47 protein-coding genes, 1 other RNA gene and 1 riboswitch are annotated in these 49,803 nt (G+C 70.6%); of the genes, 18 read left to right on the forward strand and 30 right to left on the reverse strand.

Annotated elements, in window-relative coordinates:
• The first annotated feature begins 33 nt into the window (after positions 1-33).
• From ABD298_RS04700 to ABD298_RS18670, 4 genes are all read left to right on the forward strand, one after another.
• Entirely contained in the window at positions 34-636 is a 603-nt protein-coding gene (locus tag ABD298_RS04700) for a GDSL-type esterase/lipase family protein (RefSeq protein WP_344299046.1), read from the forward strand.
• A gap of 147 nt (positions 637-783) precedes the next feature.
• Positions 784-1,650: a DUF4097 family beta strand repeat-containing protein gene (locus ABD298_RS04705; protein WP_344298494.1), complete on the forward strand. Its 867-nt coding sequence runs from the start codon at positions 784-786 to the stop codon at positions 1,648-1,650.
• Between the two features lies 1 nt (position 1,651).
• Positions 1,652-2,344, forward strand: coding sequence for a PadR family transcriptional regulator (locus ABD298_RS04710; protein WP_344298495.1), 693 nt, complete (start codon positions 1,652-1,654; stop codon positions 2,342-2,344).
• A gap of 105 nt (positions 2,345-2,449) precedes the next feature.
• A complete protein-coding gene (locus ABD298_RS18670; RefSeq protein ID WP_369299106.1) occupies positions 2,450-2,524 on the forward strand; it encodes a 50S ribosomal protein bL37 in 75 nt (24 codons plus the stop codon).
• Between the two features lie 116 nt (positions 2,525-2,640).
• Here ABD298_RS18670 and rsrA read toward each other — a convergent pair whose 3' ends face one another.
• Positions 2,641-2,898, reverse strand: coding sequence for a mycothiol system anti-sigma-R factor (rsrA, locus tag ABD298_RS04715; RefSeq protein ID WP_344298496.1), 258 nt, complete (start codon positions 2,896-2,898; stop codon positions 2,641-2,643).
• Positions 2,895-3,575, reverse strand: a complete 681-nt coding sequence (locus tag ABD298_RS04720) for a sigma-70 family RNA polymerase sigma factor (protein WP_344298497.1) — start codon at positions 3,573-3,575, stop codon at positions 2,895-2,897. The genes rsrA and ABD298_RS04720 overlap by 4 nt, the downstream gene beginning before the upstream one ends.
• A gap of 193 nt (positions 3,576-3,768) precedes the next feature.
• Between ABD298_RS04720 and ABD298_RS04725 the strand changes: the two genes are divergently transcribed.
• From ABD298_RS04725 to ABD298_RS04760, 8 genes are all read left to right on the forward strand, one after another.
• Entirely contained in the window at positions 3,769-4,335 is a 567-nt protein-coding gene (locus ABD298_RS04725) for a DoxX family protein (protein WP_208709259.1), read from the forward strand.
• Entirely contained in the window at positions 4,332-5,657 is a 1,326-nt protein-coding gene (gene aroA, locus ABD298_RS04730; protein WP_344298498.1) for a 3-phosphoshikimate 1-carboxyvinyltransferase, read from the forward strand. The genes ABD298_RS04725 and aroA overlap by 4 nt, the downstream gene beginning before the upstream one ends.
• On the forward strand, positions 5,658-6,788 hold the full coding sequence (gene rsgA, locus ABD298_RS04735) for a ribosome small subunit-dependent GTPase A (RefSeq protein ID WP_344298499.1): 1,131 nt from the start codon (positions 5,658-5,660) through the stop codon (positions 6,786-6,788). It abuts the gene before it with no gap.
• 64 nt (positions 6,789-6,852) lie between these two features.
• The gene (hisN, locus tag ABD298_RS04740) at positions 6,853-7,674 is read left to right on the forward strand and encodes a histidinol-phosphatase (protein ID WP_344298500.1); all 822 of its coding nucleotides are present in this window, start codon (positions 6,853-6,855) and stop codon (positions 7,672-7,674) included.
• 76 nt (positions 7,675-7,750) lie between these two features.
• Positions 7,751-7,864, forward strand: a riboswitch (SAM riboswitch).
• A gap of 34 nt (positions 7,865-7,898) precedes the next feature.
• The gene (locus ABD298_RS04745) at positions 7,899-9,320 is read left to right on the forward strand and encodes an aminotransferase class V-fold PLP-dependent enzyme (RefSeq protein ID WP_344298501.1); all 1,422 of its coding nucleotides are present in this window, start codon (positions 7,899-7,901) and stop codon (positions 9,318-9,320) included.
• Positions 9,321-9,388: 68 nt separating this feature from the next.
• Complete coding sequence (locus tag ABD298_RS04750) at positions 9,389-10,153, forward strand: class I SAM-dependent methyltransferase (RefSeq protein WP_344298502.1); 765 nt, start codon at positions 9,389-9,391, stop codon at positions 10,151-10,153.
• Positions 10,154-10,276: 123 nt separating this feature from the next.
• The gene (locus ABD298_RS04755) at positions 10,277-11,548 is read left to right on the forward strand and encodes an Nramp family divalent metal transporter (protein WP_425564309.1); all 1,272 of its coding nucleotides are present in this window, start codon (positions 10,277-10,279) and stop codon (positions 11,546-11,548) included.
• 15 nt (positions 11,549-11,563) lie between these two features.
• Positions 11,564-12,289 (forward strand): metal-dependent transcriptional regulator, encoded by a 726-nt coding sequence (locus tag ABD298_RS04760; RefSeq protein ID WP_344298503.1) that lies wholly within the window; start codon positions 11,564-11,566, stop codon positions 12,287-12,289.
• 39 nt (positions 12,290-12,328) lie between these two features.
• Here the strand turns inward: ABD298_RS04760 and ABD298_RS04765 are convergent, their stop codons facing one another.
• The 26 genes from ABD298_RS04765 to rfbB all read right to left on the reverse strand — a co-directional run bounded on the left by ABD298_RS04765 (position 12,329) and on the right by rfbB (position 37,114).
• Positions 12,329-13,720: an MFS transporter gene (locus tag ABD298_RS04765; RefSeq protein ID WP_344298504.1), complete on the reverse strand. Its 1,392-nt coding sequence runs from the start codon at positions 13,718-13,720 to the stop codon at positions 12,329-12,331.
• A gap of 87 nt (positions 13,721-13,807) precedes the next feature.
• Positions 13,808-14,176: a transfer-messenger RNA gene (gene ssrA / locus ABD298_RS04770) on the reverse strand.
• Positions 14,177-14,284: 108 nt separating this feature from the next.
• Complete coding sequence (locus ABD298_RS04775; RefSeq protein ID WP_344298505.1) at positions 14,285-15,358, reverse strand: glycoside hydrolase family 3 N-terminal domain-containing protein; 1,074 nt, start codon at positions 15,356-15,358, stop codon at positions 14,285-14,287.
• 282 nt (positions 15,359-15,640) lie between these two features.
• Positions 15,641-16,114 (reverse strand): SsrA-binding protein SmpB, encoded by a 474-nt coding sequence (gene smpB / locus ABD298_RS04780; protein WP_208709278.1) that lies wholly within the window; start codon positions 16,112-16,114, stop codon positions 15,641-15,643.
• Between the two features lie 77 nt (positions 16,115-16,191).
• Positions 16,192-17,625, reverse strand: a complete 1,434-nt coding sequence (locus tag ABD298_RS04785) for a peptidoglycan DD-metalloendopeptidase family protein (RefSeq protein WP_344298506.1) — start codon at positions 17,623-17,625, stop codon at positions 16,192-16,194.
• Positions 17,626-17,644: 19 nt separating this feature from the next.
• The gene (gene ftsX, locus ABD298_RS04790; protein WP_208709283.1) at positions 17,645-18,559 is read right to left on the reverse strand and encodes a permease-like cell division protein FtsX; all 915 of its coding nucleotides are present in this window, start codon (positions 18,557-18,559) and stop codon (positions 17,645-17,647) included.
• Positions 18,556-19,275: a cell division ATP-binding protein FtsE gene (ftsE, locus tag ABD298_RS04795; protein ID WP_208709285.1), complete on the reverse strand. Its 720-nt coding sequence runs from the start codon at positions 19,273-19,275 to the stop codon at positions 18,556-18,558. The genes ftsX and ftsE overlap by 4 nt, the downstream gene beginning before the upstream one ends.
• A 111-nt stretch (positions 19,276-19,386) precedes the next feature.
• Positions 19,387-20,394, reverse strand: coding sequence for an alpha/beta fold hydrolase (locus tag ABD298_RS04800; RefSeq protein WP_344298507.1), 1,008 nt, complete (start codon positions 20,392-20,394; stop codon positions 19,387-19,389).
• Positions 20,387-21,049, reverse strand: a complete 663-nt coding sequence (locus tag ABD298_RS04805) for a TetR/AcrR family transcriptional regulator (RefSeq protein ID WP_344298508.1) — start codon at positions 21,047-21,049, stop codon at positions 20,387-20,389. Before ABD298_RS04805 ends, ABD298_RS04800 begins: the two co-directional genes overlap by 8 nt.
• Complete coding sequence (locus tag ABD298_RS04810) at positions 21,046-22,608, reverse strand: AMP-binding protein (RefSeq protein ID WP_344298509.1); 1,563 nt, start codon at positions 22,606-22,608, stop codon at positions 21,046-21,048. The genes ABD298_RS04805 and ABD298_RS04810 overlap by 4 nt, the downstream gene beginning before the upstream one ends.
• Positions 22,605-23,723 (reverse strand): branched-chain amino acid ABC transporter permease, encoded by a 1,119-nt coding sequence (locus ABD298_RS04815; protein ID WP_344298510.1) that lies wholly within the window; start codon positions 23,721-23,723, stop codon positions 22,605-22,607. Before ABD298_RS04815 ends, ABD298_RS04810 begins: the two co-directional genes overlap by 4 nt.
• Complete coding sequence (locus ABD298_RS04820; RefSeq protein WP_344298511.1) at positions 23,720-24,592, reverse strand: branched-chain amino acid ABC transporter permease; 873 nt, start codon at positions 24,590-24,592, stop codon at positions 23,720-23,722. The genes ABD298_RS04815 and ABD298_RS04820 overlap by 4 nt, the downstream gene beginning before the upstream one ends.
• The gene (locus tag ABD298_RS04825) at positions 24,589-25,437 is read right to left on the reverse strand and encodes an ABC transporter ATP-binding protein (RefSeq protein ID WP_344298512.1); all 849 of its coding nucleotides are present in this window, start codon (positions 25,435-25,437) and stop codon (positions 24,589-24,591) included. Before ABD298_RS04825 ends, ABD298_RS04820 begins: the two co-directional genes overlap by 4 nt.
• A complete protein-coding gene (locus ABD298_RS04830) occupies positions 25,434-26,192 on the reverse strand; it encodes an ABC transporter ATP-binding protein (RefSeq protein WP_344298513.1) in 759 nt (252 codons plus the stop codon). Before ABD298_RS04830 ends, ABD298_RS04825 begins: the two co-directional genes overlap by 4 nt.
• Positions 26,193-26,195: 3 nt before the next feature.
• Positions 26,196-27,392, reverse strand: a complete 1,197-nt coding sequence (locus ABD298_RS04835; protein WP_344298514.1) for a substrate-binding domain-containing protein — start codon at positions 27,390-27,392, stop codon at positions 26,196-26,198.
• Positions 27,393-27,770: 378 nt separating this feature from the next.
• Complete coding sequence (gene prfB / locus ABD298_RS04840; protein ID WP_344298515.1) at positions 27,771-28,892, reverse strand: peptide chain release factor 2; 1,122 nt, start codon at positions 28,890-28,892, stop codon at positions 27,771-27,773.
• Between the two features lie 37 nt (positions 28,893-28,929).
• The gene (locus tag ABD298_RS04845; protein WP_344298516.1) at positions 28,930-29,382 is read right to left on the reverse strand and encodes a pilus assembly protein TadG-related protein; all 453 of its coding nucleotides are present in this window, start codon (positions 29,380-29,382) and stop codon (positions 28,930-28,932) included.
• A gap of 20 nt (positions 29,383-29,402) precedes the next feature.
• On the reverse strand, positions 29,403-29,759 hold the full coding sequence (locus ABD298_RS04850) for a hypothetical protein (RefSeq protein ID WP_344298517.1): 357 nt from the start codon (positions 29,757-29,759) through the stop codon (positions 29,403-29,405).
• Positions 29,760-29,877: 118 nt separating this feature from the next.
• Positions 29,878-30,207, reverse strand: coding sequence for a TadE/TadG family type IV pilus assembly protein (locus ABD298_RS04855; protein WP_425564311.1), 330 nt, complete (start codon positions 30,205-30,207; stop codon positions 29,878-29,880).
• Positions 30,208-30,288: 81 nt separating this feature from the next.
• Entirely contained in the window at positions 30,289-30,504 is a 216-nt protein-coding gene (locus ABD298_RS04860; protein WP_344298519.1) for a hypothetical protein, read from the reverse strand.
• Positions 30,505-30,575: 71 nt separating this feature from the next.
• A complete protein-coding gene (locus ABD298_RS04865) occupies positions 30,576-31,517 on the reverse strand; it encodes a type II secretion system F family protein (protein WP_344298520.1) in 942 nt (313 codons plus the stop codon).
• Positions 31,514-32,368 (reverse strand): type II secretion system F family protein, encoded by an 855-nt coding sequence (locus ABD298_RS04870; RefSeq protein ID WP_344298521.1) that lies wholly within the window; start codon positions 32,366-32,368, stop codon positions 31,514-31,516. Before ABD298_RS04870 ends, ABD298_RS04865 begins: the two co-directional genes overlap by 4 nt.
• On the reverse strand, positions 32,368-33,594 hold the full coding sequence (locus ABD298_RS04875; protein WP_344298522.1) for a TadA family conjugal transfer-associated ATPase: 1,227 nt from the start codon (positions 33,592-33,594) through the stop codon (positions 32,368-32,370). The genes ABD298_RS04870 and ABD298_RS04875 overlap by 1 nt, the downstream gene beginning before the upstream one ends.
• A gap of 133 nt (positions 33,595-33,727) precedes the next feature.
• Positions 33,728-34,621 carry a UTP--glucose-1-phosphate uridylyltransferase GalU gene (gene galU / locus ABD298_RS04880; protein WP_344298523.1) on the reverse strand — a complete coding sequence of 298 codons (894 nt, stop codon included), beginning with the start codon at positions 34,619-34,621 and terminating at the stop codon, positions 33,728-33,730.
• A 55-nt stretch (positions 34,622-34,676) separates the two neighbouring features.
• On the reverse strand, positions 34,677-36,092 hold the full coding sequence (locus ABD298_RS04885; RefSeq protein ID WP_344298524.1) for a sugar nucleotide-binding protein: 1,416 nt from the start codon (positions 36,090-36,092) through the stop codon (positions 34,677-34,679).
• A 26-nt stretch (positions 36,093-36,118) separates the two neighbouring features.
• Positions 36,119-37,114: a dTDP-glucose 4,6-dehydratase gene (gene rfbB / locus ABD298_RS04890; RefSeq protein ID WP_344298525.1), complete on the reverse strand. Its 996-nt coding sequence runs from the start codon at positions 37,112-37,114 to the stop codon at positions 36,119-36,121.
• Positions 37,115-37,167: 53 nt separating this feature from the next.
• Here rfbB and rfbA point away from each other — a divergent pair, with 53 nt between their 5' ends.
• From rfbA to ABD298_RS04905, 3 genes are all read left to right on the forward strand, one after another.
• Positions 37,168-38,037: a glucose-1-phosphate thymidylyltransferase RfbA gene (gene rfbA / locus ABD298_RS04895; protein ID WP_344298526.1), complete on the forward strand. Its 870-nt coding sequence runs from the start codon at positions 37,168-37,170 to the stop codon at positions 38,035-38,037.
• Positions 38,038-38,575: 538 nt separating this feature from the next.
• Positions 38,576-41,008: a GH25 family lysozyme gene (locus ABD298_RS04900; protein ID WP_344298528.1), complete on the forward strand. Its 2,433-nt coding sequence runs from the start codon at positions 38,576-38,578 to the stop codon at positions 41,006-41,008.
• A gap of 207 nt (positions 41,009-41,215) precedes the next feature.
• On the forward strand, positions 41,216-42,559 hold the full coding sequence (locus ABD298_RS04905) for a hypothetical protein (RefSeq protein ID WP_344298529.1): 1,344 nt from the start codon (positions 41,216-41,218) through the stop codon (positions 42,557-42,559).
• Positions 42,560-42,645: 86 nt separating this feature from the next.
• On the opposite strand, the gene ABD298_RS04910 is transcribed toward ABD298_RS04905, so the two are convergent.
• Together ABD298_RS04910 and ABD298_RS04915 are read right to left on the reverse strand one after the other, a co-directional pair.
• Positions 42,646-43,179, reverse strand: a complete 534-nt coding sequence (locus ABD298_RS04910) for a hypothetical protein (RefSeq protein WP_344298530.1) — start codon at positions 43,177-43,179, stop codon at positions 42,646-42,648.
• A gap of 70 nt (positions 43,180-43,249) precedes the next feature.
• Positions 43,250-44,053, reverse strand: a complete 804-nt coding sequence (locus ABD298_RS04915) for an Rv1352/Rv1906c domain-containing protein (protein ID WP_344298531.1) — start codon at positions 44,051-44,053, stop codon at positions 43,250-43,252.
• Between the two features lie 240 nt (positions 44,054-44,293).
• On the opposite strand from ABD298_RS04915, the gene ABD298_RS04920 reads away from it, so the two are divergent.
• The 3 genes from ABD298_RS04920 to ABD298_RS04930 all read left to right on the forward strand — a co-directional run.
• Positions 44,294-47,689 carry a chitobiase/beta-hexosaminidase C-terminal domain-containing protein gene (locus ABD298_RS04920; RefSeq protein WP_344298532.1) on the forward strand — a complete coding sequence of 1,132 codons (3,396 nt, stop codon included), beginning with the start codon at positions 44,294-44,296 and terminating at the stop codon, positions 47,687-47,689.
• A 283-nt stretch (positions 47,690-47,972) separates the two neighbouring features.
• Entirely contained in the window at positions 47,973-48,440 is a 468-nt protein-coding gene (locus ABD298_RS04925; protein WP_344298533.1) for a hypothetical protein, read from the forward strand.
• 65 nt (positions 48,441-48,505) lie between these two features.
• The coding region (locus tag ABD298_RS04930; RefSeq protein ID WP_344298534.1) for a hypothetical protein at positions 48,506-49,803 on the forward strand (1,298 nt) is incomplete at its 3' end.

The following is a 49,803-nucleotide window of genomic DNA, read 5'->3' on the forward strand; positions in this document are numbered from 1 at the left end:
GGCGGCAGCGGCCGCGACGACGAGGGAGAGTGGATGGCGCACGAGAGGAAGCTTCGCCTCGCGGCGATCGGAGACGAGCTGCTCGCAGGCAATGGGGACCCCCGCGCGCTCGGGTGGTTCGGCCGGGTCCTCGCCCGGACACCGCGGGAGGAGCTGACCCTCGAGTCGTACGTCCTCGCGGCCCCCCTCGAAGGAACGGAAGGCCTCGCCGCCCGTTGGGAGGGCGAGACGCTCCGCCGCTTCGGCGAAGGCTTCGAGAACCGCCTCGTGATCGGCCTGTCCGGCCGCGACATCGAATTCGGCATCTCCCCCGCCCGCAGCCGGCTCAACGTGGCCAACATCCTCGACTCGGCGCAGCAGAACAGCGCGGAGGTGTTCGTCGTAGGTCCTCCGCCGACACTGGACCCGGCGCGGAACCGCCGCCTCGCGGAGCTCAACACTGCCTTCGCCGACGTCACCACCCGCCGCAACCACTACTACGTGGACACCTTCTCCCCCCTGCTGAACCACGAGCAGTGGCGCGGCGACCTTGCCGCCAATGCGGGCACCCCCGGGCAGGCGGGCTACGGCCTCATCGCCTGGCTCGTGCTGCACCGCGGCTGGTTCCCCTGGCTGCGGCTCCCCCAGCCGCAGTAGGGCGCCTCCTCGGGCAAGGCCGCTGGCGGGGAGCCTTCACGGCACCCGCTTGCGGCAAGGAATCCGGCCCCGGGCCTTGCCCCGCCCAAGGACGCGATATATCGTGATTGTGTCAACGCGATATATCGTGATTCCGGAGGAGGAGCCATGCCCACCGAAAGCTGGTCAGTGACGGAACCCCAGACCATCGACATCGAGGCGGTGTCCTCCCTGCGGGCCGGCATCATCGCCGGGCGCCTCGACGTCATCGCGCACGACGGCGAGGGCGCGCGGGTGGAGGTCGCGGAGGTCAGCGGCGAACCCCTCGTCGTGACCCTCACCGAGGGCCGGCTCGAGGTCCGGCACCGCGAGGACGGCGCGCAGGGCTGGTTCAAGAGCATGCTCGGAACCATCAGCGGCGCAACCCAGAACACCGCGGTCGTGAGCATCGCGCTGCCCGCCCGTGTCCCTGTCGAGGTCGGGACGGTCACCGGCGACGGGCTCGTCTCGGGAACCGGCCCTGTCACGAAGCTCAACACCGTCTCCGGCTCGGTCCTCGCCGACGGCACCCACGGCGAGCTCCACATCAATACGGTCTCGGGCGAGGTCATCGCGCGCGGCCACGAAGGCCTCCTGACCGCGAAGACGGTCTCGGGCGAGGTCACCGCCTCCGGGGAGCTGGACCACGTGCGCGCCAACTCCGTCTCCGGGGACCTGTCCTTCGACTCGGCAGGCACGATGCAGGACATCGGGGCCAACACCGTCAGCGGCGCCCTGACCGTCCGCATCCCGCACGGCGTGGGGCTCGACCTCGGCGTGCGCACCTCCTCGGGCCGCGTCGTGGTGGACGACGAGCGCTTCACGATCCTCGGCGGCAAGATCGCGGCGAACCTCGGTCCCGAGGGGCAGCGCATCCGCCTGCGCGCCAACACCGTCTCCGGGGACGTTGCGGTCGTCCACGCCGCGGCGCCCGCGGACCCAGCACCCGAGGCTCCCGCGGCAGCCCAGGAGCCGGGCCGCGGAACGGAGGACTGAGATGGTCCCGCCTGTCTTCGCCCACGGTGCCCTGCGCCTGTACCTCCTTGCGCTCCTCGAGGACGGGCCCAAGCACGGCTACGAGATCATCAGGGCGCTCTCCGAGCGCTTCGGCGGCACCTACTCGCCCAGCGCCGGGACCGTCTACCCGCGGCTCTCGAAGCTCGAGGAGGAGGGACTGGTCGCGACAGCGCCCGAGGGCCGGCGGACGGTGTACTCGATCACCGACTCCGGCCGCGCCGAGCTCGAAGAGCGCCGCGGCGAGCTCGCGGACGTCGAAGAGGACATCTCCGCATCCGTGCGGCGCCTCGCCGACTCGCTGCGCGAGGAGCTGCGGGCGAGCATGCGCGGCCTCAGGGCGGACCTGGCCGCGACAGCCGAGACGGCGCGCAGGTCGGCGCAGCGCAGCAGCGGACCGCCGTGGGGCGTCGGCGGCTCGGGGGGCGCCGGCGCACGCCCGACCGATGACGGTCCGGCGGGGCGGACCCCTTCGTCCGGCCGCGCCGAGCAGGTGCGGGAGAACGCAGGCCGCCTCGCCGAGGCCGAGATGCTCGTGCAGGCCTTCCGCGACGACCTCCGCATCGAGCTGCGCGCCCACGCGGCCACCCACCCGATCACCGAGATCACGGTCGAGGCCATGCGGTCCGCCCTCGAATCGACCCGCGCAGCGATCCGCGCAGCGCTCCGGGCCTAGCCCGGTTGGGCGCTGGGGGGCCGGATGTGGGAGACTGGACGACGGCCTTCTGGGCCACCCGGCCCACCGCGGGCCACACAGTCCGTCGAGAGAAGGAGGCCAGCCATGAGCAAGCGTGCACGCAAGCGCCGTGACCGCAAGCGCGGCGGCGCGAACCACGGCAAGCGCCCCAACACCTGAGGTGCTGCCGCGGACAGCAGGAGGCCCCGGACACCTGTCCGGGGCATCCTGTGTGTCTCTCGGCCGGCGACGTCAGCTGCCGCTGCGCTGGTGCTCCGAGGGCCTCTCCCTGCAGTTCAGGACTGGGCGCGCAGGGCGTGGATCTTGTCCAGGATCGAGGTCTTGAGGGCGGCGGGCGCCTGCTCGTGGCAGCTGCGCTTCATGGCCGAGCGGATCATGCACTCGAGGTCGTGCTCCTCGAGGCAGTCCGGGCACGTCTCGAGGTGGGTGCGGATCTCGGCCACGTCGTGCGCGGGAAGGGCGCCGTCGAGGTACTCGTACAGTCGCTGGAGCCGGCTTTCGTCGCAGTCCCCCAGCCCTTGGCAATCGCTCATTGTTCCTTCTCCTGAGATGCTGCGGGGCGGGCGCCCGCGAATCCTCGCTCGGCGGCGTAGTCGGCGAGCCTGTCGCGCAGCATCTTCCGCCCGCGGTGGAGCCGGCTCATGACCGTGCCTATGGGTGTGTTCATGATCTCCGAGATCTCCTTGTACGCGAAGCCCTCCACGTCCGCGAAGTACACCGCGAGGCGGAACTCCTCGGGGATGGACTGCAGGGCTTCCTTGACGTCGGAGTCGGGGAGGTGGTCGAGCGCCTCGGCCTCGGCGGACCGCAGCCCGGTCGAGGTGTGCGACTCGGCGCGGGCGAGCTGCCAGTCCTCGACGGTGTCGGTGGCCGCCTTCTGGGGTTCCCGCTGGCGCTTCCTGTAGAGGTTGATGTACGTGTTCGTCAGGATCCGGTACAGCCAGGCCTTCAGGTTCGTGCCCGGCTTGTACTGGTGGAACGCTGCGAAGGCCTTCGCATAGGCCTCCTGGACGAGGTCCTCCGCGTCCGCGGGGTTCCGCGCCATCCGCATGGCAGCGGAGTACAGCTGATCGACGTACTGCATCGCGTCCCGCTCGAAGCGGTCGCGGCGCTCATCGTCCGACTCGGCGGCCACGTCCGGGGCCGCGGCGCGCACGGCGCCTGTCCCGTCGTCGGCGGCCTTCGGCTCGCGGGGCTCGACACTGCTCATTGCCGACCAGTCTACTGTCGGGGCAGGCACGGGGCGGTCGAGGACCAGCACGGTGGCTCCTTCCAGTGGACGACGGGCGGCGGCTTTAGCTGACGGACGTGAGGCACAACGCCGCGTCCGCGCGAAAATATTCCGCAAAGGTGCGAGACTGGGGACGCATCTGACGACGTCACCGACTCTTGCAGGAGGCTCCATGTCCGCAGTCCGATTCCTCGCCCGGCCGCTCCTCGCGTCGTCATTCATCGTCGCTGGCGCGGACAAGCTGAAGAACGCGGACGACACGGCGGAACAGCTGTCTCCGGTGCTCCGCCGCGCAGCCGACGCACTGCCCGTGCGCGTGGACGAGAAGACTCTGGCGCGGGCGATCGGCGGGAGCCAGGTTGCCGCGGGCGTCCTGTTCGCCCTGGGCAAGGCACCCCGGCTGTCGGCGTCGGTCCTCGCCCTCACGAGCGCGCTCACCGCGTTCGTCGAGTGGCGCTCAGCGGACATCGGCTCTCCCGAGGGCCGCGCGGCGCGCCGCTCCGGGCTGCTGAAGAACCTCTCGCTCGCAGGCGGGGTCCTGCTCGCCGCGGTGGACACCGACGGCCGGCCCTCCGTCGCGTGGCGCGCGCAGCACCTCGCCGCCGACACCGCGAAAGCCGGCCGCCGACAGCTCGCCCGGGCCGACAAGGCCGCGCACAAGGCAGCCAAGCGCGCCGAGCGCACGGTGCGGAACGTCGCCAAGGGGGCCTCGGAGACCGCCTCGGGCGTGCTCGCGTGACCTCTCCTGCCTGGCCCGCTCCGTTCGCCGCCGGCCCGGTCGACGCGACCGTCACCGTTCCGGGCTCGAAGTCCCTCACGAACCGATACCTCGTGCTGGCGGCTCTGGCGGACGGGCCAAGCAGGCTCCGCGCGCCACTCCACTCGCGCGACTCCGCACTCATGGTCGCGGCACTCCGATCGCTCGGGGCGACGGTGACCGAGGTGCCCGGCGACGGCGAGTACGGCCCCGACCTCGAGGTCACCCCGATCCCCACCGGCGCCGACGCCCCGGGTCTGGGACGGGCCGAGGTCGACTGCGGCCTCGCCGGGACCGTGATGCGCTTCGTCCCGCCGCTCGCCGCGCTCGTCCGCGGCGAGGTCGCGTTCGACGGCGATCCCCATGCCCGCGTCCGCCCCATGGGACCGGTCATCGACGCGCTCGCGGCCCTCGGCGTCGCCGTCTCCTCGTCGGACCCGGACTCCGCTGGCACGCCGACATCGCTGCCGTTCACGGTGCACGGCGCGGGTACGGTGCCCGGCGGGCACGTGGTCGTCGACGCGTCGGGGTCGAGCCAGTTCGTCTCGGCGCTCCTCCTCGTGGGTGCCCGCTTCGAGCACGGCCTGCACCTCGAGCACGTGGGCAAGCCCGTGCCGAGCCTCGACCACATCTCCATGACGGTCGAGGTGCTGCGCGGCGTCGGGGTGGAGGTCGACGACTCCGTGCCGAACCACTGGCACGTCACGCCCGGGACCATCCGCGCCTTCGACGTGCGCATCGAGCAGGACCTCTCCAATGCGGGGCCCTTCCTCGCGGCGGCCCTCGCGACGCACGGGACCGTGCGGGTCCCCAACTGGCCCGAGCACACGACGCAGGTCGGCGACGCCTGGCGGCGGATCCTCCCGCAGCTCGGCGCCACGGTGACGCTCGACGCCGGGACGCTCACCGTCACGGGCGGCGAGCGGATCACCGGCGCCGAGCTGGCGGACACGAGCGAGCTTGCCCCGACCGTGGCGGCGCTGTGCGCGCTGGCGGAGTCGCCGTCGCGCCTCACCGGCATCGCGCACCTGCGCGGGCACGAGACCGACCGCCTCGCGGCCCTCGTCGCAGAGATCACGCGGCTCGGCGGCGACGCCGAGGAGACCGAGGACGGGCTGGTGATCCGGCCTGCCCCGCTGCACGGCGGGGTCGTGCGCAGCTATGCGGACCACAGGATGGCCACGGCCGGCGCGATCTGGGGCCTCGCCGTCCGAGGCGTCGAGGTCGAGGACATCGCGACGACGTCCAAGACGATGCCCGAGTTCCCCCAGATGTGGGCGAGGATGCTCGGCCAGGGAGCCTGAGTGGCCAAGCGCGAATGGGACGAGAGCGACGTCCGGATCCGCCCCAACAAGCGCGGCAGCCGGCCGCGCACGAAGGAGCGGCCGAGCCACGACGACGCCGTCCGGGGCAGGATCGTCACGGTGGACCGCGGGCGCTACACGGCGATCGTGGCCGAGGACTCGTCCGAGGAACGGGTCGTCGTCGCGGCCCGCGCGCGCGAGCTGCGGCGCACCCCGGTGGTCGCCGGGGACTTCGTCGCACTCGTCGGAGACGTGAGCGGGCGTCCGGACACGCTCGCCAGACTCGTGCGCGTCGAGGAGCGGCAGACCGTCCTGCGCCGCAGCGCGGACGACACAGACCCGGTCGAGCGCGTCGTGGTCGCCAACGCCGACCAGCTCGTGATCGTGGTGGCGGCCGCCAACCCCGAGCCCCGCACAGGCTTCATCGACCGGGCCCTCGTCGCCGCCTATGACGCCGGGCTCGAGCCGCTCCTGCTCGTCACCAAGGCGGACCTGAAGGACCCGGCCCCGCTCCTGGCGACGTACGAGCACCTGCCGCTGACCGTCGTCGTGAGCCGCACGGCCGAGACGGACGGGGCCCCGGCCGACGAGGCCGCAGCGGGCGCCGGCATCGATGCGCGAGGGGCTGACGGCTCCTCGGCCCGGCTCGACGCGGAGGCCGTCGCGGAGCTGCGCGCGGAACTCGACGGGCACGTGACGGTGCTGCTCGGCCATTCGGGTGTGGGCAAGTCGACCATGGTCAACGCGCTCACCGGCGCTGACCGGGCCACCGGAGGCGTGAACGCCGTGACCGGGCGCGGGCGGCACACCTCGTCGTCGGCGCTTGCCCTCCGCCTCTCCGAGGCCCCGCCGGGGAGCTGGATCATCGACACCCCGGGGATTCGGTCGTTCGGCCTCGCGCACGTGGACCCGGACCGGATCCTGCGCGCCTTCGCCGACCTCGAGCCCGGCACCGCGGCGTGCGAGCGGGGCTGCCGCCACGACGCCGCGGCTGTCGGCTGCGGGCTCGACGCGTGGGTCGCCGAGGGCAATGCGGGCGACGCCGGTCCGGCCCGCCTCGCGTCGCTGCGCCGTCTGCTCGGCAGCGGCTCGCGCGAGGAGGCGCAGGACGCCAAGGAGCTCGGCGCGTAGCGGGCCCCCTCTTCCAGGCGGAGCCTCCCGCTCCGGCAGGGCGCGAAGCGATAGCGTGGGGTCCATGACGCAAGCGCCCGAGACGTACAACGACGACCTCCGGCTGGCCCACGTGCTGGCGGACTCGGTCGATGCCCAGACCATGGAGCGGTTCAAGGCCCTCGACCTCAAGGTCGAGACGAAGCCCGACCTCACGCCGGTGACGGACGCGGACCGGGCGGCGGAGGAGGCCATCCGCGGCCAGCTTGCCCGCTCCAGGCCTCGGGACGCCGTGGTCGGCGAGGAGTTCGGCACGACGGGGCACGGGGCGCGGCGGTGGATCATCGACCCGATCGACGGCACGAAGAACTTTGTCCGCGGCGTGCCCGTGTGGGCCACCCTCATCGCCCTGGCGGACGGCGACGAGATCGTCATGGGCGTGGTGAGCGCGCCAGCCCTCGGCCGCCGGTGGTGGGCGGTGAAGGGAGCCGGCGCCTATACCGGCCGCTCGCTCGCCTCGGCGACGCGGCTGAAGGTCTCCAATGTGGCGCGGCTCGAGGACGCCTCGCTCTCGTACTCCTCGCTCTCGGGATGGAAGGAGCGCGGGAGCCTCGACGGCTTCATCGGCCTCACCGAGGACGTGTGGAGGACGCGAGCGTACGGGGACTTCTGGTCGTACTGCCTCGTCGCGGAGGGAGCTGTCGACATCGCCACCGAGCCCGAGCTCGCCCTGTACGACATGGCGGCCCTGGTCCCGATCGTGAAGGAGGCGGGCGGGCGCTTCACGTCCCTGGACGGGGAGGACGGCCCGTGGGGCGGGAACGCCCTCGCGACCAACGGGATCCTCCACTCGGAGGTCCTCGGTCGTCTCCACGCCGAGCGCGAGCCGGTCTCGGAGGCGCCCTGACACGCGCTGTCACAATGCGACACGCTCGACGGCCACGGATGCACCCTCCGCACCCCGTGGCCTAGTCTCGTGGACAGGTCACGAGTGCCAGCGCTAAACCCCGGTTTGCTGGCCGGCAACCCTCCCACCGCGGCGGGGTGCCCCGGGTGACGACCAGGCCGGTCCGGAGCGGACCCGGCAAGCGCGGACCCGCCACGGGTCCCTCACGGTCACGAGGAATGCCGATGAGCCCTGTCCCGCCCTCCCTGCTGCCCGCCGTCGACACAGCCGTCGGCACCAGCGCCGCCCCGCCCCACCGGTACGCCGACGCGCTCGAGCCGCTGCTCGCCGTCGTGGGCGCCGACCTGCGGGCGCCGTTGGTGGGCGGGGACGAGGTCCGGTACGCCAATCTCGACTATGCGGCCTCCGCCCCGTCGCTCGCTGCCGTTGCCGACCATCTCACCGACGTACTGCCGTTCTACGCGAGCGTCCACCGGGGTGCGGGGTATGCCTCGCAGATCAGCACGAGCCTGTATGAGAACGCCCGCGGGACCGTCCGCAGGTTCGTCCGGGCCCGGCCCGACGACGCGGTGGTGTTCACGCGCAACACGACGGACTCCCTCAACCTTCTGGCAGGATGCGTCCCGGCCGGGAGCGAGGTCCTGTACCTGGACATCGAGCACCATGCAAACCTCCTGCCCTGGCAGGCGCGCCCGCACCGCAGCGTCGTCGCGGCGCCCAGCCTGGCCGAGACGCTCGAGCGGGTCCGGATCTCGCTGTCCGACGGCGGCGTGGGCCTCCTCGCCGTCACGGGCGCCTCCAATGTCACGGGCGAGGTCCTCCCCATCGCCGAACTAGCCGCGATCGCGCACGAGCACGGTGCCCGGATCGTCGTCGACGCGGCCCAGCTGGCTCCGCACCGCCGGATCGACATGGCTGCCGCAGGAACATCCGGGGAGATCGACTACCTCGCGTTCTCCGGCCACAAGCTCTACGCGCCGTTCGGCAGCGGCGTCCTCGTGGGCCGCGCCGACTGGCTCGACGCCGGCACTCCCCACCTTGCCGGAGGCGGCGCCGTGCGGGAGGTGCGCCTCGACGCGGTCACCTGGGCGGACGGTCCGGCCCGGCACGAGGCCGGCTCCCCCAACGTCCTCGGGGCGGCCACCCTCGCCCGGGCGGCCGAGGTCCTCGGCTCCCTCGACGAGGCCGCGTGGCAGCGGCACGAACAGCAGCTGCGTGCCGCGCTCCTGGAGGGGCTCGCGGAGATCGACGGCGTCACCGTCCACCGGCTGTTCGACGACTCCAAGGAGGCGATCGGCGTCGTGAACTTCTCGGTGGCCGGGCACGACGCCGGGCTGGTGGCCGCCTGCCTCTCGGCAGAGCACGGCGTGGGGCTGCGCGACGGCCGGTTCTGCGCGCACCCGCTCCTGAAGCGCCTCGGCCTGCCGTCGGGCTCGCTGCGCGCGAGCTTCGGGGTCGGGTCCCGGCTGGAGGACGTCGAGCGCCTTGTGGCGGGAGTGCGAGGGCTCGTCGAGGACGGGCTCGGGATCGACTACGCGGTCGACGCCGGCCGGTGGGTGCCCGCCCACGACTCGCGGCCCTTCCCCGCATGGGCCCCCAACACTCCAGGCACCGCGGGCGCAGCCCCCTGTCTCACGGACTCCTGACTTCCACGGCGGCGCCGCTTCGCACGCCGGAATAGAGTGGGCTCGGCAGTCCACGAGGGAGGCAGGGAATGGCACGCGGCGGGCCGAAGCTGGACGACGCACGACGGCGCGAGCTCGCCAGCGCGTTCGAGGCCGGCGGGGCGCACTACGAGAGGGTCCGGCCCGGGTACCCGGCGGAGACGGTCGCGTGGCTCGTCCCCGACGGCGCGGAGACCGCCGTCGACCTCGGGGCCGGCACGGGCAAGTTCACGGGCCTCCTAGCCCGGCATGGGCTCGGGGTCACCGCGGTGGACCCGTCCGCGGACATGCTCGCCGAACTGGGCCGCCGATACGCGGGCGTGCACTGCATCGTCGCGCCTGCCGAGTCGACGGGTCTTCCCGACGGCTGTGCGGACCTCGTCGTCGCCGCCCAGGCCTGGCACTGGTTCGACCCCGAGGCTGCCACGCGGGAGGCCGTGCGGCTCCTGCGCCCCGGGGGACGGGTCGGCCTCATCTGGAACCAGCTCGACACAACGGTGCCGTGGGTCCACCGGCTCTCCCGCATCATGCACGCCGGCGACGTCCACAAGCCCGGCTACCACCCGCCGTCGGGCCCCGAGCTCACCGGCTGGGAGTCTGCTGTCATCCGGTGGGAGGACCCCATCACGCCGGAGGGCATCGTGGACCTCACGAAGTCGCGCAGCTACTACCTCCGTGCCGACGCGCGGCACCGCGCCAAAGTCGAGTCGAACCTCGCGTGGTACCTCCACGAGCACCTCGGGCACGCTCCCGGCGAAGCCCTCGCACTCCCCTACCTGACGCAAGTCTGGCGGGCCGTCCCTTCCGTCTCCTAGGAACGGGCCGGTCGCGGCCACCTTGCCGTCCTCCCCCGGCGGCGCCTACAGTTTAGGCAGACCGAAAAACGGGTCTCCGGTGCGGCGAACAGCCCCGGGAGCGCGCAGCAGAGAGGCTGAAGGGTGAGCAGGACCTTGAAGGCGACCGAGCGGACCCCGGGGTCGCGCTCCCGGTGGATCATGCTCCTGGGAACTCTGGGGCCGGCGTTTGTCGCCTCCGTCGCCTACGTCGACCCTGGGAACGTCGCGGCGAACCTGACTGCAGGGGCGCGCTACAGCTATCTGCTCGTGTGGGTCCTCGTCATCGCGAACGCCATGGCCATGCTCATCCAGTACCAGTCCGCCAAGCTCGGAGTCGTCACCGGGCGCACCATGCCGGAGATCCTGGGCCAGCGACTGGGCCGTACAGCCCGCAGGCTGTACTGGGCGCAGGCGGAAGTCGTGGCGCTCGCCACGGACCTGGCCGAGGTCGTGGGCGGCGCGCTTGCCCTGCACCTCCTCTTCCAGGTGCCGCTTCCGCTGGGGGCCGTCATCATCGGCGCCGTGTCCATGGCGATCCTCGCGATCCAGGACTTCCGGACGCAGCAGCGCTTCGAGCTCGCCATCGTCGGTCTCCTCGCCGTCATCACCATCGGCTTCCTGACGGGTCTGGCGATGAGCCCCCCAGCACCGGCACGCGTCCTCGGCGGCCTCGTGCCCCAGTTCGACGGTCCCGACTCAATTCTGCTAGCGGCCTCGATGCTCGGGGCAACCGTCATGCCCCACGCCATCTACGTGCATTCGGCACTGGCGCGGGACCGCCACCGCAGCGACCCCGATGAGCACTTCGGCGCTCCCGCCATCCTGCGCCTCCTGCGCAGCACCCGGGTCGACGTCGTCGTTGCCCTGGGCGTGGCCGGCGTCGTGAACATCGGGATGCTCCTCCTTGCAGCGTCGACACTCGCAGGCGCCGAGGGCACCGACACGATCGAGGGCGCACACGCCTCGATCCAGTCAGCGCTCGGGCCGGCCGTCGGTGCCATCTTCGCGGTGGGCCTCCTCGCGAGCGGTCTCGCCTCGACGGCAGTGGGCGCGTATGCGGGGGCGACCATCATGGAGGGGCTGCTCGAACGCAGGATCCCGCTCGTGCTGCGCCGGTCTATCACCCTCATCCCCTCAATCGTCGTCCTCGCCCTCGGTGTGGACCCGACGTGGTCCCTCGTCGTGAGCCAGGTCGTGCTGAGCTTCGGGATTCCGTTCGCCCTGATACCCCTCATCCGCCTGGGTTCCACGAAGTCCGTGGTAGGCGACCACGTGATGCGGCTCCCCCTCGCGATCGCGTCCTGGATCAGCGCCGCGCTCGTCGTCGCCCTCAACATGGTGCTCCTCTGGCTCACCTTTGCCGCGGGGTCCTGAGGGTAGGCTGGACGGGTGAAGAGCGCTCCCTCGTCCTCGATCGAGGACTACGTGAAGGTCATCTACACCTTCACCGAATGGCAGGACAGGCCCATCACGTCGTCGCAGCTGGCCGCACGGCTGGGCGTGGCGAACTCATCGGTTTCCGAGATGGTCCGCAAGCTGAGGGAACAGGGCCTCGTGGACCACCGCCCCTACGGGGCCGTGCGGCTCACCGAGGAAGGGCGCGCGCTCGCCCTGACCATGGTCCGCCGGCACCGCCTCCTCGAGACCTTCCTGGTCCGCGAGCTCGGCTACCGGTGGGACGAGGTCCACGACGAGGCCGAGCAGATCGAGCATGCGGTGTCCGACCTTTTCGTCGACCGGCTCTCCGCGAAGCTCGGCCACCCCGTCCGCGATCCGCACGGCGACCCGATCCCCACCGCGGACGGGCGGATTGAACGGCCCAGCGCCCACGTCCTGAGCGAGCTCGATGCCGGCCATCGCGGGCGCGTCACGCGGATCAGCGACGACAATCCGGAGCTCCTGCGCTACCTCGCGGCGGAGCGGATCGTCCTCGACGCCGACCTCGAGGTGGTGCGGCGCAAGCCGTTCGGCGGGCCGCTGGTCGTGAGGATCGGCGGCACGGGCGATGCGCGTGAGGTCGACGTCGCGGATGAGATCGCCGAGGCCGTGTGGGTCCACAGCGACACCGTGCACGCCGGCTGCACTCTGGCCGCGTCCGCCCACCACGGAGGCTGAGCCGGACCCTACCGCCGCGCACGGCCGCCGGCTCCGGCTTCACGCCTCCCGGCTGGCCGGCTCGGCAGCGGTGCTGGCCGTGGGAATCCACAGCGCCGAGGTGGCGGCTGCGAGGGCGAGGAGCACTGCGGTGACCGCCGCCGCCCGGGCGAACCCCGCGTCGTCGAGCGTGCCGCCCACGATCGCCCCGGATGCGCCGATCGCGACGAGCGAGGCGATCCGGGCGACCGCGTTGTTGACCGCGGAACCCGCACCCTCAGCACCCCGGGGCACGGCGGAGAGCACGGTCGTCGTCAGGGGAGCGACCATGAGCGCCAGCCCGATCCCCAGCAGGACCATGGGGCCGAAGACATCCCTGAGGTACACGAGCGGAGGCTGGGCGAGGGCGAGCCAGGCGAAGCCCACGGCCGCCACGGCCGGGCCCACGGACATGGGAAGCCGAGGGCCCCGTCGGGCCGCCAGCGTGGCCGACCGCCCCGAGAGGAACAGCATGGGGACGGTGCTCGGGAGCATGCCCAGCCCGGCCAGGAACGCGCTCAGCCCCATCCGCTGCTGGAGGTACAGCCCGACGGTGAAGGAGCCCAGGCCGAGGGCGCCGTAGGCCCAGAAGGTCGCTGCGTTCCCGGCCGAGAAGGCCGGTTCGCGGAAGAGCCCCAAGGGTATCTGCGGGTCTGCGGAGGACCGCTGGCGCACCAGGAACACCGCGACGAGGGCCGCGCCGCCAGCGAGAGAGACGATCACCGCCGGATCCGCGAAGCCCGTTCCCGCCGCCACGATGAGGCCCAGCACCACGGCACCCAGGCCGCACACGCTGAGGGCCGCGCTCGCGACGTCGAAGGCCGCCTCCCGCCGCGGCGGACGGATGGCACGTCGGCGCAGTCGCGCCAGCGGGCGCCACATGAGGGCCGCAGGGAGCACATTGACGAGGAAGACGAGCCGCCAGCTCCCGAGGTCGACCGCGGCGCCGCCCACGAAGGGCGCCGCGACGCTCGCCGCGGAGATCCAGGCGGTCCATTGGGCGATGAGCCGGAGCCGGGTCGTCCCGTGGGCGGCCGCAGTGATGAGCGCGAGCGCGCTCGGCGTGATCACCGCCCCTGCCGCGCCCTGGGCGAGCCGGCCGGCCACGAGGACCCAGCCCTCAGGCGCTAGGCCGCACACGAGCGAGGTGAGCGTGAACCAGAGCGTCCCGGCGGCGAGCACCCGTTCGGTGCCGAAGCGGTCGGCCACCGCCCCGGCGGCGAGCAGGAGCGCCCCGAGGGTCAGGAGGTAGCCGTCCATGACCCACTGCTGGAGCACGAGGCCGCCGCCGAGCTCGCGCTCGACCGCGGGAAGCGCCAGCCCGACGCCCTGGCCATCGAGGATCACGAGGCAGCTCGAGGCAACCGCGACGCCGAGGACGCGGCGCAGGTCCCGGGGCTCGCGCGGACGCACAGCCCCATACTGCCCTCCGGGACGGCTTGGGCACGAGGGGCGGACGCACGAGGACCCCGGCCTGATGGCCGGGGTCCTCGTGCGACAGAGTGGAGATGGGGGGAATTGAACCCCCGTCCGGTGCGGTTTTGCCAGGTATTCTCCGGGCGCAGTGTGCGTCGGGTTTTCTCGGCCCCAGCCATCAAGCACACCAGTGGCTGACCCGGGCCCAGTCGTCTGAATGTCCCAGCAGCCCCGACGACGAGGGCTGCCAGCAGTGGCTATCTAATCGACGCCAGGATCCGGGGCGATAGCAATCCCGGGCTGACGGACTTGCTCGCTACTTAGGCAGCGAGAGCGAAGTCAGTGCGCTTAGACTTGGCACTTATTGTTTTGCAGAGAGCGTTGACGAGATGACTCTGCATCCTCGGCCCGCTTCCCCTGTCTCGACCTACACCGTCGAAACCGATCATCCCCGTATGTGGTTGTCAAACCTCGGGCAACCCCTGTGGGCTGACCGCTCCGGCGGCCCTGCGACCATCGGAACAGCCAGTATAGCGCGCGACCGCCGTAGAATATTCCGGCTCATCCGCGCGGCAGCAGACCGGCCGATTCCTTGGCCGTGAGGACCGCCAGTGCCGCGGCGTCGACGGTCCGGGCGAAAGCCGGATCGGCCTTCGCCCGCTCGGCGATCCCTGCCCACACGCGCGGCGCCAGATTCTGGTTGGTGCACAGCGCCACGGTTCCCCCGGCAGCCAGGAAGCCGCTCCCCCGGCCTTCGGGCGGGACGGAGGCGAGCTGGGCGGCGTCGCAGATGTCGTCGGAGACCACGATGCCCCGGAAGCCGAGGTCACCCCGGAGCATGCCCTGGATGACCGTCGGGGAGAACACGGCGTCGTTCGCGCCGTCGATGGCGGGGTACCTGGCATTGGAGATCATGGCCCACGGGGCGCCCGCGTGCACGGCAGCGCTGAAGGGAGCCAAATAGGGGTCATGCCGGCCCGTCACCGGGTCGGCCACGCCCGCGCTGACATCCGTGTTCGCGGTGACGCGCCCGAGGCCCGGGAAATGCTTCGGCGCGGTGGCTACGCCGGCGTCGGCCATGCCCTGGGCGAAGGCCACCCCGTGCGACGCGACCGCCTCCGGGCTGTAGGCGTACTCGCGGCCCCACTTGCCGATAGGCGCGTTGCTCGGCGCGAACTCCGCCGACGGCACGGTGTCCAGCACCGGCGCGAGGTTCACGTTGACGCCAGCGGCGGCCAGCTCGCGGCCCCAGGTCCGGGCCGCTGCGCGGAGCGCGGCGGGATCCATCGCCCCCTGGTCGATCGCCGCAGGGATGTCCGAGAACCCGGGGCCGCGCAGGATCTGCACGTTGCCGCCCTCCTGGTCGGTCGCGACGAACTGTCCTACGCCAAGGGTGGCACCCGGCGTCGCCTCCGCCTTCAGGGCGGCCACCACGGCGGACACGGCCGCTGCTCCAGCGGTCGTGCGCCCCTTGAGGAACACGTTTCCGATGTGGAGGCGGCGGAGCGCATCCAGGCTCGCGGCATCCGCCCCGGTCACCGGCGTCCCGACCATCATGACCTGTCCCACGCGCTGCTCGAGCGTCATCGACGCGAGGATCTGCTGGGCGCGGCTGGGCGCCGAAGTCTGGGACACACTCGGAGCGGACGACGGTGTGGGGCCGCCGCCCGCCTCGGTGCTCGGCGCGGGCGTGGTCTCACCGCTACCGCCGGCCGACGCCCCGGGCGAGCCTGACGCGGAGGCTGCGGGCGGCGTCGTAGGTCCCGGCTCTTGCGAGAGCAGTCGCACGAGCACTGCGGACGCGAGCGCGAGCCCAACAATGATCCCTGCGGCTGCTACGATCCAGGTCCGTGTCCGTGGGTGTGCCATGGCCTCCTCAGGCGGGATCGCGGCGTGTCCGCGTCCCGGGACGGCGCCTCACCGGCGCCGGTTGCGCTCCCGCATCTCGCGCAGAGCCTCGCGCTTGTCCTGCGCCTCGCGCAGGGACTGGCGCTTGTCGTAGTCCTTCTTGCCTCGGGCGAGGGCGATCTCGACCTTGGCGCGGCCGTCGTTGAAGTACATCTGCAGCGGCACGACCGTCAGGCCGGACTCATTGACCTTGTGCTCGATCTTGGCCAGCTCCTCGCGGTGCAGCAGGAGCTTGCGCTTGCGCTTGGAGGGGTGGTTGGTCCACGAGCCCTGGGTGTACTCCGGAATGTTCACGGCCTCGAGCCACAGCTCACCGCGGTCGAAGTGGCAGAACCCTTCGCCGAGGGAGACGTGCCCGTCCCGGAGGGACTTCACCTCGGTGCCCATCAGCACGAGGCCGGCCTCCCAGGTGTCGAGGATGTGGAAGTCGTGCCTGGCCTTGCGGTTCGTGGCCACAACCTTCCGGCCACTCTCTTTCGGCACGGCGCTGCTCCTTTTCCTCGTTCCGCTCTCCACGGTGGACGGCGGCCCCCGCCGGTCCGGCGAGGGAAGATTTCAGTCTACAGGAGGCCCATCGGGTCGACCGGCGAGCCGTTGAGCCAGGTCTCGAAGTGCGAGTGACAGCCGGTCGAGTTCCCCGTGGTTCCGGAGTAGGCGATGAGCTGGCCTTGGCTCACGTACTGCCCGGGGCTCACCGCCACGGAGGTGTTGTGGTAGAAGACCGTGGTCAGAGAGTTCCCCTGGACCACCCCGTGGGAGATCATCACAGTGTTCCCGCCGCCGTTGTTCAGCCAGCCCGCCGTCGTGACGGTGCCCGCCGCGGGCGCGTATACGGGCGTCCCGCAGGGGGCCCCGAAGTCGATCCCGGTGTGCATGTAGCCGCCGGTCCCGTAGAAGTCGATCGATCCGGGCGGTGTGGCCCGCCAGCCGAAGCCCGAGGTGATCGGGATGCCGCGGAAGGGGTTGGCGAGGCCGAAGGCGGACGGCGACCCGGGCCGGACGGCGTTGTCGCGCGCCGCCTGGGCAGCGGCCTCGGCCGCCGCCCTGGCCTGGCCTGCGGCGAGCGCGGCCTGGCGGGCCTCCTCGGCACGCTGCTCGGCGATGCGACGCTGCTCGGCCTCCCACGCCTCACGCAGCCTCCGGTCGCGCTCCGCGATCTCCGCCGCCACCTGGTCCTGCTGGGTCTTGAGGTCCGCGATCTGCTTCTGGATGGCCGGCTTGGCGGCCTCGAGCTCCTTGCTCAGCCGCGAGGTGTCGTCGATCAGCTTGTCCACCGCGGCCTTCTTCGCCGCCGCGTCGTCACGCGCCGCCTGCTCCTTGCGCAGGGCCTCGTCGGCGAGTGCCTTGAGCTCCTTGATCTCGGACTCGACCGCAGCGAGGCGTGCCTCCGAGTTGACGTTCGCGGCACTCTGCTGGGAGAGCTGGGTCAAGGCAGCGTTCTGGCTCTCCATGACCTGGTCGGCCAGGTCCAGCGAGCTCGTGAGGCTCCCGCCCTCGCCCGAGCCCAGCATGAGGCTGAGGTTCGACGGGACGCCGCCGGACATGTACGACTCGCTGGCAATCTCGCCGATGAGCTTCTTGGTGCTGTCCATCTTGCCGCGGTCGGCCTCAATCTGGGCCGTGATCTTCGCCTTGTTCTGCTGGGCCGCATCGACGCGCACGGCGAGGGCATTGACCTCGTTGGTCGCCGCGGTGACGCGGGACTGGGCATCGAGCAGTGCCTGCTGCGCCCCGGGCAGCTGGCCCTGGTAGGTCGCGAGGTCCGCGGCGGTCTGGCGGATCCTGCCGTCGAGGAACTCGAGGTTCTGCTGGACCTCCTGCGCACGCTGGTTCAGCTGCGACTGCTTGTCGTCGAGGTCGTCGGCGGTCGCCGCGGGCCCGGAGGCGCAGAGCGCGGCGAGGAGGGCGACGACAACGGCGGCGCCGGCCGCCCTGCGGCTCCTGCCGCCGACCTGTGGCTGACGGACCCCCGGTCCCAGCGCGCGTTTGTGCATCCTCGTCCCTCCCAGCGGACTAGACCTTGAGATACCGACGAAGGGTCAGCATCGACGAAACGCCCGCGAGCACGATCCCCAGCGCGATGAGCAGGGGGGCGAGCACGAGGGTCTGGGACGGCGAGATGAACGCTGTCCCGGGGTACTGGGCCGTGAGCACGTCGCCCAGGAAGAATTTGGCGACCGCCCAGAGGGTCGCTGACGCAAGGACCGCGCCCACCACCGCGGCGATGACGCCCTCGAGGACGAACGGCAGCTGGATCATGAGCTTCGACGCGCCGACGAGGCGCATGATTCCGGTCTCGCGGCGTCTGCTGAATGCGGAGAGTCTGATGGTCGTGGCGATCAGCAGGATTGCGCACACGATCATGATGCCCGCGATGACGATGGCCACGAGCGAGGCGACGTTCATGACCGAGAAGAGCCGCTCGAGGACCTCGCGCTGGTCGCTCACGAGCCGGACGCCAGGCCGCGAGGAGAAGGTCTCACTGATGATCTGGTACTTCTGGGGGTCCTTGAGGTTGACCCGGAACGAGGCCGGAAGCTGGTCCGGGGTCACGGAGTCCACGATCGGCGAGTTGGCGAACTGCTCCCGGTAGTGCTGGTACGCCTCGTCCTGCGACTCATAGTGGTAGTCGTTGACGTACTGCGCCACCGCAGGCGTCTCGAGCAGCTTCGTCAGGGCCGCCCGCTGGTCCTCCGTCACGGCCCCCGAGGTGCATCCCGGCGCCTTGGCGGTTCCGTTGCAGAGGAAGATGGCCACCTGGACGCGGTCGTACCAGAAGCCCTTCATCTGGTTGATCTGAAGCTGGAGCATGCCGGCCGCGCCCACGAACGTGAGCGAGACGAACGTCACGAGTACCACGGAGACCACCATGGTCAGGTTGCGGCGGAGTCCACCGGCGATCTCGCCGAGGATGAACGCGGCCCTCACTCCCCGCTCCCTTCCGCAGTGACGTGCGGGATCATCGAGGTGTACAGGGCCTTGGCCTCATCGCGCACCACCTGGCCGTCGACGAGCTCGATGACGCGCTTGCGCATCGAGTTGACGATGTCGGTGTCATGGGTGGCCATCACGACCGTCGTGCCGTTCTGGTTGATCCTGTCGAGCACCGCCATGATGCCCTGGCTCGTGGTCGGGTCGAGGTTGCCGGTGGGCTCGTCCGCGAGGAGGATCCCGGGGCGGTTCACGACGGCGCGCGCGATCGCCACGCGCTGCTGCTCGCCGCCGGAGAGCTCGTGGGGCATGCGGTGGCCCTTGCCCTCCAGGCCGACGGTCTTGAGGACTTCGGGCACAGCGTCCCGGATGATCGTCCGGCTCTTGCCGATCACCTGCATGGCGAAGGCCACGTTCGCGAAGACGGTCTTCTGGGGCAGCAGGCGAAAATCCTGGAACACGACGCCGATGCCCCGCCTCAGCCTGGGAATCCGCCAGCTCGGGAGCGTGGCGACGTTCTGGCCCGCGACGAACACGGCCCCGCTGGTGGCCCGGTCCTCACGCATCACCAGCCGCAGGAAGGTGGACTTGCCGCTGCCGGAGGCGCCGACGAGGAACGCGAACTCCTCCCGCTCGATCTCGAGGCTCACGGAGTCGAGTGCCGGGCGGGCTTTCCGGTCGTAGACCTTCGTGACGTTCTCGAAGCGGATCATCGGCTTTCCGGCCCGTGGACGCGCGCGTCCGACGCCCGGCGCACGGGCAAGGCTCGGGGGCAGAACGCGCCGGCTGATCGACTATAACCATGGGGGTGGGCCGACACGCGGCTAAACCTTCGGCGTGTCGCCCTCGGCGAGGCGCACTGCCTCCTCCGTCCTGACGCCGCGCCCGCCGAGCGTTGCGCGCGCGACGGCCGCGGCGCCGTCGGGCGTCATGACGATGGTGTAGTGGTTGGTGCCCGTGACCTCGCGGACCTCGATCGCCGGGTAGGCCGCCCGCCAGCGCTCCATCGCCTCGTCCGGGTACAGCCGGGCAGGGTCGTCGAAGAAGCCGCGTTCGGCGCGCAGGAACACTGCAGGGACGCGGAGCCGCTCGAGCGCACTCAGGAGCACTGCGCCGCCGTAGAGGTCCTCGTTGCCGTCGGGGATCGCCGTGGGGACCGTGGAGGGGTGCAGGTGGGGCGCCTCGCCGTCGAGGTCGTAGAGGACGTAGTCCTCAACCTCTCGGGACCACGCGTGGGCGAACGCCGGATGCCCGCGCCAGTACTCCAGGTACGCCTCGGGACTCGCGAACTCTCTGGTCAGGCGCTCGAGGGTGGGCCCGAGGAGCGCCTCGAGCGCCTCGTCCCGCGACATCCCCGGGGGCGCCTCGAGGGGGAAGCCGCCGTCCACGAGCACGAGCCGGTCGACGAGCTCGGCGTGCCGGTCGGCCAGCACGAGGGACGCGAACGCACCCATCGAGTGGCCCACGACGACGGCGGGCCGGTCCGCGCTGGCGCCGGCCGACCGGAGCACGGCGGCCAGGTCGTCGGCATGCTGGGCCATCCCGTAGGGGCCGGGCAGCGAGCTGCTGCGCGCTCGCCCGCGCAGGTCCGGGGCGACCACCCGCTCGGGCGCCATGCGCGCGGAGGCCGGGCCGCCGTCGTCGGCCGTGCGCGCGAGCAGTGCACGGGCGACGAAGGGCCACGCGAGGTGCGAGGACGTGACCCCGTGCACCGCGAGCACGAAGGCAGAGTCGCCCGGTCCCTCCTCATGCCCGCGCGACCACTCGCCGACCCGGAGGCGCCCGCCGCGCACGTCGACGTCGAAGGTGCGGTAGGCCAGCGTGTCAGTCATGCCGGACGTCCTCTCTGGATGTGGCCGCTGAGGGCGGCGCGTCGGGCGCAAGGCCGCGCTGGATGAGTGCCATGAGCTCGTCGAGCACGTGGTCGGGGATGTCGCGCGGCGCGCCGCCGGTGCCGCCGTCCCCGCCCGCCTCCCACAGGATGTACCGCATGCCGATGAGCTCGCCCATGCCCATGAGCGCCCACGCGGCGATCTCGGGATCCAGCGGGCGGACCTCTCCCGCGTCCTGCGCGGCGGCGAGGCCGTGGGCGTAGCTGCGGACGATCCGCTCGTAGTGCCGGCGCTGCGCGCCCGGGGAGACGAACTCGGCCTGCCGGATGATCCGGTAGAGGGCGGGGTGCTGGGCGGTGAAGCGGAAGAACGCCCGGAAGCCCTCCCGCTCCGCGTCGAACCGGTCCTCGGCGGCGCGGGCCGCCTCCGTCATGGCGTGGCGGACGCGCGCATTGAGGTCGTCCACGACCTCGTCGAAGATCTCCTGCTTGCCGCCGAAGTACAGGTAGAAGGTGCCGAGACCGATCCCCGCCTGCTCGGTGATCCTCACGATCGACGCGTCGTGGTAGCCGGCCGAGGCGAAGACATCCTCCGCCGCGGCCAGGAGCCGCGCCCGCGTGCGCGTCCCGCGGGCCGTGCGTGGCTGGGCGCTCATCGCACGCCCTCCCCCGGCAACCGCACGGCACGTGACTCGGCGCGCGCCCTGAGCCTGGCCCGGGCCGCCTTGTGGAGTCCCGTGCGGGGGATCTCCGCGACGAAATCGATGCTCCGGGGCACCTTGAAGCGGGCGAGCACGCCGCGCAGGTGCTCCCTGAGCTCTTCGGCATCGGTGGCGCAGCCGGGCCGCACGACGACGAACGCAGCCCCCGCCTCGCCCCAGCGCTCGTCCGGGACTCCGACGACGGCGGCGTCGGCCACCGCCGGATGCGCGAGGAGGGCCTGCTCGACCTCGGACGGGGAGACGTTCTCGCCGCCGGAGATGTAGAGGTCCTTGAGCCGGTCGACGACGCGCAGGAACCCCTCGGCGTCGCGCTCCACGACGTCCCCCGTGCGCAGCCAGCCGTCGACGAGCACGCGGGCGGTCGCGGCCGGATCATCGAGGTACCCCGCGAAAACCCCCGGCCCCCGGACCCACAGCTCGCCGCGCGCAGGCCCGTCGAGAACGGCTCCCGTCGTCGGGTCGGCGACGGCGATGTCGACATGGGGGTACGGCGTCCCCGCGGATCCGACCCGGCGCAGGGCCTCCTCCGGGGCCAGACACAGGACATTCGGGCCCGCCTCGGTGAGCCCGTAGCCCTGGGTGAGGGCCACGCCGCGGGCATGCCACGTGCGCAGGAGCGGCGCGGGCATGGGGGCGCCGCCCACGACGGCGCGGCGCAGGCTCGTCAGGTCCGCCTCGCCGAACCCGGGGTGCTGGGACAGCATGAGGTAGTGGGCCGGGACGCCCATCATGGTGGTCACCCGACGCTGGGCGATGAGCTTGAGGATGCGGGCGGCGTCGAACCCCCGTTCGAGCACGACGGTGGCGCCCGTCCACCATGCCAGGAGCGCCAAGATGTTCCATCCGCCCACGTGGAACTGCGGCATGATGCACAGCACCACGTCGTCCCGGCTGACCTCCACGGTGCGGGAGAACGAGAGGTTGGTCCAGAAGCAGTTCGCGTGGGTCAGGACCGCGGCCTTGGGCCGGCCCTCCGTGCCGGACGTGAAGACGATCAGGAGGGGGTCCTCGTCGCCCACCGCGGCACGGGTGACGGGTTCGCCGCGGGGTGGAAGGCTCCGCTCGATGCCTCCGCGGCCCGGCTCCGCGGTGGACGGGCTCACGGGCATCAGTGCCGCGGCCGCGCGGGCGAGGGCCTCGTGCTCCTGCTCGACGACGAACAGGACCGGCGCCGCGATCTCCAGCTGCTCGGCGAGCTCGCGCGGCGCGAGCCGCCACGAGAGCGGAACCAGGACAAGCCCGGCCTTGGCGCACGCGAAGAAGAGCACGACCTGGTCCGCGCTGTTGCCCGTGAGCGTTGCGATGCGTTCGCCGGGCCGGTAGCCAGCGCCGAGCAGCGCCGCTGCGAGCGCGGCCGCCCTGGCCTCGAGCTCGCCGTACGCGAGGGTGACGCCGCGGTCGTCCACGGCGGTCCGCTCGGGCATGCTGGACGCGCGGTCGGTGGTCCAGCGCCCCAGCGTGTGCAGCCCGTCGGCGGGTGCGGATCGGTTCACGCGTCCTCCAGGATCTTCTCGAGGCGCTCGGCGGGTTCGGGCGCACGGGTTCCCGCGCGGCGTCGTGCGCGCAGCCTGCCGGCGGCGCCGGCAATCCCGCCGGGCATGAAGAGCACGACGAGGATGAACAGCGTACCGAGGATGAACAGCGGTTCCGAGAGGGGAATCCGCAGCACCGGAGGCAGCTCCTTGATGGCCGGGGAGGCCGCGAGCGCCGCGAGCCGCTGGTCCAGCAGCGTGTACAGGACTCCCCCGACGACCGCGCCCCAGCGGGACCCGACGCCGCCGAGCACCACCATGACGAGCAGCGTGATGGTGAGGTCCGTGGACACCGAGCGTGGCACGGCGCCCGACTGCAGGAGCAGGTACACCATGCCCGCGATCGACGCGAGCGCGCCCCCGACCGTGAACACGAGCAGCTTCGCGGGGAACGGGGTCAGTCCGAGCACCCGCACGCGCAGCTCGTTCTCGCGTACCGCCTCCGCGACGTGGCCTGCACGGCTGCTCTGGATCCACAGCACCACGGCGTAGACCAGCACGAGCGCGGCGAGCGCCAGCCAGTACAGGTTGCGGGTGTTCACCACTCCGACGAGGCCGTCGGGGAGGTTCTGCGTGGCGAGGCTGAGGCCCTCGTCGCCGCCCGTCGCGTCGCCGGGGTTGCGGCGGACCAGCACGGAGCCGGCCTGCGCGAAGGCGAGCGTGACCATGGCGAAGGGGATGCCTCCCACGCGGAGGCTGATGCTCCCGACCGCGAGCGCAAGCACGATCGCGAGGACCAGGGCGAGCGCGGCGGCCGGGACGAGCGGGAGCCCGAGGTGGGCGAGGATCACGGCGAGGCCGTACACCCCGGCGCCGAAGGAGAGGGCATGGCCGAAGGAGAGCAGTCCCGCGGCCCCGAGCAGGAGGTGGTAGCTGAGGGCTGCGGCGCCCATAGCGAAGCACAGGGCGACCAGCTGGAGCGTGCCCGGCGTGTACGTGGGGCCGGGGAGGATGCCCGGGAGGTCGATCGCGAAGAGCGGCAGGACGGCCAGTGCCAGGACGGCCGCTGCTCCCCCGGCCATCCGTGCCCACGGCAGCCGCGGGCGCTGTCCCGTCTGCGTCCGCGCCCCGCTCACGACGCCGCCCCGAGGAGTCCGCGGGGCCGCACGAGGAGCACGACGGCGAGCGCGAGCACGACCACGAAATCACCGATCCCGAAGTAGAAGTTGGCGAACTGCTGGAGGACCGCGACCCCGACCGAGGCGATCGCCGCCCCCGTGAGCGAGCCGAGGCCGCCGATCACCGTGACGATGAAGGCGAAGATCAGGAGGGAGCCGCCCAGCAGCGGCGAGACATAGCCGAAGTAGTGGCTCGCGAGCACTCCGCCGAGGCCCGCCGCGGCGCCGCCGATCGCGAACACGAGCGTGAAGGCCCTCCGCACATCGATGCCGAGCGCCGTGACCATCGCCCGGTTCTCCACCCCCGCCCGGATGATGAGTCCGTAGCGGGTGCGTTTGAGGAACAGCACGAGTCCGGCCAGGACGAGCGCGGCGCACAGGATTGCGACGAAACGGTCGTTGGGGATCCTGGCCCCGAGGATGTCCGTCGTCTCCTTGAACCACCCCGGCCCGGAGATGTAGACGGCGTCGGTTCCCCAGATCCCGTCGAAGAGCGCCACCGTCGCGAGGGCGAGGCCCACCGTGACGAGCACCTGCTCGATGTGCCGCAGGTAGAGCGGCCTGATGAGGACGAGCTCGGTCACCGCGGCGACCGCGGCGCCCGCCAACACCCCCACGAGCAGCGACAGCGCGAAGGCACCCCACGAGTCGGCCCCGAGCCTGCGCGCGGTCTCCCAGCCGAGGAACGCGCCGAACGTCAGGAAGGAACCGTGCGCGAAGTTGAGCACGCCCATGAGTCCGTAGATGAGGGACAGCCCGGAGGCGACGAGGAAGTACAGCGCCCCCAAGCCCAGCCCCGTGACGAGCAGGAGGATGACGGTGCTCATGGCAGGGCCCCCTCGCCGGGGGACCTGGTGTACGACGCCGCGTGGGCACCCCGGGCGGGTGGGCGGCGCTCGTCGGGCGAGCGGGCGGCGTCGTGCCCGTGTCCCTCTGAGCCCACGCCAAGGAGGCGGCGCGTGAGCGCCTCGTCGTCGAGGAGGGCCCGGGCGTCGTCCGCGCGGTGCACCACCCGGCCGCCGGAGAGGACGACCACGCCGGCGGCGAGGCGCCGCACCACGGCCAGGTTCTGCTCGACGAGGAGGATGGGCACGGCCTGCGCGGCCGTCTCCAGCGCGGCGGCGACCTCCTGGACGACCTTGGGCGCGAGGCCCTTGGTTGGCTCGTCCACGAGGAGCACGCGGTTCTCGTTCAGGAGCGCCCGTGCGAGGGCGACCATCTGCTGCTGCCCGCCCGAGAGGGTGCCGGCGGGCTGCTGGGCCCGCGCGGCGAGGTCCGGGAAGAGCGACTCGACGAACTCCCGGCGCTCGGCCGAGGCCTTGCCGCGGACCGCCAGCTGGAGGTTCTCGGCGACGGTGAGCTTCGAGAAGACCTCCCGGTCCTCCGGAACGTAGCCGACCCCGCGCTGGATGATCCGGTGGGTCGCCTCGCCGTCGATCCGCTCGCCTCCGAGGCTGACGCGTCCGGTGCGGCCGATGAGGCCGAGGACGGCCTTGAGCGTGCTCGTCTTGCCCACCCCGTTGCGCCCGAGGAGGGCGGTGACGCCCCTTCCCGGGACGGAGAAGCCCACGTCCTCCACGACCTGCTGGCCGCCGATGTGCGCGCGCAGGCCCTCGACCGTGAGGATGGGCGACGCCGACGGCCGGCCGGGCCGATCCGTTGCCGTGCTCATACCGGCTCCCCGAGGTAGGCGGCCTGGACGGTGCTGTCGGCCATGACGGCCTCCGGGGTTCCGACGGCGAGGAGCCGCCCGTGGTGCATGACGGCGACACGGTCGACGAGGCCGAGGACCACGTCCATGTGGTGCTCGACCATGAGCACCGTGGTCCCGCGGTCCCGGTGGAGTCCCCGGATGACCTCGCTGAGCGCTCCCACGTCCCCTGAGCCGACACCGGCCATGGGCTCGTCGAGGAGGACCACGCTCGGGTCGGTGGCGAGCATCATGGCGATCTCCACCTTCCGTTTGTCGCCGTGGGACAGGTCGCCGGACCGGTGGTCCTCCTTGCCGGCGAGGCCCACCTCGGCGAGCCGTTCGCGGGCGGTTCGGGTCGCGGCGTCGTGCCTCCTGGGGAAGGCGAGGACGGAGAGGCTGCCCCCGAGACGTGCCTGCGCAGCGAGCCGGACGTTCTCGAGGACGCTGAGGCCCTCGAACAGGCTCGACGTCTGGAACGTCCGGCCGAGCCCGGCGCGGGCTCGGCGGTGCACCGCCAGATGGGTGACGTCCTGGCCGTCCAGGAGCACCCGCCCGGCCGTGGGACGGACGAGGCCCGAGAGCACGTTGAAGAGCGTCGTCTTGCCCGCGCCGTTGGGGCCGATGACCCCGAGCATCTCGCCCCGCGCGACGCCGAACTCGACGTCGGCGAGGATGCTCGCGCCGCCGACGGCGAAGCCGAGGCCCTCGACGGCGAGGGCGGGATGGGCTGCCACAGGTCAGCTCTTCTTCTCGGCCGGGGCGACCTGGTCCGAGGGCACGGTCTTGACCAGCTGAGGGGTCCAGGCGCCGTCCTTCTGGACGAGCTTGGCCTGGTACATCGGCTGCATCAGCACGTGGTCCGAGGCCCGGACGCTCTCCTTGCCCTTGGGTCCGTCGAACTCGTAGCCCTCGAGGCCCTTGACCATCTCGTCCACCGACGCGCCGGACTTGACCGCCTGGACGATCATCTGGCCCGCGACGAACCCGTCCGGGGTGAAGAGGTCCACCTTCTTGCCGGCCGCCTCGACGTCCTTGACCATCTCCTGCTCGACGGCATTGTTGCCGCCGGCGCCCTTGAAGTAGTGGCTGAGGAAGCTGATCTTGCTGCTCGCGGCACCGTAGGCGGAGTAGGTCGAGGTGTCGCCGAGGCCGGTGACGACGGGTGCGGCGTCGAACACGCCCTGCTGGGTGAGTGCCTGCCACATCGCGCCGCTCGTGGCGCCGGCCCAGGCCACGAAGGTCATCGCGGGCTTGGCGTCGATGATCTGGCGCGCGAACGGCGTGAACTCGGTGGCGTCCTCGGGGACGAGGACCTGCTCCACCGTGGCGCCCTTCGCCCCGAGCACGGCCTTGACCGCGGCGACGTTGCCCTGGCCGAAGGCGTTGTTCTGCGCGAAGACCAGGACCTTCTTGCCCTGCAGGCTCTCCACGAAGGTGCCGGCCGTGGCGACGTCCTGGAGCGACTGCCGGCCCGAGCGGAACGTGTACTTGTTGATTCCCTGGAGCGCGTCTGTGGCGGCGGGGCCCGAGATGTACAGGACCTTGTTCTGCGCGGCCTGCTCGGCGAGCTTGAGCGCGACACCGGAGACCACCGTGCCCGCGAGGATCTTGTAGTCCTTGCCGATGAGGTCCTTGGCGATCGCGACCGCCTTGTCGGCGTCGCCCGCGTCGTCCTGATAGGTGAGGTTCAGGGTGGCGTTGCCGACCTTGCCGGTCCCGCCGGTTGCGTACTTGATGCCAGCCTGGAGGCCCTCGTAGTAGGCCTCGCCGTAGGCAGCGAGCGGCCCGGTCTTCGAGTAGACGATGCCCACATTGACCGTCCGGGCCGCGTCGGAGGGGCCGCCCGAGGCGCTGGACGAGCTGGGCGCGCATCCGGTCGCGGCGAGGCCGGCGGCGAGAGTCGCCGCAAGGAGGAACTTCTTTGTTGCCTTCACGGGAGTGCCTTTCGCAGAAGCTGCAGGAGTGCGGAATGAGCAAACATGAAAGGTGATTCAGGTTACGGAAAACGTACGACGTCGGCACGCTGCCGTCAAGGCCGTCCCGCCCTCCGCCGAGGTCACCCCCTGTGGGCCCGAGGTCACCCCCTGTGGGCCCGACATCACCCCGTGTGGGGCCGACATCACCCCGTGTGGGCCCGACGTCACCCCGTGTGAGCCCGACGTCACCCCGTGTGGGCCCGACGTCACCCCGTGTGAGCCCGACGTCACCCTTGCACTCCGTGTCCACCGCGGAAACCGCGACGCGCTGCGCCACCACGGACGCAAGAAAGCCCGGCGCCTCGCAAGAGGAGCCGGGCCTTCTACGCAGCGGGGTCAGCTTCCGGCAGCGCCCTGGCGCTGACCGGCACGCCAGCGGATCCCGGCGTCGATGAAGCCGTCGATGTCGCCGTCGAGCACCGCCGCCGTGTTGCCAACCTCGTGTTCCGTCCGCAAGTCCTTGACCATCTGGTAGGGGTTCAGGACGTATGACCGCATCTGATCGCCCCACGATGCCTTGACGTCGCCTGCGAGGGCCTTCTTCTGTGCGTCTTCCTGCTCCTTCTTCAGCAGGAGGAGGCGAGACTGGAGAACGCGCAACGCAGCGGCGCGGTTCTGGATCTGCGACTTCTCGTTCTGCATCGACACGACGATGCCCGTCGGGATGTGTGTCAGGCGGACGGCAGAGTCAGTCGTGTTGACGGACTGGCCGCCGGGGCCCGAGGAGCGGAAGACATCCACGCGGATCTCGTTGTCCGGGATCTCGATGTGGTCCGTCTGCTCGATGAGCGGAATCACCTCAACCGCTGCGAAGGAGGTCTGGCGGCGGCCCTGGTTGTCGAAGGGGCTGATGCGGACCAGTCGGTGGGTGCCCGCCTCGACAGAGAGGGTGCCGTAGGCGAACGGCGCATTGACCTCGAAGGTCGCCGACTTCAGGCCGGCCTCCTCCGCGTACGAGGTATCCATGACCTTCGTCGGGTAGCCGCGGCGTTCGGCCCAGCGGAGGTACATGCGCATGAGCATCTCGGCGAAGTCCGCGGCATCGACGCCACCAGCCCCCGCGCGGATCGTCACCACGGCATCCCGCTCGTCGTAGTCGCCGTTCAAGAGCGTCACGACCTCGAGTTCTTCAAGAGCCTTCCTGATCGAGCCGAGTTCCCTGCCTGCCTCTGCGAGCGAGTCTGGATCGCCCTCCTCTTGGGCAAGCTCGACGAGCACCTCAAGGTCGTCGATGCGCTCTCCGAGCTTCTCGACACGCTCTAGCTCCGACTGACGGTGAGACAGCCGAGAGGTCACCTGCTGGGCCTTCGACGGGTCGTCCCAGAGGTCCGGGGCGCCGGCTGCCTCGCTTAACTCCGCGATCTCGGCACGCAGAGACTCGACGTCGGTCACCTGCTCAATGGAGTCGTGGGTGGCGCGAAGCGCGCGGATCTCTGCGGGGAAGTCGATCTCAGCCATATCCATCCAAGGTTACGCCATGAGCAGCGGCCACCGGTCAGCGCACGAGCCGGGCACGGGCACTGGCAGTGGCCTTGATCGGCACTCCGTGAGGCAAGAGGATGCCGGCAATCGGCACCTTCGCCATCGCGGTCAGGCTGACCGTGGCCGTGCGGCCGTCCGGCGTGCCCGTCGCTCCCTCGACCGCCAGCCCCTCGAACCTCGCGGCCGCGCCGTCGCGAGCGAGGTAAGTGGCGACGACGCCACGCACCTTCTCCGGCGCGAGCACAGCCGCTGGCGGCCGGTCTCCCGAGGCGGTGTCCGCGAGGGTGAAGCTGTCGGCGGCGGCTGCCGCGGCGCCGTCGGCCGCCGAGAGCAGCTTCCGGTGCTCGATGTGCACTGCGGAGACTCCCATCACCGTGGCTGCGACCAGCAGACACAGGACGGTGAAGCCGATGATCAGGACGGTGAGCTGGCCCGACTCGTCCCCGCAGCCCCGGACCCGGCGCACGACGGCGCCCGCTAGCCTCTTCAGCGGAACCTCCCCACGATCTGGGTCGCCGACGCCTCGATGCGGCCGATGCTCAGGCCGAAGCCTGAGCTGACCGGACTGAACGGCAGCGGTACCTCGACGTGGACCGTCGCCTGCACTGCGGCGCCAGCCTGAAGGCAGGGGCTGCGATCGCAGGCGAGTACGAGCCGGGCGCTGTGCTCGGCGAGCCCGAAGTCGGACATCGCCACGCGCACCGCCGACTCCGCCGCAGTCCGTGCCGCCGCCTCATCCGCCGCCTGGGCGAAGGACTTGGCGGCATGGTCGGCGGCGCCTGTCGCAGCGAACGAAGCGCCCTGGAGCGCGGCGACCGTCAGCACGAAATAGACGACAGGCACGAGCAGGATCAGCCCGAGGAAGACGAATTCGACGACGGCGCTTCCGCCCTCTCCAGCGGCCAGCCCTCTGAACCGATCGAGAAGGGCAGCCCGCGGCCCAGCTTTCGGGGCCGGACCATCACTGAAGCGGGGCATGGCCGGAGACCTCCAGGCGCCCCGCCGGGCCGATAAGTCCGACGACAGGCATCGGGGCGACCACCCGGACCTCCAACGAGCGCACCCCGGCCGAATCGGCGTGGCCGACGCTGATGTCCCCGGCATAATCGGCACCGACGGCTCCGGTGATGAGTTCGCCGGCCCGGGTGCGTGCGTCCTGGGGCGTCCTGTCTGCGAGGGTGCCATACCGCGCGCCGGAGGCGGCAGCATCGACGAGGACGTTGCGCACGTGGAGGACCAGCGTGAGCTGGACCACCGCAAGCGCAAGGACCGTCAGAAGGCCGCCGACCATCACGAAGTCGGCAGCCGCAGAGCCCTCCTCAGAACCCCAGGGCCCTTGCCATGGGCGGTGCGAGCGGGGGCAGCGCATGGCCTACTTGCTCACCTTGCTGATGGCCTGGTTGAAGAGACCTTCGAGGGCAGGACCCGCCACGGCGAGTAGCCCCATCACGAGGACGGCAGACATCAGGGTGATCATGACCCAGCCCGGGACGTCGCCTCGCTCGCGGTCGTCGCCGTCGGAGGCCCTTCTCCAGAGCGCCTCCGGAAGATTCGCGAGCCGGATCCCTGCGCGGGTGAGCGTGTTCATGGTGTTTCCCTTCCCCAATAGGTGCGGCGCCCGGGGCGGTTCCCCGGACTCGGTGTCCCCCATAGCGGTGGTCAGAAGCCAAGCGTGATCGCGGCCACGCCCGGATACACGGCGAAGACGACGGTGAGCGGCAGGACACCGAAGACCAGCGGGACCATCATCCCGATCTCCTTCTTCCCAGCGGCCTCCATCAGCTCTCTCTTGGCAAGGTCGCGGACATCCTGGGCCTGCGCCCGCAGGACATCCGACAGCGGTGTCCCGCGTTCGATGGCCACGATCAGCCCGTCCACGAACCTCGTGATGGGCGCTAGGTCCACCCGGTCCGCCATGGCCTGCAGAGCCTCAACGAGCGGCGCTCCGGAGCGGGCGTGGGCGAGGACTTTCTCAAACTCGCCGGCGAGGTCGCCCTTGGAGACACGGGCCGTCCTGTCCAGAGCCCCTGCAGCCGTCTCGCCCGCGCCGACCGCGAGCGCCATCATGTCCGCGACCGAGGGGAACTCCCCCAGGATCCGCTGCTTGCGCCGGGCGATGGCCGCACCGAGGAGGTAATCCCGTGCCATGAACCCGGCGACGGTCGCTGCCACGACCATGAGCACCGCAAAGACCGCCGTGGTACGGCCGCTGAGAGCGGCGGCCGCCGCGCCGAGAGCCGCCACAGCGAACGACCCTCCGGCACAGAGCAGCTGCTCGGCACGAAAGTCCACCGCCGACTTCGTGCTCCCCGCTTGGGCGAGCCGGCGCGCGAGCGTGGCATTGCCCAGATTCAGCCTGGAGAGCGCGCCCACGGCGTCATCCAAGAGGGGGCGGATGATGTGTTCGAGGGGTCCGAACGGGGTCACGCTGGCGGGCTCGCCATGCAGTAGCCTCGATCCGCGGTCGACGGAGCGCAGCTGCGGAGCAACCCGCTGCGTGAACGTGGCGCGGCGCATGACCGGGAGTCGGACGAAGGCGATCCATAGCCCGACGCCCAGAAGTGATCCCGTGAGAACGGCCGCAGCGGTGATGCCGCTCATCGCAGGACCCGCTCTTCCCGCGGAAGCGCCCCGATGCGCAGCATCAGGCGATAGCAGACGACGGAAACGCCGAGTCCGACCGCCAGCACGAGGAACCCGCTCGGCGCCGCGTAGGCCGCCATCGCCTCAGGCCGTGTCGACATGAGCAGCAGCACGATCCACGGGGCAGCGACCGCCAGGCGCGCAGCATTGACCGTCCACGACTGGCGCGCCTCGAGCTCGCTGCGGGTGCGCGCGCTCTCGCGCAGGAATTCCGCGAGGGTGCCAAGCAGGCGTCCCAGCTCCGATCCGCCGACTTCACGGGTCAGCCGCAGGGCCTCTACGATGCGGTCCGCGACTGGGTCGGAGAGGCGCTCCTTGAGGCGGTCGAGTGCCAGGCCGAAGCTTCCACTCGAGCGGTAGTCCGCAGCGAACTCGAGAAACTCTCCGCGAAGCGGCTCCGGCCCCTTGTAGCCGAGCTGCATGAGCGATTCAGGCAGCGACAGACCCGCGCGGATCGCCGACCGAATGTGGTCGACGACGTCGGGCCAGAGCTCGCGGAGGACGGCGGCGCGCCGCTTGGCCTGCCAGCTCACCAGCCCGACAGGCAAAGCGCCCGCGAAGAGGCCGAAGCAGAGCGCGACCGGGACAGCCCCGGTGACGACGAAGAACAGCAAGCCGAAGAACGCGCCGAGTCCGAGGCTCGAAGCGACGAGTCCGGTGGGAGTGACTCTGTGGATTCCGGCTTGGGCGATGAGGACGTCAAGCCGGCCAGGCTCCCGCTTGCGGACCCTGCGCTCTGGTCTGGGCCAGAAGGACCACCACACGAGGAACAGCCCCGCGCCCCCGGCCAATCCGAGTACCGCGGCCATCAGGCGCTCTCCAGCAGGTCCAGCACGTCGATCCCGGCCCGGGAGAACTTCTCCACCGAGGGAAGCCCGGTGGGCCGGGGCCGCAGGACGCCGTCGCCGTCGAGGGCGAACACCGACGATGTTTCGATGACACCGTTCTCCACGCGCTGCCCGAGGGACAGGATCTCGGTGACCTGCCGACGCCGGTTGGGATGACGGCTGCAGTGGACCACGAGGTCGATGCACGCCGCCACGGTGGGCACGACGAAGCTGGACGAGATGTTGGCGCCAGCCAGCAGCGGGAGCGTGCACAGCTTGGTGACGGCGTCCTGGGCGGAGTTCGCGTGGACAGTGCACATGCCCGGAAGCCCACTGTTCAAGGCGATGAGCATGTCGAGGGCCTCCGCCTCGCGCACCTCTCCCACGACCAGTCGGTCGGGCCGCATGCGCAGCGCCTCCTTGACGAGACGTCGCATCGGGATCTCGCCCGTGCCCTCGAGGTTCGGCTGACGGCACTGCAGCCCTACCACATCGCGCAGCGGGAACTGGAGCTCGAAGATCTCCTCGACCGTGATCACCCGTTCTCGGGATCCAATCGACGCGCCGAGGCAGTTGAGCATCGTGGTCTTGCCGGCCTGGGTCGCACCGGAGACGAGGATGTTCAGACCGCCCGCCACCGCCGCGGCGAGGAACCGCGCGGCCTGAGGGGTGAGGGATCCCAGTTCCACGAGGTGCTCGAGGCGGCTCGCCTTCACAATGAACTTCCGGATGTTCACAGCCCAGTGCCGACGGGTCACATCGGGTATCACCACGTGCAGGCGAGAACCGTCGGGGAGGGCAGCATCGACGAACGGGCTGGAAAGATCGAGCCTGCGCCCGGAGGACTTGAGCATGCGCTCGACGAGGTCGCGGACCTGCTGCTCGCTGAGCGTTACGCTCGTCAGTTCGGACTCACCGTTGCGGGCTGCGTACACCTCGTGCGGGGCATTGAGCCAGATTTCCTCAATGGTCGGATCGTCCAGCAGGGGCTGGAGGGGCCCGAAGCCGGCCACGGCGTCGAAGAGGCTCTTGCGGGCAGCCTCAAGGGAGCCAAGGGGAGGGACCACGCCCAGCAGAGCTCGCTCGTCGTAGTCCACGACGGCGGCATCGACCAGCCGCCGTACGTCACCCGACGAGCCGAGCGGGTCGATGCCCCTGAGCCTGATCAGCTCCCGGACCTCTCCCTCGACAATGCGCAATGCGTCCACAGTTCCCCCCTGGGTGTGTCGCCCTGCCGGGACCCCCTCCCGGCAGCAAGGCTCACACTAACTGCTTTTGCAAACACCCGCCGAACAAGACGCCTACCTGTGGAGAACTCCCCCGATTGAACCGCTGACGCGCCTACAGCGCCGCTGCGAAGTCCTTGAGCCACGGCCGCAGCCCGGCGAGATCCTCGCGCTCGACGGCGAGGGTCACCACCGCCTTGAGGTAGGAGAGCTTGTCCCCCGTGTCGTAGCGGCGCCCCCGGAACACCACGGCATGGACGCCGCCGCCTTCGCCCTCACGGGCGGCGAGGACCTCGAGCGCATCGGTGAGCTGTATCTCGCCGCCGCGACCGGGCTGCGTCTGCTCGAGTACGTCGAACACGGCCGGGTGCAGCACGTAACGGCCGATCACCGCGAGATTCGACGGGGCCTCCTCGACGGCGGGCTTCTCGACGAGCCTGTTGACGCGGACATAGTCCTCGCCGTCCACTGATTCGACATCCGCGCACCCGTAGGACGAAATCTGCTCCGGGTCGACCTCCATGAGGGCGATCACCGATCCGCCGGTGGCCCGCTGGACCCGGATCATCTCGCTGAGCAGCTCATCGCGGGAGTCGATGAGGTCGTCGCCGAGCAGGACGGCGAAGGGCTCGTCGCCCACATGCCGCTTGGCGCATAGGACGGCATGGCCCAGGCCCTTTGGATCACCCTGACGCACGTAGTGGATGTCACCGAGCGTGTTCGACTCCTGGACAGCTGCGAGGCGCCTGGTGTCGCCCTTGGCCTCGAGCACGGCCTCGAGCGTCGGGACGCGGTCGAAGTGGTCCTCGAGCGCCCGCTTGCTGCGGCCCGTGATCATGAGGACGTTGTCGAGCCCGGCCTTGGCCGCCTCCGCGACGACGTACTGGATGGCGGGCTCGTCGACGACGGGCAGCATCTCCTTCGGCATCGCCTTCGTCGCCGGGAGGAAGCGGGTGCCAAGGCCTGCAGCAGGAATGACGGCCTTGGTGATACGTGAAGTCTGAGGCATGGGCGTAGCTTACGGGACGAACCGAAACGGAAGACGATCGGTGACGTCCTCGCGCTCAAGGCCCGATCGGATAGGTGCGGAGTCGGTCTTCCCAGCGGTGGGGGGTGAAGCCGGTGGATTCGATCCGGTGCAGGTCCAGGGTGGAGTTCAGCGGGCGTGGGGCGGTGTGGGGCCTGTCGGCGAAGTAGGCGGCTGTGGTGGTGCGCTGGATGTCGCCGGGGTGGCGTCCGGCGACGGCGAACACTTCCGCGGCGACGTCGGCCCAGCTGGCCACCTCCCCGGAGGAGCTGAGGTTGTAGGTCCCGTACGGGGCACCGGTCTCGAGCAGGTGGCGGATGCCGGCGGCGAGGTCCGCGGTGAAGGTGGGCCGGCCCATCTGGTCGTCCACGACGGCCGGGCTCACTCCCTCGGACGCGAGGCGGGCCATGGTGCGCACGAAGTTGTTCCCGTCCCCGATGACCCACGAGGTTCGCACCGTGTAGTGCCGCGGGACGGCGGCCACGGCGGCGTCCCCGGCGGCCTTGGACTGCCCGTACACCCCCAGCGGGGAGAACGGCTCGTCCTCCTGGTGGACACGCACGGTGCCGTCGAAGACGTAGTCGCTGGAGACGTTCACCAGCGTGATCCGGTGCTCGGCCGCGACCCGGGCCAGCCGGGCCACCGCTCCGGCGTTGACCGCCCACGCGGCCCGCCGGCCCTCGGGGGCCTCTGCCGCGTCGACGGCCGTGTAGGCGGCGGCGTTGATGATCGTGGAGTACTGGGACCAGTCCCGTGAGGCGAACGATGCCGGGGCGGCGAGGTCGAAGTCGGCGCGCGTGGCGAACTCCACCGCCCCGGGCGGGGCGCCGTCGTACGCCTCCCGCAGGGCCCTCCCCAGCTGGCCGCCCGCGCCGAGCACGAGGACCGTCCGGGGCCGCATCGGCTCAACGTCGGCCAACCGCGGGTGGGCGCGGTCCTTCTCCGACAGCTCCGCGTGCTCGAGCGGGATCGGCCACGGGATCGCCACGGTCTCGTCGGCCAGGTTCAGGAACGTGTACTCGCCCTGGGCCTCGGCGGACCAGTGGTCGTTGACCAGATAGGTGTAGGCCGTGCCGTCCTGGAGGGTCTGGAACGCGTTGCCCACCCCGCGCGGGACGAAGACTGCCCTGGAGGGGTCCAGCTCGGCAGTGGCCACCGCCCCGAACGTGGGGCCCGGGCGCAGGTCCACCCAGGCACCGAAGATCCGGCCCGTGGCGACCGAGACGTACTTGTCCCACGGCTCGGCGTGGATCCCCCGCGTGGTCCCGGCGGCGGCGTTGAAGGAGACGTTGTTCTGCACCGGGGCGAAGTCCGGCAGCCCGAGCGCGGTCATCTTCTGACGCTGCCAGTTCTCCTTGAACCAGCCCCGGGTGTCCCCGTGCACGGGCAGGTCCAGCAGCAGCAGCCCCGGGATCGCCGTCGCGTGCACGGCCAGCGGCCTGGAGAACACCAAGCCCTCCCCGGGCCGGCCCGGCGCGCTCACTGGCCCAGCTCCGCGTACCGGGCCTCGGTGGCGGCCTTCTGCGGGCGCCACCAGTGCTCGTTCTCCCGGTACCACCGGATCGTGGCGCCCAGGCCCGCCGCGAAGTCGCCGTACTGCGGTTCCCAGCCGAGCTCGGTGCGCAGCTTCGTGGCGTCGATCGCATAGCGCAGGTCGTGCCCGGCCCGGTCCGCGACCAGGTCGTACGCGTCCGGCGCCTGGCCCATCAGCTCCAGGACCAGCTCCACCACCGCCCTGTTGTCCCGCTCCCCGTCCGCGCCGATCAGGTACGTCTGCCCGATCCTGCCACGCTCGAGGATGGCCAGCACCGCGGAGGAGTGGTCCTCGGCATGGATCCAGTCCCGCACGTTCCGGCCCTGCCCGTACACCCTCGGCCGCACCCCGTCGATCACGTTGGTGATCTGGCGCGGGATGAACTTCTCCACATGCTGGTACGGGCCGTAGTTGTTCGAGCAGTTGCTGATCGTGGCCGCCAGCCCGAACGAGCGCACCCACGCCCGCACCAGCAGGTCCGATCCGGCCTTGGTCGCCGAGTACGGGCTCGAGGGGTTGTACGGGGTGGACTCGGTGAACCGCCCCGGCTCGTCCAGCGCCAGGTCCCCGTACACCTCGTCGGTGGAGATGTGGTGGAACCGCGTCCCGTGCCGGCGCGCGGCCTCGATCAGCGTGTAGGTGCCGAGGATGTTCGTCTCCAGGAACGGGCGCGGGTCCCGCAGCGAATTGTCGTTGTGGCTCTCCGCCGCGTAATGCACCACCGCATCCGCCCCCGCCACCAGCGGATCCACCAGCGCCGCGTCCGCAATGTCCCCACGCACGAACCGGAACCGCTCCCCCTCAAGCCCCTCCAACGACGCCAGATTCCCCGCATACGTCAACTTGTCCAGGACGGTCACATGATGCCCCGTATGCCCCAGCACGTAGTGGACGAAATTGGCGCCGATGAAGCCTGCGCCGCCCGTCACGAGCAGTTCCATAAGGCTGAATCTAACTGTTGGGAACCGAACGTGTAACCGGAATGATGATTTCCATGAAGGGAATCATCCTGGCAGGGGGGACCGGGTCCAGACTCCACCCCATCACCCTGGGCGTGAGCAAGCAGCTCGTGCCCGTCTACGACAAGCCCATGGTCTACTACCCGCTCTCCACCCTGCTGCTGGCCGGCATCAGGGACATCCTGGTCATCACCACCCCCATGGACGCCCCGTTCTTCGAACGGCTCCTGGGCGACGGGTCGCACTTCGGGATCTCCATCAGCTACGCCGTCCAGCCCTCCCCCGACGGCCTGGCCCAGGCCTTCATCCTCGGCGCCGAGCACATCGGCACCGACACCGTCGCCCTGGTCCTCGGGGACAACATCTTCTACGGCCCCGGCCTGGGCACCCAGCTGCGCCGCCACCACGACATCGACGGCGCCTCCGTCTTCGGCTACTGGGTCAAGGACCCCAGCGCGTACGGCGTCGTCGAATTCGACGACGCCGGGCGCGCGGTCTCCATCGAGGAGAAGCCCGCCCAGCCCAAGAGCAACTACGCCATCCCCGGCCTGTACTTCTACGACAACGACGTCGTCGCCATCGCCAAGGACCTCAAGCCCTCCGCCCGCGGCGAGCTCGAGATCACCGACATCAACCGCACCTACCTCGCCGCCGGCACACTCCACGTCGAAGTCCTCCCCCGCGGCACCGCATGGCTGGACACCGGCACCTTCAGTGACCTCAACGACGCCTCCAACTTCATCCGCACCGTCGAAAACCGCCAAGGACTCAAGATCGGCGCGCCCGAGGAAATCGCCTGGCGCCAAGGCTTCCTCGACGACGAATCCCTCCGGAAAGCTGCACAGCCCCTCGTCAAAAGCGGCTACGGACGCTATCTTCTCGGACTGCTCGACGAAGAACACTAATCTCGTCAGTATCTTTGGACCCATTAGTCACACCTGAAACAACAGTGTTATCGTGACGGTGCCATTGCTGCCCCCGTTGGCTCGGGACGTGCCAGATTGACGGGGGCAGTCCGCAAGGCCGTATTGAGTGGGGGGATCAGCGGCCGTAGCCCTTGGACGGTCCAGCATGAGCAGAGCAGCCCACCGGCATCAGAAGCACCGACACATCACCCGGCTCGCGAAAGGCGCGGCAGTCGCCGTCGTCACCGTGGCCGCTGCTGTGGCCGTGCCCGCCGCAACCCTCCACGGAGGCACGGGCGCATCCACCAGCGCGCTCCAGAACCCACGCCCAGTCGCGCAAGCTGCGGCCGCACCGGCCGGCGCGGTTGCGCCCGTGGCCTTCGATACGAGCCGATCCGCCGCATCCCAAGCGCAGCCCCCCGCCCCATCCCCGGCCGCCCGCCCCGCCGCTCCGGCGACGGCGCCCAGCCCGGCGCCGTCGCCCACCGGGGGCGGGAACGGAGACGCGGCTCAGCCGGCACCGCCGGACGACAAGACCATGGCCCAGCTCGCCACCCAGATGGGGCGCGCCGGGTCCGCCATGGGCCAGGGCCTCAAGCGCATCAATGCGGGGAAGTCGCCCACCACCTCAGTTCCGCAGACTGCGGCGACCGCGCTCAACCCGTCCGCCCTTCCGGATCCCGCGCCCCGCGCGTCTGGCGACCCGACTGCTGTCACCCCGCAGTCGACGAGCGTCGTCCCTCTCCAGACAGGCGGCCAAGCGGGCGCCGCGGTGCAGATGGCGAACAACACCTGGACGCCCCCGGGGGTCCAAGGCATGGACGTCAGCGCCTGGCAGTCCGCGGCGTCCGGCGGGAGCGACATCGACTGGCAGCAGCAGTGGAATCTCGGCGCACGCTTCGCCTATGTCAAGGCGACCGAAGGCACCACGTACGTGAGCGACGCGTTCAGCTCCCAGTATCTCGGCAGCGCCAGCGTGGGTATGGTCCGCGGCGCGTACCACTTCGCGCTTCCCAGCGTCTCGAGCGGAGCGGAGCAGGCCAACTACTTCGTCAGGAACGGCGGAGGCTGGTCGGCCGACGGAATCACGATGCCCCCGCTCCTGGACATTGAGTACAACCCGTACAGCTCCCTCGGCAACGTCTGCTACAACATGAGCGCAGCCCAGATGGTGGCGTGGATTCAGGACTTCTCCGCGACCCTCAAGTCCCTCGTGGGCCGGGTACCCGCGATCTACACCACCACGGACTGGTGGAGCAGGTGCACCGGCAACAGTGCCGCCTTCCCCGACAACCCCCTGCACATCGCCGCCTACAACAACGTGGGCCCGGGCACTCTCCCTGCCAGCTGGTCGTTCTACTCGATCTGGCAGTACAACAGCCAGGGCCCCTTCGCGGGCGACTCGAACCAGTGGAACGGCAGCTTCAACGCGCTGAAGCTGTTCGCCCGCGGTGATACCGCAGCGGCCAACCCCTCCATCGCAACGGCCGGGGATCTCGTCATGATCGACTCCTCCGGGACCCTCGTGGACTATCCCGCCGACGGACAGGGGGGCCTTATCCAGACCCCCCGTCGCATCGGCACTGGCTGGAGCGGCGCGAAGGCGGTGTACGTCGTCGACTGGAACCAGGACGGCATCTTCGACCTCCTCGGGCAATGGGGCGACGGCACCTTGCGGATGTACCCGGGGGCCGCGGGTGGCGGGTTCGGCGCCCCCACCACAGTCGGCACCGGATGGCAGGACATTTCCGTCACGGTCGGCTGGTGGAACGCGAGGGACGGGTATCCCTCGATCCTCGCCAAGGATGCCCAGGGCCGGCTCTTCTACTACTCGAACACCTCGGGAGGGTACCTCGGCGGCGGCCAGCAGGTGGGGTCCGGATTCGGCACCCAGAAGATCTCCATGATCGACTTCGATGGCGACGGCGCTCAGGACCTGCTGTCGCGCTCATCTGACGGCACGATGTACCTGTACGCAGGCAACGGCCAGGGCGGCTTCATCACCGGACAGGGACAGGCCATCGGCAGCGGATGGAACCGGATGGCGTCAGTGGCGTCCTCGTGGGGGTTCGTGGGCGCAAGCAGCCTTGGCCTCGTCGCGAAGGATACCGTCGGGGACATCTACTACTACCCGGCGTCGAATGGATCGTGGGGAGCACCGTCGAAGATCGGCTCAGGCTGGCAGAACGCGACGCTCGGCGGCGCGCCGCTCGATCCGACGCCACCCACGGTCATCCGGCCCTCGGACCTTGTCGGCGCCACGGGCACGGGAGTGCTCAATCGGTACCCGGCCCCGGGCAACGGAACCCTCGCGGCGCCGGTCGCGGTCGGGTCCGGCTGGTCGAGCGTCACCCAAGGGTTCGTCGCCGACTGGAACGGCGACGGCCTCCAGGACCTCGTCGGACTGTGGCCGGACGGCCGGATCATCGTCTACTTCGGTCAGGCCGACGGCACGTTCAGCGCGGCCACGGTCATCGGCACCGGCTGGGACGGGTGGACGCTCACCGTGGGCCGCTGGAAGGCAACCGACGCGCTGCCCTCCATCGTCGCCAGGGCGCCCGATGGCACCCTCCAGTACATTGCCAACGTCGGCGGGAAGTCGCTTGCTGCGCCGGTCACCATCGGCTGGGGCTGGCAGGGCCTGTCGCTGACACAGATCGACTTCGACGGCGACGGCAACTCGGACATCCTCGCCCGCACCACGGCTGGTGAGGTGCGCCTCTACCGCTCCGACGGCAGCGGTGCCTTCATCAACGAGGCCCGCCGCACTGTCGGAACAGGCTGGCAGATCTTCGACGCCGTCGTGGGCAGCTCGGGCTTCACCGGCGCTGGCACCAAGGGGCTCTTCGCCCGCACCACCGACGGCGCCCTGCGCTACTACCCCATCACTGCGGGCGGCGCGTGGGGCACGACGGCGGTCGTCGGCACCGGGTGGAGCGGCGCCAACCTCTTCGCACCAGCAGCGAAATAGCAGTGTGCGGCGGAACGACGCCGCACACCTGCCCTGAGTGGGGCGCCGCGGGCACGCGGCGCCCCACTCTTCGTTTCAGAAGGCCACAATTCACCGTCGGCGTGTTCTAATGAAGGAGGTCTCAGACACAGTGGTGCCGACGGGGGGCTCCGGAGCCAATGGGGCGGCTCTTCCTTCGCTGGCAGCAGTGACCCGAGGAGAGCGCTCATGGCGTTCACTGTGGCGACGGCGGCTGTCAACATCACGCCCACGCTGAGTTCCAACCCCTACATGGCCGGGTACGGCACTGCGGACGGCGGACGCCTCGCGACGAGCAGCACGCCTTTCGAGCCGCTGTGGGCGCGCGCGGTGGTGATCCGTGAGAACGGCAGCCCCCAGATGATCCTGAGCGTCGACATCCTCGCGATCCCCCGCTCCATGCACCAGCGCATCCGCACCCGACTGCTGGCTCTGGCCTCGTGGTCGACGTCCGACATCCTGCTGCAGGCCACCCACACGCACAATGGGCCCACACTCGTCGACACGCTGCAGCCCTTCTCCAGCTACGGCATCAGCGAAATGGACCAGATCCGGGCCTACTCGTCCTGGCTCGAGGACCGGATCGTCGAGGCCGCGCAGGACGCACTCAACGCCGGGCAGACCAACGTGACCCTGGACTACCAGATCATCCAGCAGACCTGGTCGGTGAACCGCGTGGGCCTGAAGTACGTCGAGACCGATGTGCCCGTGCTGGTCTGCCGGCGCCCCAACGGCACACCCGAGGCGATCGTCTTCGGCTACGGCTCGCACCCGGTCGCCGCCGGCGACCGCTCCCTCTTCGACGGCGACTACCCCGCCGGGGCCTGCAACTACATCGAGAACCGCTCCGATGCCTTCGCGCTCTTCCTCATCGGCCCCGCCGGCGACCAGAACCCCTCAGGATCCCCGAGCTGGACCCTGCGCGACCAATGGGGCGACTCGCTGGGCTCCGCCGTCCTCAACGCCGCCCAGAGCGCCGGCCGCGCCCTCACCGGCCCGATCACCACCAAGTACCAGGAAGTCAACCTCCCCCTCGAGATCGACACCTCGGCCGGGAACCTCGCCGCGCTCCGCAATGCATATGCGGGACGCCTGCCCAACCCGAGCGGCTTCCCGGCCTACTACGTGCGCCACGCGCAGATGATGATGGCCAGGATCGACTCCGGCAACGTCGCCACCAGCGTCCCCTCCCCCTTCCAGGTCTGGACCATCGGCGGCGGCACCCCGCTGCGGATGGCCTTCGTCGGCGGGGAGATGGTCAGCGGCTATGCCGTCTACTTCCGGTCCAGATACGGCGGATCGGCCGGGATCTGGATCGGCGGCTACGCCAACGAGTCCTGCTGCTACATCCCGACCAACGAGTACTTCTCGCCCTACATGACCGCCGGCAGCTACGAAGGCGGCTGGGACACCGACGCCCCCGGCATCGCCGGCGGCTCCATGACCGTCTACGGCCACATCGCCCACTTCCGCGCCGGCACCAACGGCGTCGAATCCACCCTCATCAACGCCCTCACCGCCATGCTCGGCTGACACTCCGGCAGGAAGAAGGGCCGGCGGCCTTCTGGACCGTCGGCCCTTCTCGCGTGCAGCCAGCCGCGGGAGACCAGCTGCCCGGGCTACGCGGGGGCGCCGGCGTCGATCCAGCGCTTCATGATGGCCGCCTGCGGAGCCTGGGGGGCCAGGACGAGCACCCCCTGGACGATCGGGGCGCCGACTCGGCGGATCCCCGCCTCGACCGTGCGCTGGTCCAGGCGGGTCGCCGCGGTGACGATGTCCAGGCAGATCTGCTCGCGGCTGCCCTTGGCCCCGGCCGCGATGGCGGCATCCACGGCCGCGTTCTCCTCCGCGGTGAGGGCCTGGGGCCGGGGGCCGACGTACTTGGCCCGGCATGAGGCCACCTGCAGGTAGCGGCTGTTGGACCACAGCTCTTCCAGGCTCGTCAGCTCCGGGAGGCTGGTGCCGTCGTAGAGCGTCGCGGCGAACAGGTACCGTGTGGGCCGTTCCGGCCTCTCCTTCGCGGTATCCGTGGGGGTCTTGCGGGCCGTCGGCACGGCCGGCGCGGCCTGCGCCCCGACCGCCGCCACAGCGGCAACCCCTACTCCGACTCCGATCGCAAACAGCTGGATAGCACGACGCCTAGGGATCTCCACGAACGCCCCCGATGTTCGGATGCTCCCCAGCAACGCATACAACGGCCGCGTGGGCCGGGCGGCCCCGCCCTTACATCTTCCTCCAGATCCCGCAATTGTCACTACTGAAGCTGCTGCCGCGGTCCAGAGTCACCGTGGACGCCTCGGCAGCACCGCCGGAGGCCACTTGGGCCCCGGTGCCTGAGGTCACGGCCCAGCGGCACGACTCGGCGGGATCCACCGCAGCGTAGTCACCGGCAGCGATCTCGGGGCCGACGGCGTGCGTCCCGTCGCCGAAGCGTTCGCCTGACGCCCACGCTTGGATGATCTTCCCCTGGGGGGCATCCGGGCAGAGGGCGGCTGCGGCGCGCAGCATGTCCCTGCTGGCCGCGGCAAAGCCCTCGGGTCCTGTTTCGTCCGGGATGCGTGTGCAGAGGCGCATGGCCTCGAGGACCGCAGCGAGCGCGGCGTCCCCCGTCGCCTGCCCGTGCAGGGCCGTGTCCACCACGGCAGTCTCGCCGCCCTGGGGTTCGTACGGCCGGCTCCCCTGGTATGCGACGGTGCATTCCTTGATGCGGACGTAGTTGGTGCTGGCCCAGACCTCTTCGAGGCTGTACCGCGAGATATCGGGCGCATTGTCCACGTGGCTGCAGGTGATGAGGAAGCGCAGGTCCTCTGCTGCGAGCGTGGTGCCCCGGGCTGAGGATGGGCGCGTGGCGCCGGAGGAGGACGACGGCGAGGGGCTCGCCGACGCCGTCGTGCTCGCGCTGCCGTCGGGAGCCGAGCCGGTGCTGCAGCCTCCGAGGACCAAGGAAGTCGCGGCCAAGAGCGGCACCGCGAGGATCAGGCCTCTGGAGGCGCCGCGGAGAGGGACGGCACGCGTGGCAGGTGGCATGTTCCCCCTTCCGAGGCGGACGTCGCGGCGGCCCGGTTCAAGCCGACGGTCCCTGTCCATATCGTCCCGACTCCGCTGTTCGGGGGTCAAGGCAGCCGAGGGCTCGGAACGGGCACAGATCGGAACCTGTGGCGACCCCGGGTCTTCAGGCCCTGTGCGCAGAGCGCTGCGAGGGTGCAAGATGGTCCCTGTGGGCCCAGAGGGTCCAATATGGGGCATGCGGGGCTGGGGAGCATCCGGATGAAACGGGGGACACTCGTGCTCGTCGGCTTCTCACGGCTCGTCGGCAACGCGATGAGACCGGGCACGCTCAGGAAGTCCAGCGCTGGCATCGTCGCACTGACGCTCGCCGCCACGATGGCTGTCGGAGTCGCGACCGCAGTCCCGGCAAGCGCGGACCAGCCGAAACAGACGTTCGTCACCGGCCTGACTCAGGCCGCCGGCACGATCATCGACCCCGTCGGCCGCGTCTGGGTGGCGGACCGCAAGGCCGGTTTCTGCAGGATCCAAGAACCCACCGGAACGACACCCGGCAGGATCGACCATCCCCTCACCTCCACCGACACGACGGCGCCCACGTGTCTGGGCGGCACCCTCGACAAGGCCGGCCCGGGCCCCCTGGTCCCCGGCGCACCTGCCTTCTTCGATCCGGACGGGCAGCCCGGCAGCGGCGACGAGCTCGTCTTCATCCCGGACCAGACCCCGGGGGGCTCACAGGTTGTCCGAGCGAAGTGGAACCCGTCGACGCAGAAGTTCGACTACGCGAACACCCTGCAGATCTTCGACGGCGACCTGCGTCCGAACGCCGTGAGCCTCGGCGCGGACAAGAACATCTACCTCAGCTTCGAGCGCACGCGGGTGATCGCGCGCCTGACCTACCCTGAGATCCAGCACCCGAGCCTCGAGAGCATCGCCTCGGCCTCCGGTGCCGTCACCGGCATCGCCGCGGCCGGACTCTCGGGCGGCCGGAACATCGTCTACGTCGCCGAGGCCAGCGGGATCACGCGCTTCACGGCGCCCCCCGACGAGACCCTCGCGAACATCACCCCGACCGCAGCGTTCAGCGTGCCGAAGGCTGGCGCGCTCATGTTCGACAGCTCGTCGAACACCCTCTACGCGGGGACCTCGATCGGCGCCACCTCCGCCGACGCCGGCAAGGACTCGGTCGTCAAGGTGAGCCTCGCGAACAACGCCGTCGACACCCAGTGGGCACTGGGCTACTCGAAGGTGACGGGCCTGGGCGTGCTCGGCGGCAAGGTGCTCGTCATGGACGACGCCGGGCTGCTGTCCTCGCCCCCGCCGTCGGGCAAGGGCGTCATGTACCGCCTCTCCGGCGGGGTCGTGAGCATCACCGGCGGCCCGACACTGGCCAATGGGCAGGCGGCACCCGACCCGGCCTTCACGAATGACTCGACGCCGACCTTCACCGTCTCCGCCACCCCGGCGGCATCGATGCAGTGCGCGATCACCGCCTCGGGGAGCTCGAATCCCGTCTGGACCGACTGCACCTCCGGCACCTACACGCCGTCCACTCCGCTGGCCGACGGCGCGTACACCTTCCAGGTCAGCGCGACCGGCGGCGGCAGCGCCGCGAGCCGCGACTTCACGGTGGACACCCAGGCGCCGGCGGCGCCGACCATCACGAGCCCGACGTCGACGACGCCGGTGAACGGAAGCCCGACCTTCTCCGCCACAGCCGAGACCGGCGCGACCTTCGTGTGCGCGATCGACACGACCGCTGACGCGAGCTTCACTCCCTGCACACCGGGCAGCCAGCTCTCCTTCACAACCGAGGGCCAGCACACCCTCTACGTGAAGGCCGTGGACAAGGCCACGAACCGCAGCACCGCTGCCTCCGTGGTCGTGCAGGTGGACCTCACTGCGCCGCAGCTCTCCATCACCTCGCCGACGGATGGCTCCACGGTCACGGTCTCCCAGAACGTGGACGTGGTCTTCTCCTCGACCTCGACGGATGTCGACCGGTTCCTGTGCCGCATGGACACCCAGGCCTTCACGGCCTGCACCTCGCCAAAGACCTTCACCAACGTCACGGCGGGACAGCACCGGTTCGAGGTGCAGGCCATCGACAAGGCGGGCAACACGACGACCACCGGCGTGACCGTCACGGTGAACATCGTCGACACCACGCCGCCTACCGTCACGGCGAGCCCGGCGGCGGGGACGTACGGGCCCTCGCAGTCGATCACGCTCTCGGCCAACGAGCCGGCGACCATCTACTACACGACCGACAACAGCACTCCCACCACCTCGAGCACGCCGTACTCCGGGCCCATTCCGATGGCGACCATGACCCTGAAGTTCTTCGGCGTGGACAGCTCGAAGAATGCGTCGACCGTCCAGAGCGTCGCCTACGTGCTCGACAACACGGCACCGACGGTGACTGCATCCCCGGCGCCCGGCACCTATCCATCGGGCCAGCAGATCACCCTGAGCAGCTCCGAGTCGGGGTCGATCTACTACACGGTCGACGGCTCAACGCCGACCACCTCGAGCACGAAGTACACGGGCCCGATCACCCTCAATGGTCCGCTGACCATCAAGGCGATCGCGGTGGACCCCTACGGCAACACCTCGGCGCCGGCCAGCTTCGCCTACCAGGTCCCCGACACCACGGCGCCCGTGGTCAGCGCCTCCCCTGCCGGCGGCCAGTACGCCTCGGGGACGAAGATCTCGCTGAACTCGAATGAGACGAACACGACGATCTACTACACCACCGACGGCAGCACGCCCACCACGTCGAGCACGAAGTACAGCACGCAGCTCACCCTCACGGCCGCGATGACGCTGAAGTTCTTCGGCGTCGACGCTGCCGGCAATGCCTCAGGTGTCGTGACCGAAACCTACACGGTGACGCCCGCGGTGGTTCCGTGGAAGGACTACACCAAGGACGGCATGAACGACGTCGTGGCGATCGACTCCAGCGGCAACGGCTACATCTACCCCGGCGACGGCAGCGGCGGCTGGCTTACCCGCCTGAGCTCCGGCACCTGGACCGGCCTGTCCTTGATCACCGCCACACGCGACCTCGACGGCGACGGCATCAGCGACCTCGTCGCCCGCGACACCAACGGCGCCCTCTGGCTCTACCCCGGCAACGGCCCCGGCGGCTGGAAGGCACGCACCCAGCTCGCCACCGGCCTAGGCACCGCCAACCTCATCACCGCCCCCGGAGACTTCACCGGCGACGGCAAGACCGACCTCCTCATCCGCGACACCACCGGCGCCCTCTGGCTCTACCCCGGCACCGGAACCGGAGGCCTCGGCACCCGCACCCAGGTCGGCTGGGGCTGGGACACCATGAACGCCATCACCAGCACCGGGGACTTCAACGGCGACGGCAAGACTGACATCCTCGCCCGCGACGCCAACGGCGCCCTCTGGCTCTACCCCGGCACCGGAACCGGAGGCTTCGGCACCCGAACCCAGGTCGGCTCCGGCTGGGGCGTCATGAACGCCATCCTCGGCATCGGCGACTTCAACGGCGACGGCAAGAACGACGTCCTCGCCCGCGACACCGCCTCCGGAGGCCTCTACCTCTACCCCGGCAACGGCACCGGCGGCTGGCTCAGCCGCAGCCAAGTCGGCTGGGGCTGGAACGGCCTCACCCTCCCCTGACCCTGACCCGACCCACGCACGACGGCGCCCCCTCCCACCCAGGAGGGGGCGCCGTCGTCCGCGTCGCCTGCCCATGAAGTCTGCCCCGCGGTTCTGGGTCGTTGTGCCCTGTGCTGGAGGAGCCCGGATCCCGCACGATGGAAGCAGCGGGGCCAACCGGTCCACGCAACCGTTGTATGCGTTGCTGGGGAGCATCCACAGAACACCGGGGGCGTTCATGGAGATCTCCAGGCGTGTTGCCTTACAGCTGTGTGCCCTGGCGGCAGGAGTAGGGGTTGCCGCTGTGGCGGCGGTCGGGGCGCAGGCCGCGCCGGCCGTGCCGACGGGCCGCAAGACCCCCACGGATACCGCGAAGGAGAGGCCGGAACGGCCCACGCGGTACCTGTTCGCCGCGACGCTCTACGACGGCACCGATCTTCCCGAGCTGACGAGCCTGGAAGAGCTGTGGTCCAGCAGCCGCTACCTGCAGGTGGCCTCATGCCGGGCCAAGTACGTCGGCCCCCGGCCGCAGGCCCTCACCGCGGAGGAGAACGCGGCCGTGGACGCCGCCCTCGCGGCCGGGGCCAAGGGCAGCCGCGAGCAGATCTGCCTGGACATCGTCACCGCCGCGACCCGCCTGGACCAGCGCACGGTCGAGGCCGGGATCCGCCGGGTCGGCGCCCCGATCGTCCAAGGGGTGCTCGTCCTGGCCCCTCAGGCTCCGCAGGCAGCCATCATGAAGCGCTGGATCGACGCCGGCGCCCCCGCCTGAGGGCGCGGCCCGCCAGCATCTGAGTCCGACGATCCGCGGCCAGCATCTCAAAGAGGAGAGAGAACATGGCGTTCACTGTGGCGACGGCGAAGGTCAACATCACGCCCACGCTGAGTTCCAACCCCTACATGGCCGGCTACGGCACCGCGGACGGCGGACGCCTCGCGACGAGCAGCACCCCGTATGAGCCCCTGTGGGCCCGCGCCGTCGTCATCCGTGAGAACGGCAACCCCCATCTGATCCTGAGCGTCGACATCTTGGCAATCCCCCGGACGATGCACCAGCGCATCCGGCCGCGGCTTCTGGCGCTCGCGAACTGGGCAACCTCGGACATCCTGCTGCAGGCCACCCACACGCACAATGGGCCCACGCTCGTCGACACGCTGCAGCCCTTCTCCAGCTACGGGATCAGCGAAATGGACCAGATCCGGGCCTACTCGTCCTCGCTTGAAGACCGGATCGTCGAGGCCGCCCGGGCGGCCCTCAACGCCAGCCAGACGACGGTGAGCCTCGACTACAAGGTCATCCAGCAGACCTGGTCGGTGAACCGGGCCGGCCTGAGCTATGTCGAGACCGACGTTCCGGTCCTTGTGTGCCGCCGCTCGAACGGGACGGCCGCAGCGGTCATCTTCGGCTACGGCTCGCATCCGGTCGCCGCCGGCGATCGGTCGCTGTTCGACGGCGACTACCCCGCCGGGGCGTGCAACTACATCGAGAACCGCTCGAACACGTTCGCGCTCTTCCTCATCGGCCCCGCCGGCGACCAGAACCCTGCGGGCTCTCCCCCCAGCTGGGCGCTGCGCGACCAGTGGGGAGACAGCCTCGGGTCTGCCGTCCTCAGCGCGGCGCAGAGCGCGGGGCGGGCCCTCACCGGCCCGATCAACACCAAGTACCAGCAGGTCAATCTGCCGCTGGAGATCAGCACCACCGCGGGCAATCTCGCGGCGCTCCGCAATGCCTACGCCGCCCGCCTGCCCAACCCGAGCGGCTTCCCGGCATACTACGTGCGCCACGCGCAGATGATGATGGCCAGGATCGACTCCGGCAACGTCGCCACCAGCGTCCCCTCCCCCTTCCAGGTCTGGACCATCGGCGGCGGCACCCCGCTGCGCATGGCCTTCGTCGGCGGGGAGATGGTCAGCGGCTACGCCGTCTACTTCCGGTCCAAGTACGGCGGATCGGCCGGGATCTGGATCGGCGGCTACGCCAACGAATCCTGCTGCTACATCCCCTCCAACGAATTCTTCTCCCCGTACATGACCGCCGGCAGCTACGAAGGCGGCTGGGACACCGACGCCCCCGGCATCGCCGGCGGCTCCATGACCGTCTACGGCCACATCGCCCACTTCCGCGCCGGCACCAA

Source organism: Sinomonas flava, assembly GCF_039531875.1.
GTDB classification, from domain to species: Bacteria; Actinomycetota; Actinomycetes; order Actinomycetales; family Micrococcaceae; genus Sinomonas; species Sinomonas flava.

Excerpts from the sequence above, each read along its gene's own strand:
- ABD298_RS04720 (WP_344298497.1), bottom strand. The coding sequence starts at position 3,575 with ATGAGCAGTGTCGAGCCCCGCGAGCCGAAGGCCGCCGACGACGGGACA.
- rfbA (WP_344298526.1), top strand. The coding sequence starts at position 37,168 with ATGAAGGGAATCATCCTGGCAGGGGGGACCGGGTCCAGACTCCACCCC.
- ABD298_RS04705 (WP_344298494.1), top strand. The coding sequence starts at position 784 with ATGCCCACCGAAAGCTGGTCAGTGACGGAACCCCAGACCATCGACATC.
- ABD298_RS04745 (WP_344298501.1), top strand. The coding sequence starts at position 7,899 with ATGAGCCCTGTCCCGCCCTCCCTGCTGCCCGCCGTCGACACAGCCGTC.
- prfB (WP_344298515.1), bottom strand. The coding sequence starts at position 28,892 with ATGGCTGAGATCGACTTCCCCGCAGAGATCCGCGCGCTTCGCGCCACC.
- ABD298_RS04905 (WP_344298529.1), top strand. The coding sequence starts at position 41,216 with ATGGCGTTCACTGTGGCGACGGCGGCTGTCAACATCACGCCCACGCTG.
- ABD298_RS04710 (WP_344298495.1), top strand. The coding sequence starts at position 1,652 with ATGGTCCCGCCTGTCTTCGCCCACGGTGCCCTGCGCCTGTACCTCCTT.
- ABD298_RS04920 (WP_344298532.1), top strand. The coding sequence starts at position 44,294 with ATGAAACGGGGGACACTCGTGCTCGTCGGCTTCTCACGGCTCGTCGGC.
- ABD298_RS04820 (WP_344298511.1), bottom strand. The coding sequence starts at position 24,592 with ATGAGCACCGTCATCCTCCTGCTCGTCACGGGGCTGGGCTTGGGGGCG.
- ABD298_RS04800 (WP_344298507.1), bottom strand. The coding sequence starts at position 20,394 with ATGACTGACACGCTGGCCTACCGCACCTTCGACGTCGACGTGCGCGGC.
- ABD298_RS04750 (WP_344298502.1), top strand. The coding sequence starts at position 9,389 with ATGGCACGCGGCGGGCCGAAGCTGGACGACGCACGACGGCGCGAGCTC.
- ABD298_RS04785 (WP_344298506.1), bottom strand. The coding sequence starts at position 17,625 with ATGCACAAACGCGCGCTGGGACCGGGGGTCCGTCAGCCACAGGTCGGC.
- ABD298_RS04900 (WP_344298528.1), top strand. The coding sequence starts at position 38,576 with ATGGCCCAGCTCGCCACCCAGATGGGGCGCGCCGGGTCCGCCATGGGC.
- ABD298_RS04860 (WP_344298519.1), bottom strand. The coding sequence starts at position 30,504 with ATGAACACGCTCACCCGCGCAGGGATCCGGCTCGCGAATCTTCCGGAG.
- ABD298_RS04700 (WP_344299046.1), top strand. The coding sequence starts at position 34 with ATGGCGCACGAGAGGAAGCTTCGCCTCGCGGCGATCGGAGACGAGCTG.
- ABD298_RS04915 (WP_344298531.1), bottom strand. The coding sequence starts at position 44,053 with ATGCCACCTGCCACGCGTGCCGTCCCTCTCCGCGGCGCCTCCAGAGGC.
- galU (WP_344298523.1), bottom strand. The coding sequence starts at position 34,621 with ATGCCTCAGACTTCACGTATCACCAAGGCCGTCATTCCTGCTGCAGGC.
- rfbB (WP_344298525.1), bottom strand. The coding sequence starts at position 37,114 with ATGGAACTGCTCGTGACGGGCGGCGCAGGCTTCATCGGCGCCAATTTC.
- ftsE (WP_208709285.1), bottom strand. The coding sequence starts at position 19,275 with ATGATCCGCTTCGAGAACGTCACGAAGGTCTACGACCGGAAAGCCCGC.
- ABD298_RS04870 (WP_344298521.1), bottom strand. The coding sequence starts at position 32,368 with ATGGCCGCGGTACTCGGATTGGCCGGGGGCGCGGGGCTGTTCCTCGTG.
- ABD298_RS04805 (WP_344298508.1), bottom strand. The coding sequence starts at position 21,049 with ATGAGCGCCCAGCCACGCACGGCCCGCGGGACGCGCACGCGGGCGCGG.
- ABD298_RS04855 (WP_425564311.1), bottom strand. The coding sequence starts at position 30,207 with ATGGTCGGCGGCCTTCTGACGGTCCTTGCGCTTGCGGTGGTCCAGCTC.
- ABD298_RS04725 (WP_208709259.1), top strand. The coding sequence starts at position 3,769 with ATGTCCGCAGTCCGATTCCTCGCCCGGCCGCTCCTCGCGTCGTCATTC.
- hisN (WP_344298500.1), top strand. The coding sequence starts at position 6,853 with ATGACGCAAGCGCCCGAGACGTACAACGACGACCTCCGGCTGGCCCAC.
- ABD298_RS04825 (WP_344298512.1), bottom strand. The coding sequence starts at position 25,437 with ATGAGCACGGCAACGGATCGGCCCGGCCGGCCGTCGGCGTCGCCCATC.
- ABD298_RS04865 (WP_344298520.1), bottom strand. The coding sequence starts at position 31,517 with ATGAGCGGCATCACCGCTGCGGCCGTTCTCACGGGATCACTTCTGGGC.
- rsrA (WP_344298496.1), bottom strand. The coding sequence starts at position 2,898 with ATGAGCGATTGCCAAGGGCTGGGGGACTGCGACGAAAGCCGGCTCCAG.